This window comes from Rhodobacteraceae bacterium IMCC1335 (genome assembly GCA_039640495.1).
GTDB lineage: Bacteria > Pseudomonadota > Alphaproteobacteria > Rhodobacterales > Rhodobacteraceae > Thalassovivens.
Genome location: CP046864.1, coordinates 2,191,515 through 2,249,185, shown reverse-complemented (window position 1 = coordinate 2,249,185; position 57,671 = coordinate 2,191,515). Strand labels below are relative to the sequence as shown.

At 51.8% G+C, this 57,671-nt stretch carries 50 protein-coding genes and 3 pseudogenes (2 of these 53 cut by a window edge); 33 read left to right on the top strand and 20 right to left on the bottom strand.

Annotated features, from left to right (window positions below):
- Window positions 1–87: pseudogene (locus GN241_10660) on the bottom strand (helix-turn-helix domain-containing protein); it reaches 899 nt to the left of the window's first position.
- A gap of 79 nt (window positions 88–166) precedes the next feature.
- On the opposite strand from GN241_10660, the gene GN241_10655 reads away from it, so the two are divergent.
- From GN241_10655 to caiD, 6 genes are read left to right on the top strand one after another with little or no spacing between them, the layout of a single operon-like run.
- Window positions 167–1,078 (top strand): 3-keto-5-aminohexanoate cleavage protein, encoded by a 912-nt coding sequence (locus GN241_10655; protein ID XAT57779.1) that lies wholly within the window; start codon window positions 167–169, stop codon window positions 1,076–1,078.
- Between the two features lie 5 nt (window positions 1,079–1,083).
- Entirely contained in the window at window positions 1,084–1,845 is a 762-nt protein-coding gene (locus GN241_10650) for an SDR family oxidoreductase (protein XAT57778.1), read from the top strand.
- A 33-nt stretch (window positions 1,846–1,878) separates the two neighbouring features.
- Complete coding sequence (locus tag GN241_10645) at window positions 1,879–3,285, top strand: carnitine 3-dehydrogenase (protein ID XAT57777.1); 1,407 nt, start codon at window positions 1,879–1,881, stop codon at window positions 3,283–3,285.
- A gap of 5 nt (window positions 3,286–3,290) precedes the next feature.
- On the top strand, window positions 3,291–4,451 hold the full coding sequence (locus GN241_10640; protein ID XAT57776.1) for an acyl-CoA dehydrogenase: 1,161 nt from the start codon (window positions 3,291–3,293) through the stop codon (window positions 4,449–4,451).
- Between the two features lie 30 nt (window positions 4,452–4,481).
- A complete protein-coding gene (locus tag GN241_10635) occupies window positions 4,482–6,542 on the top strand; it encodes a CoA-binding protein (GenBank protein ID XAT57775.1) in 2,061 nt (686 codons plus the stop codon).
- Window positions 6,523–7,308, top strand: coding sequence for a crotonobetainyl-CoA hydratase (gene caiD, locus GN241_10630; protein ID XAT57774.1), 786 nt, complete (start codon window positions 6,523–6,525; stop codon window positions 7,306–7,308). The genes GN241_10635 and caiD overlap by 20 nt, the downstream gene beginning before the upstream one ends.
- 81 nt (window positions 7,309–7,389) lie before the next feature.
- Here caiD and glnT read toward each other — a convergent pair whose 3' ends face one another.
- The 6 genes from glnT to GN241_10600 all read right to left on the bottom strand — a co-directional run bounded on the left by glnT (window position 7,390) and on the right by GN241_10600 (window position 13,503).
- Complete coding sequence (gene glnT / locus GN241_10625; GenBank protein XAT57773.1) at window positions 7,390–8,706, bottom strand: type III glutamate--ammonia ligase; 1,317 nt, start codon at window positions 8,704–8,706, stop codon at window positions 7,390–7,392.
- 48 nt (window positions 8,707–8,754) lie between these two features.
- On the bottom strand, window positions 8,755–10,101 hold the full coding sequence (locus GN241_10620) for an FMN-binding glutamate synthase family protein (GenBank protein ID XAT57772.1): 1,347 nt from the start codon (window positions 10,099–10,101) through the stop codon (window positions 8,755–8,757).
- 8 nt (window positions 10,102–10,109) lie between these two features.
- Window positions 10,110–10,793: a protein GlxC gene (locus GN241_10615; protein XAT57771.1), complete on the bottom strand. Its 684-nt coding sequence runs from the start codon at window positions 10,791–10,793 to the stop codon at window positions 10,110–10,112.
- Window positions 10,794–11,690 carry a glutamine amidotransferase gene (locus tag GN241_10610; GenBank protein XAT57770.1) on the bottom strand — a complete coding sequence of 299 codons (897 nt, stop codon included), beginning with the start codon at window positions 11,688–11,690 and terminating at the stop codon, window positions 10,794–10,796.
- A 202-nt stretch (window positions 11,691–11,892) separates the two neighbouring features.
- On the bottom strand, window positions 11,893–12,081 hold the full coding sequence (locus tag GN241_10605) for a hypothetical protein (GenBank protein XAT57769.1): 189 nt from the start codon (window positions 12,079–12,081) through the stop codon (window positions 11,893–11,895).
- Window positions 12,082–12,102: 21 nt separating this feature from the next.
- A complete protein-coding gene (locus GN241_10600; GenBank protein ID XAT57768.1) occupies window positions 12,103–13,503 on the bottom strand; it encodes an ammonium transporter in 1,401 nt (466 codons plus the stop codon).
- Between the two features lie 439 nt (window positions 13,504–13,942).
- Here GN241_10600 and GN241_10595 point away from each other — a divergent pair, with 439 nt between their 5' ends.
- Window positions 13,943–15,286 (top strand): SidA/IucD/PvdA family monooxygenase, encoded by a 1,344-nt coding sequence (locus tag GN241_10595; protein XAT57767.1) that lies wholly within the window; start codon window positions 13,943–13,945, stop codon window positions 15,284–15,286.
- A gap of 90 nt (window positions 15,287–15,376) precedes the next feature.
- Here the strand turns inward: GN241_10595 and GN241_10590 are convergent, their stop codons facing one another.
- The 4 genes from GN241_10590 to GN241_10575 all read right to left on the bottom strand — a co-directional run bounded on the left by GN241_10590 (window position 15,377) and on the right by GN241_10575 (window position 20,535).
- Window positions 15,377–15,976 (bottom strand): sarcosine oxidase subunit gamma, encoded by a 600-nt coding sequence (locus GN241_10590; protein ID XAT57766.1) that lies wholly within the window; start codon window positions 15,974–15,976, stop codon window positions 15,377–15,379.
- Window positions 15,945–18,893 carry a sarcosine oxidase subunit alpha family protein gene (locus GN241_10585; protein ID XAT57765.1) on the bottom strand — a complete coding sequence of 983 codons (2,949 nt, stop codon included), beginning with the start codon at window positions 18,891–18,893 and terminating at the stop codon, window positions 15,945–15,947. The genes GN241_10590 and GN241_10585 overlap by 32 nt, the downstream gene beginning before the upstream one ends.
- Window positions 18,890–19,177: a sarcosine oxidase subunit delta gene (locus GN241_10580; protein ID XAT57764.1), complete on the bottom strand. Its 288-nt coding sequence runs from the start codon at window positions 19,175–19,177 to the stop codon at window positions 18,890–18,892. The genes GN241_10585 and GN241_10580 overlap by 4 nt, the downstream gene beginning before the upstream one ends.
- 107 nt (window positions 19,178–19,284) lie before the next feature.
- Window positions 19,285–20,535: a sarcosine oxidase subunit beta family protein gene (locus tag GN241_10575; GenBank protein XAT57763.1), complete on the bottom strand. Its 1,251-nt coding sequence runs from the start codon at window positions 20,533–20,535 to the stop codon at window positions 19,285–19,287.
- Between the two features lie 46 nt (window positions 20,536–20,581).
- Between GN241_10575 and GN241_10570 the strand changes: the two genes are divergently transcribed.
- Both GN241_10570 and GN241_10565 read left to right on the top strand, forming a co-directional pair.
- Window positions 20,582–21,592 carry a helix-turn-helix domain-containing protein gene (locus tag GN241_10570; protein ID XAT57762.1) on the top strand — a complete coding sequence of 337 codons (1,011 nt, stop codon included), beginning with the start codon at window positions 20,582–20,584 and terminating at the stop codon, window positions 21,590–21,592.
- 53 nt (window positions 21,593–21,645) lie between these two features.
- Window positions 21,646–22,365, top strand: a complete 720-nt coding sequence (locus GN241_10565; protein ID XAT57761.1) for a type 1 glutamine amidotransferase — start codon at window positions 21,646–21,648, stop codon at window positions 22,363–22,365.
- 10 nt (window positions 22,366–22,375) lie between these two features.
- Here the strand turns inward: GN241_10565 and GN241_10560 are convergent, their stop codons facing one another.
- A complete protein-coding gene (locus GN241_10560) occupies window positions 22,376–23,062 on the bottom strand; it encodes an FCD domain-containing protein (GenBank protein ID XAT57760.1) in 687 nt (228 codons plus the stop codon).
- 181 nt (window positions 23,063–23,243) lie between these two features.
- On the opposite strand from GN241_10560, the gene GN241_10555 reads away from it, so the two are divergent.
- The 9 genes from GN241_10555 to GN241_10515 all read left to right on the top strand — a co-directional run bounded on the left by GN241_10555 (window position 23,244) and on the right by GN241_10515 (window position 31,558).
- Window positions 23,244–24,587 (top strand): FAD-dependent oxidoreductase, encoded by a 1,344-nt coding sequence (locus tag GN241_10555; protein XAT57759.1) that lies wholly within the window; start codon window positions 23,244–23,246, stop codon window positions 24,585–24,587.
- A gap of 65 nt (window positions 24,588–24,652) precedes the next feature.
- Window positions 24,653–26,131, top strand: a complete 1,479-nt coding sequence (locus GN241_10550) for a glutamine synthetase (GenBank protein ID XAT57758.1) — start codon at window positions 24,653–24,655, stop codon at window positions 26,129–26,131.
- A gap of 76 nt (window positions 26,132–26,207) precedes the next feature.
- Window positions 26,208–27,143 (top strand): glutamine amidotransferase, encoded by a 936-nt coding sequence (locus tag GN241_10545; protein XAT57757.1) that lies wholly within the window; start codon window positions 26,208–26,210, stop codon window positions 27,141–27,143.
- Entirely contained in the window at window positions 27,131–28,000 is an 870-nt protein-coding gene (locus tag GN241_10540; protein XAT57756.1) for a GXGXG motif-containing protein, read from the top strand. Before GN241_10545 ends, GN241_10540 begins: the two co-directional genes overlap by 13 nt.
- A 37-nt stretch (window positions 28,001–28,037) precedes the next feature.
- The gene (locus tag GN241_10535) at window positions 28,038–29,387 is read left to right on the top strand and encodes an FMN-binding glutamate synthase family protein (GenBank protein XAT59256.1); all 1,350 of its coding nucleotides are present in this window, start codon (window positions 28,038–28,040) and stop codon (window positions 29,385–29,387) included.
- A gap of 12 nt (window positions 29,388–29,399) precedes the next feature.
- Window positions 29,400–29,813 (top strand): hypothetical protein, encoded by a 414-nt coding sequence (locus GN241_10530; protein XAT57755.1) that lies wholly within the window; start codon window positions 29,400–29,402, stop codon window positions 29,811–29,813.
- A 4-nt stretch (window positions 29,814–29,817) separates the two neighbouring features.
- Window positions 29,818–30,642, top strand: coding sequence for a carbon-nitrogen hydrolase family protein (locus tag GN241_10525; protein ID XAT57754.1), 825 nt, complete (start codon window positions 29,818–29,820; stop codon window positions 30,640–30,642).
- Window positions 30,643–30,671: 29 nt separating this feature from the next.
- Window positions 30,672–31,256 (top strand): hypothetical protein, encoded by a 585-nt coding sequence (locus tag GN241_10520; protein ID XAT57753.1) that lies wholly within the window; start codon window positions 30,672–30,674, stop codon window positions 31,254–31,256.
- A gap of 8 nt (window positions 31,257–31,264) precedes the next feature.
- Window positions 31,265–31,558 carry a DUF1330 domain-containing protein gene (locus GN241_10515; GenBank protein XAT57752.1) on the top strand — a complete coding sequence of 98 codons (294 nt, stop codon included), beginning with the start codon at window positions 31,265–31,267 and terminating at the stop codon, window positions 31,556–31,558.
- A gap of 31 nt (window positions 31,559–31,589) precedes the next feature.
- On the opposite strand, the gene GN241_10510 is transcribed toward GN241_10515, so the two are convergent.
- Window positions 31,590–32,543: a LysR family transcriptional regulator gene (locus GN241_10510; GenBank protein XAT57751.1), complete on the bottom strand. Its 954-nt coding sequence runs from the start codon at window positions 32,541–32,543 to the stop codon at window positions 31,590–31,592.
- A 195-nt stretch (window positions 32,544–32,738) separates the two neighbouring features.
- Between GN241_10510 and GN241_10505 the strand changes: the two genes are divergently transcribed.
- From GN241_10505 to GN241_10485, 5 genes and pseudogenes are all read left to right on the top strand, one after another.
- Window positions 32,739–33,680 carry a glycine/betaine ABC transporter substrate-binding protein gene (locus tag GN241_10505; GenBank protein ID XAT57750.1) on the top strand — a complete coding sequence of 314 codons (942 nt, stop codon included), beginning with the start codon at window positions 32,739–32,741 and terminating at the stop codon, window positions 33,678–33,680.
- A 79-nt stretch (window positions 33,681–33,759) separates the two neighbouring features.
- Window positions 33,760–34,779, top strand: a complete 1,020-nt coding sequence (locus GN241_10500) for a betaine/proline/choline family ABC transporter ATP-binding protein (GenBank protein XAT57749.1) — start codon at window positions 33,760–33,762, stop codon at window positions 34,777–34,779.
- Window positions 34,779–36,356, top strand: a pseudogene (locus GN241_10495) (ABC transporter permease subunit). Before GN241_10500 ends, GN241_10495 begins: the two are co-directional and overlap by 1 nt.
- Window positions 36,357–36,521: 165 nt before the next feature.
- Window positions 36,522–37,001, top strand: a pseudogene (locus tag GN241_10490) (ABC transporter permease subunit).
- A 13-nt stretch (window positions 37,002–37,014) separates the two neighbouring features.
- Complete coding sequence (locus GN241_10485; GenBank protein XAT57748.1) at window positions 37,015–39,399, top strand: DUF1989 domain-containing protein; 2,385 nt, start codon at window positions 37,015–37,017, stop codon at window positions 39,397–39,399.
- A gap of 248 nt (window positions 39,400–39,647) precedes the next feature.
- Here GN241_10485 and hpt read toward each other — a convergent pair whose 3' ends face one another.
- Window positions 39,648–40,163, bottom strand: coding sequence for a hypoxanthine phosphoribosyltransferase (hpt, locus tag GN241_10480; protein XAT59255.1), 516 nt, complete (start codon window positions 40,161–40,163; stop codon window positions 39,648–39,650).
- Window positions 40,164–40,261: 98 nt separating this feature from the next.
- On the opposite strand from hpt, the gene GN241_10475 reads away from it, so the two are divergent.
- Window positions 40,262–40,708 carry a type II toxin-antitoxin system RatA family toxin gene (locus tag GN241_10475; protein XAT57747.1) on the top strand — a complete coding sequence of 149 codons (447 nt, stop codon included), beginning with the start codon at window positions 40,262–40,264 and terminating at the stop codon, window positions 40,706–40,708.
- A 58-nt stretch (window positions 40,709–40,766) separates the two neighbouring features.
- Here GN241_10475 and amt read toward each other — a convergent pair whose 3' ends face one another.
- The 5 genes from amt to ispD form a co-directional block, all read right to left on the bottom strand.
- Window positions 40,767–41,948, bottom strand: coding sequence for an ammonium transporter (amt, locus tag GN241_10470; GenBank protein XAT57746.1), 1,182 nt, complete (start codon window positions 41,946–41,948; stop codon window positions 40,767–40,769).
- A gap of 138 nt (window positions 41,949–42,086) precedes the next feature.
- A complete protein-coding gene (locus GN241_10465) occupies window positions 42,087–42,578 on the bottom strand; it encodes a nicotinamide-nucleotide amidohydrolase family protein (GenBank protein XAT57745.1) in 492 nt (163 codons plus the stop codon).
- Window positions 42,575–43,072 (bottom strand): phosphatidylglycerophosphatase A, encoded by a 498-nt coding sequence (locus tag GN241_10460; protein ID XAT57744.1) that lies wholly within the window; start codon window positions 43,070–43,072, stop codon window positions 42,575–42,577. Before GN241_10460 ends, GN241_10465 begins: the two co-directional genes overlap by 4 nt.
- Window positions 43,060–43,542 carry a 2-C-methyl-D-erythritol 2,4-cyclodiphosphate synthase gene (locus GN241_10455; protein ID XAT57743.1) on the bottom strand — a complete coding sequence of 161 codons (483 nt, stop codon included), beginning with the start codon at window positions 43,540–43,542 and terminating at the stop codon, window positions 43,060–43,062. Before GN241_10455 ends, GN241_10460 begins: the two co-directional genes overlap by 13 nt.
- Complete coding sequence (ispD, locus tag GN241_10450; GenBank protein ID XAT57742.1) at window positions 43,539–44,192, bottom strand: 2-C-methyl-D-erythritol 4-phosphate cytidylyltransferase; 654 nt, start codon at window positions 44,190–44,192, stop codon at window positions 43,539–43,541. The genes GN241_10455 and ispD overlap by 4 nt, the downstream gene beginning before the upstream one ends.
- Before the next feature lie 174 nt (window positions 44,193–44,366).
- Here ispD and dusB point away from each other — a divergent pair, with 174 nt between their 5' ends.
- The 9 genes from dusB (at window position 44,367) to hflX (ending at window position 56,094) form a co-directional block, all read left to right on the top strand.
- Window positions 44,367–45,338: a tRNA dihydrouridine synthase DusB gene (gene dusB, locus GN241_10445; GenBank protein XAT59254.1), complete on the top strand. Its 972-nt coding sequence runs from the start codon at window positions 44,367–44,369 to the stop codon at window positions 45,336–45,338.
- A 5-nt stretch (window positions 45,339–45,343) separates the two neighbouring features.
- The gene (locus tag GN241_10440) at window positions 45,344–46,417 is read left to right on the top strand and encodes a PAS domain-containing sensor histidine kinase (protein XAT59253.1); all 1,074 of its coding nucleotides are present in this window, start codon (window positions 45,344–45,346) and stop codon (window positions 46,415–46,417) included.
- 3 nt (window positions 46,418–46,420) lie between these two features.
- On the top strand, window positions 46,421–47,794 hold the full coding sequence (locus tag GN241_10435) for a response regulator (GenBank protein XAT57741.1): 1,374 nt from the start codon (window positions 46,421–46,423) through the stop codon (window positions 47,792–47,794).
- 81 nt (window positions 47,795–47,875) lie between these two features.
- Window positions 47,876–50,113, top strand: a complete 2,238-nt coding sequence (locus GN241_10430) for a HAMP domain-containing protein (protein XAT59252.1) — start codon at window positions 47,876–47,878, stop codon at window positions 50,111–50,113.
- A 1-nt stretch (window position 50,114) separates the two neighbouring features.
- Window positions 50,115–51,488, top strand: a complete 1,374-nt coding sequence (locus tag GN241_10425; GenBank protein ID XAT57740.1) for a response regulator — start codon at window positions 50,115–50,117, stop codon at window positions 51,486–51,488.
- Between the two features lie 93 nt (window positions 51,489–51,581).
- A complete protein-coding gene (trkA, locus tag GN241_10420) occupies window positions 51,582–52,958 on the top strand; it encodes a Trk system potassium transporter TrkA (protein XAT57739.1) in 1,377 nt (458 codons plus the stop codon).
- 3 nt (window positions 52,959–52,961) lie between these two features.
- Entirely contained in the window at window positions 52,962–54,473 is a 1,512-nt protein-coding gene (locus GN241_10415) for a TrkH family potassium uptake protein (protein XAT57738.1), read from the top strand.
- Between the two features lie 110 nt (window positions 54,474–54,583).
- Window positions 54,584–54,823: an RNA chaperone Hfq gene (gene hfq, locus GN241_10410; GenBank protein XAT57737.1), complete on the top strand. Its 240-nt coding sequence runs from the start codon at window positions 54,584–54,586 to the stop codon at window positions 54,821–54,823.
- Window positions 54,823–56,094 (top strand): GTPase HflX, encoded by a 1,272-nt coding sequence (gene hflX / locus GN241_10405; GenBank protein ID XAT59251.1) that lies wholly within the window; start codon window positions 54,823–54,825, stop codon window positions 56,092–56,094. Before hfq ends, hflX begins: the two co-directional genes overlap by 1 nt.
- 23 nt (window positions 56,095–56,117) lie before the next feature.
- Here the strand turns inward: hflX and GN241_10400 are convergent, their stop codons facing one another.
- Window positions 56,118–57,671: the 3' portion of a penicillin acylase family protein gene (locus GN241_10400; GenBank protein XAT57736.1), read on the bottom strand. The gene runs 927 nt beyond the window's last position; the window shows 1,554 of its 2,481 coding nt (coding positions 928–2,481); the start codon falls outside the window, past its right edge — the gene reads right to left on this strand; it ends in the stop codon at window positions 56,118–56,120.

Genomic DNA, 57,671 nt, shown 5'->3' with positions numbered 1-57,671 from the left:
GTTTGCTAAACATATATTGGAAAACTTGTCGAATAAAACGGAGGCCACTTTAATCGCAGCTTCGGGATGTTTTGACCATTTCTGCATACTTTTTGTCGTTTAAGGCAAATATACACGGGCTGCCAGCGCGTAATAGAGGAATTGGATTAAGCGATAAGGGATTGATATGCCGCTTACAATGAATCGTGATGTGTTTATCACATGCGCTGTTACCGGATCAGGCGCCACGCAAAATCGCAGCCGCTATGTGCCGCGCAGCCCGCAGGAAATCGCCGATAGCGCAATTGCAGCTGCCCGCGCAGGCGCGGCAGTGGTGCATTGCCATGTGCGCGATCCTGAAACCGGCGCGCCAAGCCGCAATCTGGCCTTTTATCGCGAGGTGACCGAACGCATCCGCGACTCGGAGGTTGATATGGTGTTGAACCTGACCGCGGGGATGGGCGGGGATATCGTGTTCGGGGATGCTTCGGCGCCTTTGCCGTTGCAAAAGGGCACCGATATGGTGTCGGCCGAAGAACGCATCGCGCATATTGCCGAATGCCTGCCCGAAATCTGCACCTTAGATTGCGGCACAATGAATTTTGCCGAAGCCGATTACGTGATGACTAATACGCCGGGGATGTTGCAGGCGATGGCGCGTCGGATGAGCGAACTGGGCGTAAAGCCCGAAATAGAGGCCTTCGATACGGGGCATTTATGGTATGCCAAACAGCTGGTACAGGATGGTGCGTTGGCGCCGCAAGCTTTGGTTCAATTATGTATGGGGGTGCCGTGGGGCGCGCCTGATGATCTTAATACGTTTATGGCCATGGTGAATAATGTTCCCGATGATTGGACTTTCAGCGTATTTTCCTTGGGCCGCAACCAAATGGCTTATGTGGCCGCGGCGGTGCTGGCCGGGGGCAATGTACGCGTTGGGCTGGAAGATAATTTATGGCTGGAAAAAGGCGTTTTGGCTGAAAATTATCAATTGGTTGAGCGCGCAAGGACCATAATCGAAAATATGGGTGCCCGCGTAATGGGCCCCGCAGCTTTGCGCGAAAAGCTTGGGCTGATCAAACGCGCCCCGCGGGGCTAGCGTCGATGGCACGGCGGGTTGTGCTGACCGGGGCAGCTTCTGGCATTGGCTTGGTGATGGCAAAGCGATTTTCCGATTTGGGCGATCGGGTGGCGCTGTGCGACAGTTCGCCCGCGCATCTGGCCGCAGCGCAAGCGGCGCTTCCGAACGCGATAACGGCTTTGGCGGATGTGACCGACGAAGGTCAAATGCAGCAATTTTTTGCTCAGGTTTCGGCTGTCTTTGCGGGGGTGGATATTTTTATCAGCAATGCGGGCACGGGCGGGCCTGCAGGGCCGCTTGACGCATTGCAATATGACGCGTGGCAAGCCTGTCTGTCGGTAAATTTAAACGGTGCTTTTCTGGGTGCGCGTTGGGCCTCAGAGACGATGCGCGCGCAAGGTGCGGGCGTGATCCTGTTTATGTCGTCAAGTTCTGGGCTGCATGGGGTTCCGATGCGCAGCCCCTATGTGGCGGCAAAATGGGGCTTGATTGGCCTCACCAAAACATTGGCGATGGAGCTTGGCCCAAGCGGCGTGCGGGTAAACGCGATCTGCCCCGGCGCGGTTGAGGGTGATCGCATGCAGCATGTGCTTGAGATCGAGGCAAACGCAACCGGGCGCAGTCTCGAAGAAATGCGCCAACAATATAGCCAAGGCGTGTCGTTGCGGCGGTTCGTTAGCCCGGAAGATATTGCCGATATGGCGGTGTTCCTAAGCTCAGAGGCAGCCCGACAGGTGACCGGCCAGGCCTTGGCGGTGGACGGGCATACCGAACGTATGGTTTAGCGCAAAGGCGCCCAAGCAAGGGAAATATGTGAAATGGTTCAGAAAACGGCAGCGATAATCGGCGGTGGAGTGATTGGTGGCGGTTGGCTTGCGCGCTTTTTACTGAATGGCTGGAACGTGAATTTATTTGATCCCGATCCGCAGGCCGAGCGCAAAATTGCCGCCGTTTTGGTAAATGCCCGCCACGCATTGCCTATGCTTTATGAGCGCGATTTGCCCAAAGAAGGCGAATTAACGATTTGCAAGACCATTGAGCAGGCCGTCAGCGCTGCGGATTGGATCCAAGAAAGCGTTCCCGAGCGGCTCGAGATTAAGCATAATGTGATCGCGGATATTCAAAAATACTGTTTGCAAAACGCCATTATAGGATCTTCAACATCGGGGTATAAGCCATCTGAATTGCAAGAAAAATCAGATTTTCCAGATCAGATAGTCGTTGCCCATCCGTTTAACCCTGTCTATTTGCTGCCCTTGATTGAACTTGTTCCCAGCCCCCGCAGTGGCAAAACGCATATTGCGCAGGCGCAGGCGCATCTAACCGCGCTTGGCATGTTTCCTTTGCTGGTGCGCAAGGAAATTGATGCGCATATTGCCGATCGCTTTTTAGAAGCTGTTTGGCGCGAAGGCTTGTGGTTGATCAAAGATGGGATCGCCACGACAGAAGAAATTGACAATGCCATTCGCTATGGGTTCGGATTGCGTTGGGCGCAGATGGGGCTTTTTGAGACGTATCGGATTGCAGGCGGTGAAGAGGGCATGGCGCATTTTATCGCCCAGTTTGGGCCGTGCCTCGATTGGCCTTGGACCAAATTGATGGATGTGCCCGAATTGACCGATGAGTTGATTCAACAAATTGCCGATCAATCTGACGCACAATCGGGGGATTTGTCGATCCGCGCGTTAGAGCGCAAGCGCGATAACAATTTGGTAGCTATTTTGCGCAGTCTTAAGCAGCAGGGCAATGCCGCCGGCGCTTTGATTGGCGAGCATGATCGCACTTTACAGCCCAAGTTTAAGCCCGCGCCCAAACTGCGCAGCGTATCGCGGGTGATCCCCGTTGATTGGACGGATTACAATGGCCACATGAATGAGGGGCGCTATGGGCAAGTGTTTTCTGATGCTGCGGATAGTTTTATGATTTCGATCGGGGCTGATGCTGCATATATCGCCGCGGGGCATAGCTATTTTACCGCCGAAACCACAGTGAAATATTTGCAAGAAACCCATGCAGGGCAGCATATCTACGTTGAAAGCGAGGTTGTGCTTGCCGAGGGCAAAAAATTGAAGCTGCGCCATTTTATGCGCGCCGATGATGGCACGACCTTAGCAAGCTGTGAGCAATTCATGCTGCATGTCAGCCTGAGCACCCGAAAATCATGCCCGCCTTTGCCCGAGGTGGCGGATCGTTTGAATGCGCTGAAATCGGCGATTGAGGAGTAGAGCTTATGAATTTTGGATTGAGCGAAGAGCAGGAGATGATCGTCAACACGGTGCGCAGCTTTGTTGAAAAAGAGATTTATCCGCATGAAGATCTGGTCGAGCAAAGTGCAGAGGTGCCCCGCGAAATCGCCGAAGATATAAAACAAAAAACCATTGATATGGGGTTTTACGCGTGTAACTTCCCCGAATCTGTGGGCGCTGCCGGTCTCTCCCATGTTGATTTTGCCTTGGTTGAGCGTGAATTGGGCCGCGGTTCGATGGCGCTAACGCATTTCTTTGGGCGCCCTCAAAATATCCTGATGGCTTGTCAGGGCACGCAGGTGGAACGTTATCTGAAACCCGCCATACGCGGCGAAAAAATGGATGCGCTGGCAATGACCGAACCGGGCGCAGGATCAGATGTGCGCGGCATGGCCTGCAGCGCCCAGCGCTATGGAGGGGATTGGGTTTTAAATGGTAATAAACACTTTATATCAGGCGCAGAGCACGCTGATTTTGTTATTGTATTTGTTGCAACTGGGGTAGATGAAACGCCGCGCGGCCCAAAGAAACGCATCACCACATTCTTAGTGGATCGGGGCACGCCTGGATTCACCATTCGCGAGGGCTATAAATCGGTCAGCCATCGCGGATATAAAAATATGATTTTGGAGTTTGACAATTGCCGATTGCCAGACGCGCAGGTTCTGGGTGAAGTCGATGGCGGATTTTCGGTTATGAATGAATGGCTTTATGCCACGCGGATCACCGTGGCCACGATGGCGGTTGGGCGCGCCCGCCGGTGTTTTGAATATGCATTGAATTATGCCGCTGAGCGCAAACAATTTGGGCAACAGATTGGAAAATTTCAGGGTGTAAGCTTTCAAATTTCTGATATGATCACCGAGATGGATGCGGCCGATTGGTTGACCTTGGCCTCTGCATGGCGGCTGGATCAAGGGCTTCCCGCAAACCGCGAAATTGCCAGCGCGAAGCTTTATGCCAGCGAAATGCTGGCGCGCGTCACCGATACCACGCTGCAAATATTTGGCGGTATGGGCTTGATGAGCGATTTTCCGATCGAACGGTTTTGGCGCGATGCCCGCGTCGAGCGGATTTGGGATGGCACCTCGGAAATTCAGCGCCATATCATCAGCCGCGATCTGTTGCGCCCGTTAAATGCTTAGGTTGCTTTGAGATAAGGCAAGGGGGATAAATTGCGGGATCTCACTCGTTTGTTAAACCCGAAATCCATCGCGGTGATTGGCGGCGGTGTCTGGGGGCGATCGGTGATCGCACAATGTCAGAAAATTGGCTTTGAGGGCCCGATTTTTCCGGTGCATCCCTCTGCTCAAACGCTTGCAGGTTTATCAGCATTTCAGGATATTTCAGATTTGCCGATGGCGCCTGATGCTGTATTTATCGGGGTTAACCGCCATGCGACCATCGACTGTCTTGGCAAATTGTCTGAATTGGGGGCAGGAGGCGCGGTTTGCTTTGCCTCTGGGTTCTTAGAGGCGCAAAACGAAACCGAAGATGGAGAAGCCTTGCAAGAGGCTTTGCTTGAAGCTGCGGGCGAGATGCCGTTTATCGGACCCAACTGTTATGGGTTTGTGAATTATCTTGAGGGGGCGGCGCTCTGGCCTGACCAGCATGGTGGGGCGCGTGTTAATTCGGGTGTGGCAATTCTCACGCAAAGCTCAAATATTGCGATCAATATCACCATGCAGCAACGCGGCCTGCCGATTGCCTATGCGGTGACGGTTGGCAATCAGGCGCAGATCGGGATGTCTGAAATTGGTCTGGCCTTGTTGCGCGATGCGCGTGTCACCGCCTTGGGGTTGCATATTGAGGGCATGGGAGATTTGCGGGCGTTTGAAGCTTTGGCGGCAGAGGCGCGGCGGCTTGGAAAAGGCATTGTTGCTTTAAAAGTTGGCCGCTCGCTGCAAGCGCAGGCGGCCACTTTATCGCATACCGCTTCGCTTGCGGGCAATGCAGCGGCGGGCGATGCGTTGCTTGCGCGGCTGGGCATTGGGCAAGTGCGCTCGTTGCCCGAATTGGTGGAAACTTTGGTGCTGCTTAACCAGATTGGGCCACTTACGAGCCATCATATCGCTTCGCTTTCCTGTTCGGGGGGCGAGGCCAGCCTGATTGCCGATACTGCTTTGGACTATGATGTGGTATTTCCACCTCTTGATGGGCAGCAGCTTAGCGGGTTGCGCGCTGCTTTGGGGCCCATGGTGTCTCTGGCCAACCCTCTGGATTACCACACTTATATTTGGGGTGATGAGGCGCGCATGACGGCGGCGTTTGCGGCAATCCTCAGCGGTGATGTGGCGCTGGCTTGCGTGATTGTTGATTTCCCCCGCTCTGATCTATGCGATCCCTCGGCTTGGCGCTGCGTGATTGCTGCTGCGCGCGCGGCCGCTAAGACGAGCGGCAAGCCAGTGGTCCTTCTGGGCAGCTTTCCAGAAAATATCCCTGAAGCGTTGGCCGTAGACTTATCCGGCGGCGCTGTTGTTGCGTTGCGCGGCTTGCCCGAGGCGCTCTGTGCTATCGCGGTTGCGGCCTTTATCGGCCACCGGCATCTACCGGATCTGCCCCCGCCCCTTGTTTTAGGCGCACCGCCGCGCCGCATCCAGCTGATCTCTGAAGCGCAGGCCAAGCAAGATCTTGCCAAATTCGGGGTTTTAATTCCGCCAGGTGTAGTGGCGGCTTCTGCAGCCACGGTCGAGCGGGCCGCGGCAGGGCTTGGCTTTCCCGTCGTTTTGAAAACCATAGGCTTGGCGCATAAATCGGAAGCAAATGCGGTGCGTTTGAACCTTGGCAATCTGAAAGAGGTTCAGCGCGCGGCGTCTGAGATGCCGCAGGGCAGTTTTCTGATCGAAAATATGGTGCAGGGGGCAGTGGTAGAGCTTTTGCTCGGGGTTGTGCGCGATCCGGCGCATGGGTTTCTTTTAACGCTGGCAGCGGGCGGTGTCCTGACCGAGCTGCTGGAAGACAGTGCGTCCTTATTGTTGCCGGTGACCGCGCAGGATGTTGAGCATGCTCTGGAAAGCTTGAAAGTTGACAAAATCCTTCGAGGCTTTCGAGGCAGGCCAAGCGGCAATCGCGCCGGGGTGATTGCTGCTGTTTTGGCGCTTCAGGACTATGTGCTTGCGCATAAAGATCAGATCGAAGAAGTTGAAATCAACCCGCTTATTGTGACGCCAAACGCGGCGATTGCGGCGGATGCATTGATCAGAATAGGACAGTTAGATGACACAGACTCCGATTAAAACCTCGCTGCGTGGCCATGTGTTAGAGGTGACTATTGACCGCCCAAAAGCCAATGCGATTGATCTGGCCACCAGCCGGATTATGGGAGAAGTGTTTAAAAGCTTTCGCGATGATCCTGATTTGCGCGTGGCGGTTTTGACATCGGCGCATGATAAGTTTTTCTGCCCGGGCTGGGATTTAAAAGCGGCGGCAGAGGGCGATGCGGTTGATGGCGATTATGGCGTAGGGGGCTTTGGCGGCCTGCAAGAATTGCGCGGGTTGAACAAACCGGTGATCTGCGCGGTGAATGGTATTTGTTGCGGGGGCGGATTGGAAATTGCCCTGTCTTGCGATCTGATATTGGCTGCAGATCATGCCCGCTTTGCGCTGCCCGAAATTCGCAGCGGTACGATCGCCGATGCGGCCAGTATCAAGCTGCCCAAACGCATCCCCTATCATATTGCCATGGAAATGCTGTTGACCGGACGGTGGTTAGAGGCCGAAGAGGCCGCGCGATGGGGCTTGATCAACCATCTTTATCCCAAAGAAGATCTGATGCAAAAGGCGCGTGATCTCGCCGATCTTTTGGCCTCGGGTCCGCCCTTGGTTTACGCCGCGATCAAAGAGGTGGTGCGCGAGGCGGAAGATATGAAATTTCAAGATTGTCTGAATAAAATCACGCAGTCACAATTTGAAACGGTTGAGAGGTTGTATACATCCGAAGATCAATTGGAGGGGGCGCGCGCGTTTGCAGAAAAGCGCGATCCCATATGGAAAGGCAAATAAAGGCAAACCCGCGTCAGGCGTCAAATCATTCTTAGGCTGATTAGGCCGGATCAGGGGCTTTTGCGTTTGCGGCGGTTTGGGTCAGATATCCAGCGTATTCTCTTTTTCCCAGGTTGAAAAATGCGCGGCGAATGCATCCCATTCCTGATGCTTTAACTTCAAATAAGCGGCTGAAAACTCATCTCCCAACATCGATTTTAAGCCTTTGTTCTTGTTAAATTCGCGCAATGCGTCCAGCAGGTTCAAAGGCAGGCGTGGGGCGCCGCGCACCTTATGCCCTTCGGCATACATATCAATATCATAGCGTTTGCCTGGATCGGCATTGGTGCTCAGCCCATCCAGACCGGCGGCAATAATCACGGCTTGCAATAAATAGGGGTTGGCGGCTCCATCCGGTAGGCGCAGTTCAAACCGGCCAGGCCCAGGCACGCGCACCATATGGGTGCGGTTATTGCTGGTCCATGTGACGGTATTGGGTGCCCAAGTGGCGCCCGACATCGTCCGCGGCGCATTGATGCGCTTGTAGCTGTTGACGGTGGGGTTGGTAATCGCCGCCAATGCGCTGGCATGTTTCATGATGCCACCCAAAAAGTGCCGCCCGGATTGCGACAGGCCCAGATCCATCGCATCATCGGCAAAAACATTCGTTTTTGCCGCGCTACCGGCACCATCCCAAACCGAAATATGTGCATGGCAGCCATTGCCGGTAAGCCCTTCAATTGGTTTTGGCATGAAGGTGGCGCGCAGACCGTGCTTTTCCGCCACCGATTTGGCCATGAATTTGAAAAAGCTGTGTTTATCCGCGGTTTTCAACGCGTCATCGAATTCCCAATTCATTTCGAATTGGCCATTGGCGTCTTCATGATCGTTTTGATAAGGGCCCCAGCCCAACTCCAACATATAATCGCAAATTTCGCGGATCACCTCATAGCGGCGCATCACGGCTTGCTGATCATAGCAGGGTTTTGCGGCGGTATCGAACGGATCGCTGATTTGATCGCCCTGTGGTGTGAGTAAAAAGAACTCAGCCTCAATGCCGGTTTTCACGTGTAACCCCTGATCTGCGGCCTGATCAATAAGCTTGCGCAGCACGTTGCGCGGGGCCTGCGCGACATCTTTGCCCTCCATTACGCAATTCGCGGCCACCCAAGCCACCTCTGGCTTCCACGGCAATTGAATAACCGAAGACGCATCCGGCACCGCCAGCATATCAGGATGGGCGGGGGTCATATCAAGATAGGTTGCAAATCCGGCAAATCCGGCGCCATCTTCTTGCATTTCGGCGATGGCCTGCGCGGGTACCAGCTTGGCGCGCTGACCGCCAAAAAGATCGGTAAATGACACCATAAAATATTTGACACCTGTTGCTTTTGCAAATGCGGCGAGATCTGTGGTCATCTTTTTTATCCTTTCGACTGTGACAGGGGGGCTTGGCTGTTTAAGAGCTCAAAATGGAGCCTCCGCGCCGGGTATCCAGCTGGTGCCGGCAAGCGGCACGCCGGCCATGGCGGCGGCTTCAATCGTGAGCGCGCAGAGATCTTCGGGTTCCAAATTGCGCAAATTGTTTTTTCCGCAGGCGCGGGCGATGGTTTGCGCTTCAAGCGTTAAAACCTTGAGATAGTTTTTCAACCGCCGGCCGGCTGCAATCGGGTCTAGCCGGGCCATAAGCACTGGATCTTGGGTTGTGATGCCAGCGGGGTCATTGCCCTCATGCCAATCATCATAGGCACCTGCTGTGGTGCCCAATGCCTGATACTCGGCCTCCCATTTGGGATCATTATCGCCCAGCGCAATCAAAGCGGCGGTTCCGATGGAAACAGCATCTGCCCCCAGCGCCATGGCCTTGGCGACATCCGCGCCATTGCGAATTCCGCCCGAGACGACCAATTGAACTTTTCGATGCATCCCCAGATCTTGCAGCGCTTTTACCGCCGGGCGAATGCAGGCCAAAGTGGGCAGGCCGACATGTTCGATAAACACATCCTGCGTGGCCGCTGTGCCACCTTGCATCCCGTCAATCACCACAACATCTGCCCCCGCTTTCACAGCAAGCGTTGTATCAAAATACGGGCGGGTTGCGCCTATCTTTACATAAATCGGTATTTTCCATTGGGTAATCTCGCGCAGTTCGATCAACTTGATTTCAAGATCGTCGGGGCCGGTCCAATCGGGGTGCCGGCAGGCCGAGCGCTGATCGATGCCCTTTGGCAGGTTGCGCATATCGGCCACGCGGTCCGATATTTTTTGACCCAAAAGCATTCCGCCACCGCCGGGTTTTGCCCCTTGCCCAACCACCATTTCAATTGCATCGGCTTTGCGCAGATCATCGGGGTTCATCCCATAACGCGAAGGCAAATATTGATAGACCAGTTTATCAGAATGCCCGCGCTCTTCTGCTGTCATGCCGCCATCGCCCGTAGTGGTTGAGGTTCCCGCTGCTGTGGCGCCGCGCCCCAGCGCTTCTTTTGCAGGCCCAGATAGGGCGCCAAAGCTCATTCCCGCGATGGTGATCGGAATATCCAGTTTAATCGGATTTTGCGCGTAGCGCGTGCCCAATGTAACCGAGGTATCGCAGGTTTCACGGTAGCCTTCCAGAGGGTAGCGAGACACCGAAGCACCCAAAAACAAAAGATCGTCAAAATGGGGAACCGCGCGTTTGGCGCCGCCGCCGCGTATGTCATAAATACCGGTCGCAGCTGCGCGGCGGATTTCAGCATTTACAGCCGGCGTAAATGTAGCGGATTGTATCGGTTCGGTGCGCGGCGCTGCCGCGGTTTCAGGGGGTTTGTTCATTCTTCACCTTAATAATCTCCGGCATGATCGACGTCAAAATTATAGAGTTTGCGCGCCGATCCATAGCGCTTAAAGTCGCTGGGCTTGGCCGTGCTTTCCGCGCGCTCGAGCAAAGCCTGCACTTCGGCAAGATGTTCGGGACGCATTTCTTTCTCAATGCAATCTGCCCCTAAAGATTTTACCGCCCCGCGCACAAACAGCTTTGCCTCATATAGGCTATCACCAAGCGCTTCGCCCGCTTCACCGCAGACAACCATTGTGCCGGATTGCCCCATAAAGGCTGACATATGGCCGATATTACCATGCACCACGATGTCAATTCCCTTCATAGAGATCCCGCAGCGCGAGGAGGCATTGCCTTTGATAACCAAAAGCCCGCCATGGCCCGTTGCCCCCGCATATTGGCTGGCATCGCCCTCAATAATCACCGTGCCGGACATCATATTTTCTGCAACGCCTGGGCCCACAGAGCCGTTGATGCGCAGACGCGCTTGTTTGTTCATTCCCGCGCAATAATAGCCGGTTGAGCCTTCAACGGTCACGTTAATCGGCGCGTCTAATCCAACCGCAATCGCGTGGGCGCCTTTGGGGTTCAAAATCTGCCATTCTGTTTGATTGGCGCCGGTGCTTTGGTTTTGCAACTGCGCATTGGCCTGTCGCAGGTTTGTTTGGTCTAGATCGATTATTTGCATTTAATGGGTCCAAAAATAGACAGTTGCGGGTTCCGGTTCCCAAATATGGGCGCCGGCTATTCCGGGCAGATTGACCAAAGCCCGATATTCCGAGCCAAAAGCAACATATTGATCGGTTTCGGCCATCACAGCCGGTTTGCAGGCAATTGGATCGCGCAGCACGCCAAACCCATCCTTGGTGCCAACGACAAAGGTAAAAAAACCGTCCAGATCATCAAGGCTACTCTGCAGCGCCTCGCCCAACGAGCTACCATTTTGCATTTTCCATGTTAAATAGGCGGCGCCCACTTCAGTGTCATTTTCGGTTTCGATCACCACGCCTTCGCGCTGCAATTGACGGCGCAGCGAATTGTGGTTGGACAAGGATCCATTATGCACCAAGCATTGATCCGGGCCGGTGTTAAAGGGGTGGGCGCCCATCGTGGTCACTGCGCTTTCGGTGGCCATTCTTGTATGGCCAATACCGTGGGTGCCTTGCATCAGCGGGACATCAAACCGCTCTGCAACGCTTTTCGGGAGACCGATATCTTTATAAATCTCGATGTTATCGCCCGTGCTCATCACTCTGATGCCGGGATGCGCCTGGCGCATTCGGGCGCGTATCTCGTCGATTTGGTTTTGAGGAATTTCAAAAACCGCATGGCTGTTTTTGCGCTGCAAAGTCAGCGACTGTCCAAAGGTTGCTTTGAAATCTGCCTCTAAAGCGGCAAAGTCTTGATCCGGGTGTGCAGATTGGATGGTGATTTTGGCGCGATCCTCCACAGCCTCGCTATAGATGGCGATCCCTGCGCTGTCGGGCCCGCGATCCGACATAGTGACGAGCATATCCGTGAGCATGCGCCCCAACGCAGCTTCCAGCGAGGGGTCTTTTAAGAAAAGCCCAACAATTCCGCACATTATATAATCCTATGAGTCTGTCGTAAGTTACTGCGTTGCAATTTTTGGCTGCAACCGGGCCCCTGCAAAACACTTTAGTAAGAAAATTATATGTTTCCAGTCTTGAATGGAGCTTGTTTCAAAAAACAGAGAATTTGCATAAAATTTCTGCACAAAAAAGGGCAGGCTTGCATAAGCCTGCCCAATTCTTTTATGTCGGCCTCTATTTTTCGGCGTTTTTGTATTTTTGCGCTTCAGAGCTGTTGCCCATCACCAAAACCACAATGCAAATGATGACCGCAATCAATGTATACCAGCCTGGCGCGCTGCCGCCCCATCCGGTAAACATCACGCCGCTTGCACCTTCGGCAAAGATCCCCGACCAATCGCCGGTGTCATATGGAAAACCCATTGTTTTTCTCCCTTTTCTAGATCAATTGGATGCGGGCGCAGAGGCTGGAATGCCCTCTGGATAGCCCTGAGCAGGCACTTTAACAGGATCAAGCCCTGCCAGTTCTGCCGCTTCCGGAGTGCGCAGCATACCCAACCCTTTGAGGATCAAGGACACCACATAACCCGGGACAAAGCCCAGCAAGAAGAACACAACCGCACCCACGATTTGCCCCGTCAGCGAAATGGTAGGCCGTACGGCATCGCCCATAAAGGCATCTAAAGCGGGATATCCACTGGCAAAGACCCCCAGCATAATCAAACCAAAGAGGCCGATCGTGCCATGCACGGTGACAGCGCCAACCGCATCATCTATCCCCATCCGCTCAAGAATATTCGCGCAAGGCTGCAGAATAACACCTGCGGCAAAGGCGATGATAAAGGCCAGACCCGGGAAATAGATATCCAAGCCCGAGGCCACCGAAATAATACCGGCCAGCGCGCCAGACATCATCCAGAACGGATCTTTGGTGTAAATCCAAGCACCAATAATCCCGCCGGCAATGCCCATTAGGATGTTGAAGGCCAAAGCTGAAAGCGTGATCGGCGTGCCATAAATCGTTGCCGGTGCGTTTTCATACCACGACCAACCTTCGCCGGGCACAATCACGCAGGCCATCAAAAAGCCCCAGAAGCCTACGATAATCAGCATCAAGCCCGTCACCGTCATCGGCATGTTATGTCCAGCGATGTGATTGGCGCTGCCATCGGCGTTGAATTTGCCAATTCTGGGTCCAAGATTCACCAAAACGCCAAGCGCGAAGAAGCCTGCCACCGCGTGTACAAGGCCCGCCGCGCCAAAATCATGTAGCCCCCATTGCGTGACCAGCCAGCCATCCGCGTGCCAGCCCCAGGCCGCCGCAACCACCCAAGCAAAAGAACCGAGAACGATCGCCAGAATGGTGAAACCCACCGTTTGAATACGCTCGATCACCGCGCCGGACATGATAGAGGCCGTGGTGCAGGCAAACAGCGCGAAGGCGCCAAAGAAAACGCCCGAGGCTTGATCGGCAATATTTGGCCCCATAGCGGCCGCGCCATCCCCCCAACCCAAAGCGATTGAGCTTGCATATTCGGCGCCGGAAATTTCCATGGCGCCCATAGATAGGCTGAGACCGGTTGGAAACGCCCAATAAATCCACCAACCAAAGAAGTAGAAAGTGGGGATCATAAAGGCAAAAGCCAGAATGTTTTTGACGCCCGATGAGAGCACGTTTTTCATTCTAGAGGCACCCATTTCATAGGCGAGAAATCCCGCGTGAATGATGATCATTAGCGGAATTGTTAAATAATAATAGGTTTCCGCAAACATCGTGTTTGTCACGCTGCTGCTGGCCTGAAGAGCGGCAACTTGCGCAGCCAATTCTGCAATTTGTTCTTCCACGATCTGTTCCCTTCGTTTTTAAATTTTACTCCCGTGCCGCTCCGCGGACATTCTGATGTGCCATTGCGGTTTGGCCGCTTAAGCAGGGCCTAAGCGTGGCGGATCATTACAAATTTTCTGGTCTTTTTAACGAATAAATTTTGGGGTCTATGCCCTTATAAATTAGAGGCTAAAGAATAATTGAAAAAAATAATTAATATATTTTTCAATGCGTTATGAAATTATTGTGACAGGGGAAGTGCAATCGAGAGTCTGGGTTTTATTTTTTTTTGAGATTTAAAACCGCAGTTGGCTCTCTGGCCGCTTTGATGATCTTGAAATTGCAGTTGGTTTTGCGTTTCTTTGACTGTGGGTGAAATGTCGCGGCGCGAGTGAATAAGAATGAGAAGGCAGAACCCGTGATCCGCGAGGGCTATCTGCCTTAAAAAGTGAGGGACTAATGCAAAAACGTATCGCAGTGATCGGAGCCGGGCCATCGGGGCTTGCACAATTGCGCGCATTTCAATCCGCCGCCATGGCGGGCGTTGAAATTCCAGAGGTTGTCTGCTTTGAAAAACAGGCCACGTGGGGCGGTTTATGGGCCTATGATTGGCGCACCGGTCTGGACGCAAATGGCGAGCCCTGCCATGGCTCAATGTATCGCTATCTTTGGTCAAATGGGCCCAAAGAAGGCCTTGAATTTGCGGATTACAGTTTTGATACGCATTTTGGTCGACCCATTGCATCTTACCCGCCGCGCGCTGTTTTGTTTGATTATATTGAGGGGCGGGTCAACGCCGCCGGGGTCAAAGATTGGATCCGCTTTAACACGGTAATTCGTTGGGTGTCTTATGATCCCGCCAGCGAAAAATTTCATGTCACCGCCCATGATCATGAAAAAGACAGCAGCTATACCGAACTCTTCGATCATGTGGTGGTGGCTTCGGGCCATTTTTCAACGCCAAATATGCCATATTATACGGGGTTTGAAAGCTTTAATGGGCGGATTTTGCACGCGCATGATTTCAGAGATGCCCGAGAATTCACAGATCAGGATATCTTAATTTTGGGCACCTCTTATTCTGCAGAGGATATTGGATCGCAATGTTGGAAATATGGCTGCCGCTCGGTGACCGTGGCGCATCGAACCGCGCCGATCGGGTTTGATTGGCCCAAAAATTGGCAAGAAGTGCCGGCGCTAAAGCGCGTAGAGGGCAAAACTGCATATTTCATCGATGGCAGCAATCGCGAGGTTGATTCAATCATTCTATGCACGGGTTACAAGCATTTCTTTAATTTTCTGCCGGATGATTTGCGTTTGGCCACGGCCAACCGGCTGGCTGCAGCTGATCTTTATAAAGGGGTGGCTTGGGTCCATAACCCGAGATTATTTTACCTTGGCATGCAGGATCAATGGTTCACTTTTAATATGTTTGACGCTCAAGCCTGGTGGGTACGGGATGCGATCATGGGGCGGCTTGTGATACCTCAGGATAAAGCCCGTTTGCTGGCAGATGTGGCCGAGCGGGAGGCGCGCGAAGAGCTTAGCGATGATGCAAAATACGCAATCACCTATCAGGGGGATTACGTGAAAGAGTTGATTGGCGAAACCGATTATCCCGATTTCGATGTGGATGGCGCCTGCGAGGCGTTCTTCCAATGGAAGGCGCATAAGGGTCAGGATATAATGGGTTTCCGCGATAATGGCTACAAGTCGGCGATTACTGGCAAAATGGCGCCGGTTCATCACACGCCTTGGAAAGAGGCGCTGGATGATTCATTGGAAAGCTATCTTCAAAGCTGACAGATTTTAATCCACATAAGACGTCTTTGCTGCTCGGGAAAAGCCTTGTTTTTCTGCCCTCCGCAGCGATTTGTTAACTTGTGTTTTGAATCATTGAACGTTGTGGATCGATGTTTCAAGCGCATGTAAAAACGATTTCGCCGATGAGCTGGCCGAAAACAGCCAATAGGTTTCGTGATCTACGCATAAAATTATTGTGCCCAGATGCTCCATCTGCGTGCGCGCAACCGCGTTAATCTCGAACCTCTCGGGGTGCAAATCAATGGGACAAATGCGCTCAAGCGCGCTGCGGCAACCAGGCCCGGATATTTCCAAACCAACCCAGTTATGGCTTTGATCTGTTGTGTAAACGGCGCTTTTCATCAGGGTTTTAATCTGTTGCTCCGGGCGTTCGGTATTTTGCGCTCGCGCGAAAAGTACGAACATGTGATCCAATCCCATGCGTAGCACCCGCGAGTCCAGCGCTGCCGCGCCTTGGCTCTGCCCGATATCGGGCATATCGATACCAAAAGCTGCTTTCAAAGCTTTGCGAACAGCTTGCTCCTCTGCCAAGGGAACCGCCATCGAGACCATGCATATATCGCTGATCTCGCGCAGGCTGATTGGTCCAAATTGCGCTTGATAGCCGCCAAGAAATTCTTCCGAGGTTAATCTATATTCAGCCACGTTGCCGCCCTCCATCCGGATCATAGAAATGCGGTGATACGATCTTCACCTGTACCTCTTTATTCTGGGCTGGGTTGACCGCGCGCACCACTTCGCCCATGCGTTCATGGCCCGCCTTTATAAAGCCCAAGCCGATCGAATGCCCCAAAACCGGCGAATAGGCTACCGAAGACATCCAGCCTTGATCATTGGCCATTGTTGCTGCGTCATTCAACGCGATGAAATGCGCCCCAGCAGACAGCGCTTGGCTTTGATCGACGGGTTTAAACCCGACAAGGCGGATCGAATCTTCGCGGTTCATTTCCGGGCGTTGAGACAGGATTTTGCCGATGCAATCTTTCTTGGCGCTGACAAGCCCGCCCAGCCCCAGATTCAACGCTGATGTTTGCCCGTTTAATTCATTGCCCGCGGCATGGCCTTTTTCGATCCGCATCACCCCAAGCGCTTCGGTACCATAGGGCACAGCGTCAAATTCCTGCCCAGCTTGCATCAAGCAGTCCATCATTGCGGTGCCAAAGCGCGCGGGCACGGCGATTTCATAGGCCAATTCACCTGAAAAAGAAATTCTGAACAAACGGGCTGGCGTACCGCCGCAGACGGTGGTTTCAGCACAAGCCATAAAGCCGAAGCCTTCGTTTGACAAATCGAACGATTTGTCGACAAGCTTTTGCAATAGCGCGCGCGAATTCGGCCCGGCCACCGCAAATTGCGCCCAAGCATCCGTGGTAGAAATCATATGAACATCAAGCTCAGGCCACAGGCATTGCCGTGCAAATTCTAAGCGCCGAAAGACCAAGACGGCATTGGCGGTCGTTGTGGTCATCACAAAGTGGTTTTCGCCCAATCGGGCCGTTGTGCCATCATCATAAGCGATGCCGTCTTCGCGCAGCATCAGCCCGTAACGCACTTTGCCCACGGGCAGTTTGAGGAAGGCATTGGTGTAAATATGGTTTAAAAACAGGGCAGCATCTTTGCCTTGGATATCGATTTTTCCTAAAGTTGTGACATCGCAAATGCCCACGGATGCTCGGGTCATTTCAACTTCGCGATCAACACTGTCGCGCCAGCCTTTTTCCCCAGGGCGGGCATACCATTGGGCGCGCAACCAATTCCCGGTTTCCACAAAGGTCGCGCCATTTTCTTCGGCCCAACGATGGCTGGGAGTCAGCCGATAGGGGCGAAAATCCTTGCCCCGCGCACGCCCAGCCAAAGCGCCCATGGGCACCGGCGTGTAGGGCGGGCGGAAAATCGTGGTGCCGGTTTCAGGGATCGTTTTGCCCGTACATTCCGCCATAATAGCCAAAGCAGGGATGTTGGAGGTTTTGCCCTGATCCGTGGCCATGCCCAGCGTGGTATAGCGCTTGAGATGTTCAACCGAGCGAAACCCTTCCTGATAGGATTGGCGAATATCCTTGACCGTCACGTCATTTTGCAAATCAATCCAAGCGCGGGCTTTGCTGGCGCTGACATGCCAGAATGCAGCCCCCGTGCTGGCTTCATCGCTGGCTTTGGGCGCGGCTTTTCGCGTGGCTGTGAAGCCCAGATCTTTGACCAGCGCTTTGGCCTTTTGATGCGCGCCGCTGATCGCTTGCGACAGTGTTAGATCGCCTTGCGCGGCCCCCACAACCTGCATTCCTGGGGGAAGATCTTTGCCGGGCACAAACGCATTTATGTCTTCTGCCCAGCTTGGTCGGCCACGTTGATGGCAGGTTAAATGGACATTCGGGTTCCAGCCACCAGAGACGGCCAAACAATCTGTCATAATCCTCTGACCGGTGGTCAGGGTGATCTCTTTCAAAGCCTTGCGCCCGGATGTGTCCATAACGCCGGCGCCCATAACAATTTTTGCATGCGGAATTTCGGTTACTGGGGCAATATCGCGGCTGTCAATAACCGCAGCTACCGACACGCCTTGAGCGCTGAGATCGCGCGCTGTGCGCCACCCATCATCATTATTGGTAAAAATGCTGATCCGCTCGCCCGGTGTCGCAGCAAACCGGTTTACATAGCTGCGCACCGCGCCCGCAAGCATGATCCCCGGGCGATCATTATTGCCAAAAGCAATCGGGCGTTCCGTTGCACCCGCGGCCAAGACCGCGCGCTTTGAATAGATGCGCCACAGGATTTGCCTGGGTTTTCCGTCAGAATGGGGCAAATGGTCGGTGCGGCGCTCAAGCGCGCCATAAATGCCGTGATCATAGGCCCCATAGATTGTGGTGCGCGTCATCAGCCTTACATTGGGCAGACCTGCCAGCTCTTGCCAGAGCGCCTGCGCCCAATCCGCCCCCGCTTGCTCATCAACCTCGAAGGTTTCGCTGTTGAGCCGCCCCCCCGCTCGGAAATCTTCATCTGCGAGGATAACCTGTGCCCCGCTGAATGCGGCGGCGCGCGCAGCGGCCAAACCACTGGGACCTGCGCCGATGACCAAAAGATCACAATGCAAAAAACCTTTGTCATATACGTCTGGATCGTCTTTCAAAGACAGGCTGCCCAAGCCAGCCGCGGCGCGAATGGCTGGTTCATAGAGTTTTTCCCATGCAAATTTGGGCCACATGAAGGTTTTATAATAGAACCCGGCGCTTAAGAATGGCGATAGATAATCTGTGAAGGCCATCAGATCGAACTCTAAAGAGCCACGATGATTCTGGCTTTTTGCGCTGAGCTGGTCGAATAACTCGACAGTGGTGGCTCGGGTATTCGGCTCTTGAAATGCGCCTTTGCGCAGTTCAACCAAAGCGTTAGGTTCCTCAGAGCCTGCGCTGAAGATACCGCGCGGGCGGTGGTATTTAAAACTGCGCCCCACCAGCGTTTGGCCATTCGCGATCAGAGCTGAGGCCAGCGTGTCACCCTGATAGCCTTCAAAGCGCCTGCCATTAAACTCAAAATTTAAGGGTGTATTACGATCGATTAAACCACCCGCGAGGCGGTGAATTTGTTTCATCTGCTGCGGCCTCTTTCTTTTGCGGCATCGCGGGCCAAACGCACCGCCGTTATGCCATGGGTCAGTGTGTCGCGTGTGACCACCAGCCAAGACCGGTCGCCTTGTTCGTGATACCAAAGCTCTTCATGCATCCCGGCAGGATTATCGCGCAGATAGCCATATTCATAAAACTGATTGGCGGCATCTTCTGCGTTTGGATCAGGCCGGTCGATCAGGCTGGCATCGCCCAAATAAACAAATTCGGCCGCGTCGCGCGGGCCTAGCAGTGGGTGGTTGATAATCATGAAAAATCTCCTGCGCGCGCTCTGGTGCAAAGCTCGAGCGCGGGTAAGAAAGGAAAGCGATTTTGAGGGTGTATAATCATGTCAAGTTCAACGTTTCGGTGCTGGGGTCAGTGTAAATTTGGTTGCGAGCCTTGGCCCTTTTCATCGATTAAATGGCCGCGCTTGAACCGGTCAAGGCGCAGCTCTGTTGCGACAGGGTGGGGGGCATCAGTCGCGAGCAAATGGGCATAGCATAAGCCACTGGCCGGGGTGGCTTTAAACCCGCCATAGCACCAACCGCCATTGAAATAGAGCCCGTCAATATGGGTTTTGTCGATAAAGGGCGAGCCGTCCATAGACATGTCCATAATGCCGCCCCAGCTGCGCAACAAACGCGCCCGCCCGATCATCGGCATGATTGCCATTCCGCCCTCAGCCACATCTTCAACCACCGGTAAATTGCCGCGCTGGGCATAGCTGTTATAGCCGTCGATATCACCGCCAAAGACCAACCCGCCCTTGTCGGATTGGCTCACGTAAAAATGGCCGGCACCAAAGGTGATCACACCGGGCAGGGTGGGTTTCAGCCCCTCGGTGACAAACGCTTGCAGCACGTGGCTTTCGATTGGCAGACGCATGCCCGCTTGAGCCATCACGCGGCTGGATGATCCGGCCACGCAAACGGCCACTTTGCGCGCCTTGATGGGCCCTCTAGAGGTTTCCACCCCACTGCATTTGCCGTTTTCAATGTGAAAACCGGTGACTTCGCAATTCTGGATAATATCTACGCCTCGGCTATCAGCGCCACGCGCATAGCCCCAGGCCACAGCGTCATGGCGCACGGTGCCGCCACGCCTTTGGTACAGCCCGCCCTTGATGGGAAACCGCGCATTGTCAAAATCCAAAAAGGGAAGTTCGCGCCGCAATTGCGCCTGATCCGCCAATTCCGCATCGGCGCCAGCCAATATCATCGCATTGGCGCGGCGCACAAACGCGTCTCGTTGTGGATCAGAGTGAAATAGATTGAGGATCGAGCGTTGGCTGACCATCGCATTGTAATTAAAATCTTGCTCCAGGCCTTCCCAGAGCTGCAAAGACAATTCGTAAAAGGGTTCGTTGCCCGGCAGCATGTAATTTGAGCGGATAATTGTTGTGTTGCGCCCGATATTGCCCGAGCCAAGCCAACCTTTTTCCAACACTGCAACATTGGTGATCCCATAGGTTTTGGCCAGATAATGCGCCGTCGATAGCCCATGGCCGCCACCGCCCACGATCACCACGTCATAGCTGTCTTTCGGCTGCGGGTCGCGCCATGCGGGTTTCCAACCTTTATTTCCGGTCAATCCCTGCGTTAGGATTTTCAATGCAGAGTAATTCATGCTGACAACACCTTTATTTTAGAGTTATCTTACCGGATCATCCAGCATATACTTTTCCAAAAAAGACGTTTATTGTAAAAAAATGGAAAAAATTGGTACATTACTGAGCCAAAGAGACCAGACGGATATCATCCGAATTGGCGTTTTGCCGATCGATGGCTTTGCCTTGATGTCGTATGCATCCACGGTTGAGCCGTTCCGCGCCGCCAATATGTTGAGCCGGCGCATGCTTTATGAGGTTGTGAATATTAGCCCATCACTTGAGTCGGTGTCTAGTTCTGGTGCTGCCAGTGTTGCGCCGCAAGCAACGCTTTTGACCGCACCTCGCCTTGATTATGTGTTTGTTGTTGCCGGCGGCAATCCGGCCACCTTTGCGGATATGGCCGTTGGGAATTGGCTGGCAAAGATCGCCCGATTTGGCGTCCGCCTCGGCGGGGTGTCGGGTGGGCCAGTCATTCTGGCCAATGCAGGCTTGATGGCAGAGCGGCGTATGACTGTGCATTGGGAACATGCCGCGGCGCTCGAAGAAAGCGCACCGCATCTGCTGCTTGAACGCAGCCTCTACGTTATCGATCGGGATCGTTTGACCTGCGCCGGTGGAACAGCCGCGTTGGATTTGATGCTGGCCTTGATCACGCAACATCAGGGATCAGTTTTTGCCAGTTTGGTTAGCGATTGGTTTTTACATACGGAAATTCGCCCCTCGATTGGGCCTCAGCGCAGCGGATTGATCGCGCGGATCGGATCAACCAACGCACAGGTGTTAGAAACGGTGAAAGCGATGGAGGCGCATGTTGCGGATCCGCTGACGCTCAAGCAATTGGCGCAAGTGTCAAAAATTTCACCGCGCCAGCTCAACCGGTTGTTTTCGCTTAAATTGGGGCGGTCAACCATGGGCTATTATCGCGATTTAAGGCTTGATAAGGCGCGCAATTTATTGACCAACTCACCGCTGTCGCTCACCGAAATTGGGCTGGCAACCGGCTTCTCAAGCGCCTCGCATTTTTCGCGTGTATTTCGGGAATATTTCGGCCGCGCGCCGTCGGAATTTCGCTAAATACTTGTCTAAAGGGCTAAGAGATGCCTATGTAAACGCAGCTAGGAGGGCACATGCATTTACTTGTTTTACAACATGCTCGGGCAGAACATCCCGGTATTTTTCGCCAATTTTTGAAGGAAGATGGCCACAGTTGGGACGCGGTGCATCTTGATGAGGGAGAGGCCTTGCCTGCGCTGGATGGCTATGATGGGCTTTGGGTTATGGGCGGGCCGATGGATGTCTGGCAAGAAGAGGCATATCCCTGGCTCGTCGCTGAAAAAGCCCTAATTCAACAGGCCGTTGAAGAAAAAGGCTTGCCGTTTCTTGGGCTGTGTCTTGGCCATCAATTGCTGGCGGAGGCACTGGGCGGCAGCGTTGGCAAATCGGATATTCCAGAAATTGGGGTCTGTGAGGTTCAATTAACCGAAGCCGGCGCCTCTGGAATTTTATGTGATGGATTGCCCGAGCGCATGCGCTGCCTTCAATGGCATGGGGCGGAAATTAAAACGCTGCCGGCAGGGGCGAAAGTTTTGGCAACATCGCCTGATTGCGCCGTGCAAGCGATGAGCTGGGGCCCTCGGGCTTATTCGCTGCAATTTCATATTGAAATAGAACAAAACACGGTGCAGGATTGGGGCAAAATTCCAGAATATGCGGCCAGCTTGACCGCGGCGCTGGGCGCCAATGGCCAAAAGATGCTGGAAGCGGATTGCGCCGCCCATATGCACGCGTTTAACGCCATGGCCGAGCGTTTATATCTGAATTGGTTGCAAACAGCGGCGCGTGCGTAACAGCGCGTTCCTATGCCGCCGCAGCCCGCGTGAGGGACAGGCGCGCCGTTTCAAGGTGTTCTTTCATATTGCTTGCGGCGGCTTCAGGTTCACGACTGTAAAGCGCGTTTAAAATGCGCCTGTGTTGCGCGTTATATTGCTGTATAATGTCAGTGTTCAACGTCAAACTGCGCATTCTTGTCCAATCGCTTTGACCGCGCACCGATGTGATCTGATCCATGATCCAGATCAAAAGAACGTTGCCAGTGCATTCGACCAAAGCGCGGTGAAACTCCGTGTCGGCCTCTGCGAAGGCCGCGGTATTATCAACGCTGGCCTCCATTTTAGTGCATAATTGCCCCAACCGATCGAAGTCAGCGCGGCGACCATGCAGAACAGCCAAACGGCAAATATGCGGCTCTAGGGCAAAGCGGGCATCAATCAGTTCAAGCGGATTCGCTGTTTGGATGACGCTGGGCTGGGGGGGTGGTGCCTCAAATGTTACATAAGTGCCGCTGCCTCTTTTGATATCAACCAGATCCGTGTCCATCAATTTTATCAGCGCCTCGCGCACCGTGCCGCGCGACACGCCATAGGTTTCGGCCATCTCGCGCTCGGCGGGAAGTTTTTCATGCTGGGCAATGGCGCCTTGAATGATGTCCCGGCGCAATATGCTGGCCAGATCAGCAGCATTCATTTTTTTCTTCTTAACCTGCATCAGATCCCTTTTTTGATCCAATTTTGTACCAATAACAGAAAATGTCAAGTAAAATTCAACATGTGGTTTGAAATAGGTTGACTTTTGGTTTGATTTTATCAAGCTCGCGTCACGTCTGGGCGGAAAAGCTGCCGCCGGAGCGACGGCAAAGCAGTTGGAACACTTTTAGGGAGATGGGTGAATGGCGTTCCCCACACATGTAGACTACCTCATCATTGGCGCTGGCATTCATGGGTTATCCACGGCCTGGCGCTTGGCAGATCGTTTGATCGCTCAGGGTCAAGAGGTTGAGGGCCGCGTTGTTGTTTTAGACAAATCAGGGATTGCATCCGGAGCGTCGGGAATTGCCTGCGGCGTGGTGCGCAATAATTATTTTCAACCTGCGATGCGGGAACTTATGGCGCATTCCGTAGATGTTTGGGAAAGCGATCCGGCCGGCCTCAGCTATCATCCTGTGGGCTATATGCAGATTTCCTGCGAATCGATGCGCGAAGATGTGACCTCGATTTATGAGCAGCAGCGGGCAATCGGCTATGAAAGCGAGTTTATCGAAGGTGCGGATGCTTCCGATGCTTACATGAAATCCATGTTTAGCGATTGGCAGGCGCAAGGCATTACCTCTGTTCTACATGAGAAGCGGGGCGGGTATTCAAACAACACCAAATCGATGTACGGGCTAGCCAAGAAGGTCGAAGAGCGCGGAGTTCGGATTATCTCTGGCGTCGAGGTAAAGGGACTGACAAACGAAAGCGCCAGCTCCAGCATCAAATCTGTTGAGACATCTCATGGCACGGTATCTTGTGCGCATGTGGTTGTGGCGCCCGGTCCTTGGGCCCGCGATTTCTGGGATATGCTGGGCATGCCCAAAAAAATCAGCCTAAAAGATCTAGCGGGAAAGATGCATCACGATATTGATATGTGGCGGTTCTGGCAACTTGAAGAAGGCGTTTTGCAATTGCCGCCCGAGGTCCTGCAAACCAATGATGGCAAAATACCGCCGGTGATACATGTCGATACCGATGCTCCGCTGCACTCTTGCGTCGATGGCAGCGTTATTACCGAAGATTTGTGGGGCATTTATTACAAACCTGATTGGCATTTTAACGGTATTCAAGGGGGCGCCTCGCCCTATAAAGTGGACACCCCGGTTGATTGGGTTGCAATTGATCCTTACGGCCCATCTTCTCCTGAATTTGTGGCCTCTGACGGTTTTGCCCATATGTGGGTTTCGGCATTGGCGCATTGCCATAAGCGGTTTGAAGGCATGATGGGTAAATATCACCGTGAAGCATCCGGTGGTATCGGCTGTTTCACAGCCGATAGCTTTCCGGTGTTTGACCATTTTCATGAGAATGCCACGCTGATTGCGGATAGTAATCATGGGTGGAAGATGCTGGGCGTGGGACATTTGATCGCCGATGAAGTGCTCGGCGAAAGGCAGAGCTTGTTAGAGCCTTTCCGCTTTGATCGTTTCGAAAAAGGAAATCTGCACCCAGTATCAAACAGCCCATATCCTTGGAGCTAATGGCTGGTGAAGACAAAAATATAAAAAAAGGCTGAAAAATATAGATATAAAAGGGGAGAATTAAAGTGGCCGAAATGGACCTTGAACGTTTTGTGGAAGCGCCTGGGCGCGATGAGAAAGTCAAAGAAGTGCGGAAGATGATCGATTCCCTCGGCATCGAATATCTGTATCTTCAGTTTGTCTCCGTTACGGGAAAAATTATGGGCAAAGGCATTCCCTCGGATCATTGGGAAACCGTTGCTAAAAAAGGCTTTCAGCTGGTTTATGGCGCAACCGTTAACCTGTTCACCGATCGCGCTGGAAATTATTTGGGCTATGGCCCCGAGGCTGCAGAATTGGTTGGCATTCCCGAGCCTGAGACTTTTATGCAATTGCCTTGGGCACCGGAAATTGGGCGGTTTTATTGCACTTTATTCCGCAACCGTGAAGAGAAAGTGGATCCGGGCGCTTATTTGACCGCAGATTCGCGGGGCAATCTGCGCCGCATGCATGAAGAATTTAAGGCCAAGCATGGGCGCCAGCTGCGTATCGGTACCGAGCCCGAGATGATGTGGTTGAAATTTGACGAGAATGGCAAGCCGAAAGACGGGTTTTCAAAACCTTATTGCTATCACATTGATCAATTTGAAAGCCTGCGACCCGTGACCATGAAGGTTATGGAATACACCCGTAAAATGGGCTTGGATATGATTCAGGGCGATCATGAAGATGCGCCTGGTCAGCTTGAATTAAACTGGATGTTTGATGATGTGTTGCGCAATGCCGACCGTCTGACAACCTATCGCCAGATCTGCGCGCAAGTGGCGCGCGAGCATGGTATTTTTGCATGCTTCATGACGAAACCGTTCATGGGTGTGTCAGCCTCTGGCTGCCACCATAACATGTCGCTCTGGCGGGGCGGCGAAGATCAATTTGTGAAATGCGGAAATGATCCGGATAACCTGCCGGGCATGCGTGATAATTACATGTATGTAAAGGGCGGCAGCAACACATTTATGCCCGATGATGATGATCCGCAAATGCCCGGCGCCGAAGGGCTGGTTGCGATTGGCGGCGTGGTGAAAAACCTGCAGGCATTGACCGCGATCGGTTGTTCGACGGTGAATTCTTACCGCCGCTTGTGGGATACGGGCTTCTGGGCGCCGGTGTTTGCTGATTGGGGCTTCCAAAACCGGACCACGGGCTTGCGCGTCTCGGCGCCTGGCCGGTTCGAATATCGCTCGGTGGATTCAATGGTCAACCCGTATTTGATGGGCACAACATTATTGGCCGCCATGGATGATGGGATTGATAACAACATCAGCCCGGGCGAGCCTGAAGAGCGCAATATTTATGAGGCGATCAAAGAGGGCAAGGAAGTCAAGAAATTACCAATGTCTTTGGGTGAGGCGCTGAGCTATCTTGAGCAAAGCGAAGTGGTGCGCCGCGGCATGCCGGGTGAAATGTATCGTCTATACCATGAATATAAATATGATGAATGGGCCCGCTTCATGTCCACGTCAACCGATTGGGACAATGAGATGTATATGGAGTGCTTGCCATAAGGCATTTCCAAAATTGTAATGCGGCGGGTCAACCCCGCCAAACTTCTGACGCAACCCGATGGAGGTGGGATGTAATATGTGTGGTATCGCAGGATTAATTCATAAGGGCAAAAGCTCGAATGTGGGGGGGGAGATGACAGCAATGTTGCAGGCCCTCAAGCATCGCGGGCCGGATTCGACGGGCTACGCTGTCTATGGCGAGCCAACCGAAGGCAATTATGTGCTTCGTTTGAAAGTGGCGGAAGCCGAGGATATGGCCAAAGGCCGTGGCATTCATCAGGTTTTGGCGGATCGCATCGCGGAGGTGGAAGCGATCATGCAAGAGCATGGCGTGACGGTGAAAATGAAAGAGAACGCAACCGAATATGCGCTGCGCTATCTGATTTCCCACGAGGGGGATACCACCGCGCTGGCCGAGCATATTGAAGAAACCGATGGCGTTGAAATTTTATCGCTCGGAAATGGCCTAGAGCTGATCAAAGATTTGGGCGATGCGTCAGATGTGGCCGGGCTTTATGGTCTGAATGAATTTAACGGAACGCATGGTATTGGCCATACGCGGATGGCAACAGAATCGGATGTGGATATTCGATCCGCGCACCCCTATTGGGCCTTTCCCTATAATGACGTGAGCGTTGTACATAACGGACAAATCACAAATTATTGGATTATGCGCCGCCAGATGGAGCGTAAAGGCCATCGGTTTATGTCAAATTGTGACAGCGAACTTTTGGCTGTTTACACTGCGAACAATTTGGCAAATGGGGTAACGCTTGAGCAATCTTTGCGCAATTCAATCGAAGAAATTGACGGCGTCTTTACTTATTTGGTAGCCACTAAAGATCAACTGGGCATGGCCAAAGATACGATGGCTGCAAAGCCATTGGTGCTTTACGAAAGCGATGATTTGATCGCTATGGCATCAGAAGAGGTCGCTATTCGGGCCATTCTTCCCCAAGAAATTGACACTTACGATCCCTATGATGAGGAGGTACGCGTATGGCAAGCCTAAGCGATACTGAACTAAAGCAAATGAGTCAGGAAGAGCGGGTGACCGCGCTTGGAATGCGCACCGAGGCACTGACGGGAAAATCGCTTTACATTGAGTTTGATCCGGATGCGGAAGAGCGCTTCACATACCCTTGGGCGCCCGAAGTCGATTACAATAAGCGCACCGAACTTGATACAGATGAGATGACCACCACCGAGGTGAATTCCAAAATTCGCGCCCTCATGGCAGAAGGCTATGGCACGATTGTGCTGAAAAATCCGCGCGGAAAGCATTCGCTGGGCGTGGGGATCCTAAGCCGGTTGAATTTGATTATTGAGGGCTCGTTGGGCTATTTTGGTGTTGGGTTGATCGATGGCCCGAATGTGCGCATCAACGGGCGCGTGGGCTGGTCTTGCGGCGAGAATATGATGGCCGGAACGATTGTCATTGAAAAAAACGCCGGTTCGACCTTTGGCGCTGCGATCCGCGGGGGAGATCTGGTCTGTCGGGGGTCGGTTGGCTCTCGGACAGGTATTGACCAAAAAGGCGGTACGATAATTGTCGGCGGTGACACGGGGGCTTTATCGGGCTTTATGATGCAACGCGGTCGGATGGTTGTGTGTGGAAATGCGGGTAAAAACCTTGGCGATTCAATGTATGACGGCACCATTTTTGTGGGCGGTAAGATTCAATCGCTTGGAGTGGATGCAATCGAGGCGGAATTGACTGACCTTGATCGCAACTGGCTCACCGCAAAGCTGACCCAATATGGCATGATGCCCGATAAGGGTGTTGATCATTTTACAAAGATTGTCGCTGGGAAACAGCTTTGGAACTACGACAATCTTGAACCCAATGAAAAGAAAATAATTCTGTAAGTCCAAGGAAAGGATAATACCTATGGCTGACGGTGATATGCCAAGAAAGAAAGCGCTGGATCGTGATGTAAATCGCATCGGTGACAGCTTTGTATTCCCACCCCGTGTGATGGATGACATCCATATCAAATCCGAGCTTGGACGCTATCGGATGCGCGGCTTCTCTTTGTTCAAGAAAATTCCACACTGGGATGATCTAACCTTCTTGCCGGGTACGTTGACGCGGTTCGTGATCGAAGGGTATCGCGAAAAATGTGAAACCAAAACGGTGATTGGTCCCCGCGCAAAACGTCCGCTTGAGCTGGATATCCCAATCTATATCACAGGGATGAGCTTTGGGGCGCTGAGCTATGAGGCGAAAACCGCGCTGGCGCGGGGCGCCACAATGGCGGGTACCGCAACTTGCTCGGGTGAAGGGGGGATGATCCCGGATGAGCGCCGCTATAGCTCAAAATGGTTTTATCAGTGCATTCAATCGCGCTACGGGTTCAACCCAAACCACTTGGTCTTGGCGGATGGCTGCGAGTTTTTTATCGGACAGGGCTGTAAAGTGGGCCTTGGTGGGCATTTGATGGGGCAAAAAGTAACCGATCAGGTGGCTGAAATGCGCTCATTGCCCGCGGGCATCGACCAACGCTCACCCGCGCGCCACCCTGATTGGCTAGGCCCCGATGATCTGGCGCTTAAAATTCAAGAGATCCGCGAAGCCACAGATTGGCAAATTCCAATTCAGTTGAAACTGGGCGCGGCGCGGGTTTATGATGATGTGCGTATGGCGGTGAAATGCGATCCAGACTCGATTTACATCGATGGTATGGAAGGTGGCACAGGTGCCGGGCCGCATTTGGCAACCGAAGACACAGGGGTGCCAGGAATGGCTGCGATCCGTCAGGCGCGCAAAGCGATCGACGATCTTGGCAAGCGCGGCGAAATCAGCTTGATTTATGCGGGCGGTATCAGAAACGGTGCCGATGTTGCGAAAGCTATTGCGCTGGGCGCAGATGCGATTGCCATCGGGCATTCCGCGATGATGGCTTTGAATTGCAACAAGGATATCCCGGAAGCCAATTATCCCGAAGAAATCGGTGCAGAACCCGGATATTGCTACCATTGCCATACCGGACGCTGCCCCGTTGGCGTGGCAACGCAAGATCCCGCGCTGCGCAGCCGTCTTGATCCGGATGAAGCCGCCGAGCGCGTGTATAACTTTTTGCACACGCTCACGATCGAAGCGCAGCTTTTTGCCCGCGCCTGCGGCAAAACCAATCTGCATAGCCTTGAGCCTGAGGATCTGGCAGCTTTGACAATGGAAGCCTCTGCCATGGCAGGCGTTCCCTTGGCTGGCACGAACCACACTGTGGGCGTCGAAGATTACCACCATCTCTAAGGAGGAGTTACAATGGCTGGAACACAATATCGCGGATCTGAAATCAAAGACGTTAACCAGTTTTTGAATGATGCTGATGGTTTGGAAAGCGAACGCGAAAAAGAAATTGGTCAGCATATCGGCTATCGCTATGATGTGAACTTGGTGCCCGATAAAAGCCGGATCACTCCCTATTTAGCCAAATATATGGAAATTATGGGCTGGGATGATCTGAACTGGCTGGAAGATATTCATATGGGCTATGAAGAGGGCGCGCCGGCGGTGTTTGACCGCAACAATAATGGCTGGGTGCGTATCCCCAGCAGTATTGATCTGCCGGATAATCAACAGGATCGGGATATGATTGCACGCGAATTGCTGTTGAAATTTCAGATGTCCGATCGCCATCCTTTGGCCAATCTGCGCAAAGCCTATATGAAGTTTTAAGGTCTTGCTGCGCCCGCTGAATATTGCATGTTTGCAAACGCACCCCAAAGCCTCGATATCTGAGGCGATTGAGGAGGCGATGCCACTGGCAGAGGCAGCTGCAAAAGCGGGCGCAGAATTTATTTTTTTGCCCGAATATTGTGGTGGATTGGCCAGCGAAGGCGCCGCGCTGCGGCCCCCCGTTGCACAAGAAAAAGACCATCCGATGCTGCGGGTGTTTCAAGCTTTTGCACAAAACTATCAGGTTTGGGTTATGCTTGGCTCAATCGCCGTAACCGCGCCTGATGCAAAAATACTAAACCGTGGCTACATCATTGACTCCGCAGGCAATGTTCAAAGCCATTATGATAAAATACATCTGTTCGACGTAGAAATTTCGGAACAAGAAGTATATCGGGAAAGCGCGCATGTCTTGCCCGGCGCTGCGGTTCAAATGACACTGGCTTGTGGTATGCAGCTGGGCCATACGATCTGTTATGATTTGCGATTTCCAAAACTGTTCCGCGATTTGGCGCAGGCCGGGGCAGAGGCGATTGCGGTGCCGGCCGCGTTTGTGAAGAACACGGGGCAGGCGCATTGGCATGTTCTCAACCGCGCGCGGGCGATTGAAAATGGATGCTTTATCATCGCCCCATGTGCGGTGGGGCCTATTCCGGGGGGGGGTGAAAGTTACGGTCACAGCTTGATCGTTGACCCTTGGGGGCAGGTTTTGGCTGATGGCGGTGAAGATCGCGGCTTTATTCAAGCAACGATTGACCTATCTCACCCGCAGCGGGTGCGCTCAAAAATTCCAAGTTTAACGCATGACCGAGCCTATAGCTTGCAGTAGGTAGAAATGATAGAAAGTTATAAGGATCCATGAGTTCAGTTGCATCCATTTTGGGCGATAGCTACGCCAATCACCCTTTGAAAGAGCGATTTTTAAAATGGCAATGCCATTGTCGGCAAATGATGATGCGCGATAATATGGGCCGCCCGGATGCCGCAATCATGCCCGATGTTTATTTGAAAGACGACACGCAAACGATGGGAACCATTATCACCATCATGAATAAACTGCCGGCCTATTCTGAAACACCCGAGATGCTGCATATGGCGCGTAAAACCAACGACCCTGCGCAGCGCCGCAACCAAGCGATTCAATATTTTTCTGCAACCTTTTACCAAAAACACAAGCAGTTTTCGGATATCTTAACCTCGACATTTCCCCCCCATTCCCCAGGGGCGGCTAAAATTCGGAGCGCGGAAACCTGTCGGCTGGTTTTTGAAGCCTATGGGCAAAGCTTTGAAATCCGGTGTAAAGTCTGGAAACTCACTCCGAAAAATCTTCTGAATCAATCAACAATCGCGCATAACCGTTTGTTCAATCCTGAACTGCCGGGCAATACGATTGTTTTGGGCTTTGAACCGGATTGGTCAAGCTCGCAAGAAGTGAAGGGTTGAAAAAGAATATGGCCTACGGATATGTGATTGCGCACATCAACATTCATGATCCAGAAGCCTACGCCACCTATGTGAAAATGGTTCAACCTACTTTGGATCTTTTTGACGGCCAGTTTTTGGTGCGGGGCGGAAAAGCCCGCAGCTTTGAAGGCGCGCCGCCGGGCGATCGGCATGTTATCATTCAATTCCCCAGCTATGACAAAGCTATGGATTGGTATGCCTCGGATGCTTATGCGCCAGCCAAGCGGCAAAGGCTATCGGCCTCAACTAGCGTTCAAACCATCGTTGAAGGTATTCTGTAAGGCCCTTTGCTTTCAACCTGAGGATTGGATTTTACTCAGTCTTGTTGAGCGTTGGCGTGCTTGGTTGTTGATATCTTTGTCGGCTTGCAGATAGTTCCAAAAGCCAATTTTCAACCCGGTCGCGCTCTGGAAAACTATGCCCATCGCTTGATTTTAGCAAATAATAGCCATGATCCGTTCTGGCCGAAATGGTTCCTAAAGGCCGGATAAGTTTGTTATCTTCAAGCAGATGATCAACCAAATGGGCCCATCCAAGCGCAATGCCCAATCCATTTACGGCAGCTTCAATTGCAAGTGGATAGGTGTTCAAGCTGACCGTTTCTTCAAATTCAGCCACCTTGTGATGCATCAAAGCAAACCAAGCCCGCCAAGTCATCCACTCGGTATGTGTGGTTTGAATGCCGATTAAGGAGCTTTGCGACAATGCGGACAAAGTGGTGATATCGGGGTTTTTGCTCAAAAATTCCGGCGAACAGACCGGGAATATTGTTTCGCCAAATAATAACTCAGCCGAATAGCCCGCCCAATGCCCATTGCCCCGTAAAATTGTTAAATCGACATCTTCCCCCAGGCATTCGTTATCGTCATCGGAGGATAGTAAGTTGATGTAAACCGGTTCGTAAAGCGCGTTAAACCGGGGCAACTTTGGCATTAAATAAAGCCCCGCCACCGAGTTGGTTGCCGCGATTGTCACAGCATTGTTTAAAGTGTCTTCCAAAAGGTTTTGTGAGAGGGTTCGCAACTGGTCAAGCAAGGGTGAAATATCATCAAAAAACCTTTGACCACGCGGGGTTAGGTGAATCGAGCGGTGCCCGCGATTGAATAAATTTATTTTATAATGCAGCTCTAAAAGTCGAACTTTCCTGCTGATGGCCGTTTCGCTGATGTTCAGCGCTTTAGAGGCGCCTGCAAAACTGTTGTTAACCGCCGCAGATTCAAACGCAAGTAGATAATCTAGGCGTGGTAAAACGTTGTTTTTATTCATTGTTTTGACCAATCTTAGTTTAATTCAGTAAAAACGCGAATGCGGTGAGCGTAACCTTGTCTGAGATATATTGCCACTAATTTTTAGACCCTAAGCCCATAAAATATATGTGCGGAAAATATGCTCAAATTTGCGAAACTACGTGCATGCCCGAATTCGGGCAGAGCCAATCAAAAAATATATCAGGGGAAAAAAATGAAATTGAAAACATTAACTTTGGCATCCGCAATGGGTGTTATGCTTGCTCCGTTGGCAAATGCCGCTGACAGCAGCGACCCGATCGTCATCCCTATCCACAATTGGTCTTCTCAAATCGTGATGAGCCATGTAGTCGGACAAATCTTTGAAAGCATGGGTAACAACGTCGAATTTGTTACGACTGATTCTCAGGCTGTTTACGAATCAGTTCGCCTTGGCGATGTAACCTTAGAGCTTGAAGTCTGGGAGGGTGCTTTTGGTGCATCATTCAGAGCGGCGTTGGAAAAAGGCGGTTTGCATGATGCAGGCGATCATGATGCAGTAACCCGCGAAGATTGGTGGTATCCCATGTGGACTAAAGAGGCCTGTCCAGGGTTGCCTAGCTGGGAAGCACTAAACGATTGCGCTGCATTGTTTGCGACAGCAGAAACCGGAAGCAAAGGGCGTTATCTGGATGGTCCAGTTGACTGGCTGAAGCATGGGCAAGAGCGCGTAGAAGCTCTGGGCATGAATTTCCAAGTTGTAAATGCAGGTTCAGCAGCTGCGCTGTGGGCTGAGATTGGTGCTGCGGAAGCAGATAAGCGCCCTGTTGTGGTATTCAACTGGACACCTAACTTTGCAGAGGCCGTCTGGCCGGGTGAATTTGTGGAATTTCCGGTATGGGCAGACGGATGCGATAAAGATCCAAAGGTTGGACCAAATCCGGATGCGCTTTATGATTGTGGGAACCCGGCCAATGGCTATTTGAAAAAAGCGGCTTGGGATGGGATGAAAGACAAGTGGCCAGCTGCCTATGACGTATTAAGCAAAATCTCATTCACCAATCCTCAAATTGCTGAAATGGCAAAATTGGTCGATATCGATGAGTTAGAGCCTGAAGAAGCAGCTGAAGAGTGGTTGGCGGCGAATGAAAGCACTTGGAAGTCTTGGATTAACTAAGTGGCTTTATTGACAAAGCTTTCAAAATGACATCTCCCCTTCCGGCAGCGCGCCGGAAGGGATTTGTAAAGTGGAAAATATGAAACCAAATTCGGTTGCAATATCTGCCAGAAATGTCTGGAAGCTTTTTGGCGCAGATCCCAATAAATATTTGATGAAACTTACCGAGGGAACTTCCTTCGATCAGATCAAATCCGATGGCTATATTGCCGGTGTCAGAGACGTTTCCATTGACGTTTTTCAAGGTGAAATTCTGGTGATTATGGGGCTGTCAGGCTCTGGAAAATCCACATTGGTGCGCTGTTTTTCACGCTTACACGATATCACCGGGGGTGAAATTATTGTGGATGGTCAAAATATTATGGACCTCTCAGAGCGGGATTTGATCAACTTGCGGCGCGAAAAAATGGGTATGGTTTTCCAATCCTTTGGGCTGTTGCCACACCGTACGGTGCTCGAAAACGTGTCTTTTCCGCTGGAAATGCGGGGTCAAGATCGCTTTGTGCGTCGCGCCCGAGCGCTGGAAGTGATTAAATTGGTTGGTTTAGAGGGGCGCGAAGAATATTTTCCCCGCGAATTGTCCGGTGGCCAACAGCAACGCGTAGGCATTGCTCGGTCGTTGGCCATTGAACCCGATATTTGGTTTTTGGATGAACCGTTTTCGGCATTAGACCCTTTAATTCGTCGTGAAATGCAAGATGAGTTTTTACGTTTGCAAGAGATCTTGGGCAAGACAATTGTTTTTATAACGCATGATTTTGATGAAGCGCTGCGTCTGGCGGACCGCATTGCAATTATGAAAGATGGTGCGATTGAACAATGTGACACACCGGATCAAATTGTGCTTCACCCAGCAACAGAATATGTGCGCAAATTTACCGAAGAAATCGATAAGGCGCGGGTTGTGCACGCCGAGGTATTAATCGAGCCAGGGCTCGTTGGTGAGGGCGAACCGGTCCCAGCGGGGGCAACTGTTCAGAATTTGGCGCGTGGGTTGATAAATGACCAACGCGATGTAATTCCGGTCACAAAGCAAGGCACAATTATTGGGGCGTTTAAACGCCAAACTGTTCTTGATATTCTGTTGGGCCCCTCGTGATGCCGCAAAACGAACATATTCAGGGCGCTTTTGTCGCGGTGGATCAAAAAAAAGCGCATTGGCAAACGCTCTTGGTGCTGTTTGCGCTTGCTTTAACCATTGCCCAATATTTCAGTATTTTGCCCGAATGGTTGTTCCGTCTGCCGGCTTCTGTTTTGCCCCCGTTAGAGCGTTGGCTTGATGCGCTTTTCAACTTTGTTAAGGATGATCTGAAGCTCATAGTCTTGACGCGCTTTTTAACCGAAGGGTTGCAATTCATATTGGATGCAACAGCGAATATTCTGTTTGGAAAGCGCCGTTGGCCCAATATAGGGCCGATCCCTTGGGTATCAGTGGCGGCTGTCACCGGAATTATCGGGTATTATCTGGGCGGGTGGCGTCTGGCTTTTTTAGGCGCAGGGACATTTGTTTGGACGGCGCTTATAGGGCAGTGGAAATTGGCTATGGAAACGCTCTCGGTGCTGGTTGTGGCGGCGCCGTTGGCCTTCATGATCGGACTTCTAATGGGCATCGCCGCTTGGAAAAGCCGGCGGGTTGAGAAAATCGTTCAACCGGTTCTGTCGGTGCTGCAAACGCTGCCTTTTTTCACTTATCTTTTGCCTGCAGTGATTTTTTTCAAGGTGGGTCCCACGGCAGGTGCTGTGGCAACAACGGTTTATGCGATTCCGCCAATGATTTTGATGACCACTTTGGGCCTTAAAAAAGTGAGTCCCGAAGTGGTTGAGGCGGGGAAAATGTCTGGATGCTCTAGCTTTCAGATGTTGCGCCATGTTTATATCCCATCCGCACGCACTGAAATTTTGGTAGGCGTCAACCAAGTGATTATGCTGTGCTTGGCGATGGTGGTGCTTACCTCCTTTATCGGCATGCCCGGATTAGGGGCAAAAATGCTGGCTATGATGGGCAGTTTTAAAATCGGGCGAAGTTTTGAAATTGGTATAACGATTGTGTTACTTGCCATTATGCTTGATCGCTTGTCAAAGGCTTGGGTTGCAAAGCAGCCTGAACATTTTGAAAAGGGCACATCTTGGGTGGTTCGGCAGAAATTCACCGTTATTGCAATGGTGACGTTTCTGCTCTGTCTTGTTCTGGCGCAATTTTGGGAGCTGGCCTCCACGATTGGCCGCAAACAGCATTTCAGCCAAGGTAAAGAGTTGGACAGCTTCATCAAACATACCGTTTTAACGAATGAGTATTTGAAAGCCTCAACCACTGCTATTCGCTATTATATGAACAATTTCGTCTTGATCCCATTTCGAAATTTTTTGCTATCGATCCCAACGCCTGCCTTCATTGCACTGATTGTTGTGATCGCTTGGCGGATCGCTGGGCGGCGGCAGGCCTTGATCGCCTTTTTATTCTTTTTATGGGTGGCGCTAAGTGGATGGTGGGACCGTTCGGTGATCACCATTTATTATGCGCTGTCTTCCACAGGCGTTGCGATGGTCTTAGGCATTCCTTTGGCTGTTTGGGGAGCGGGTCCTCCGGCGCAGCGGATCAATTGGACAGGCGGTATGACCAGCGCGTTTGTCATGGGCCTTCTCAGTCTTCTATTTCGGCGCTCCTTTATTGCCATGGCCTCTATCCTTGCGGCCGGTATTGCGCGGTATATCCTTTGGAGTTTTGGCGCGTTTGGGGCAGAACCTGATCCAAGTCTTTATAGACTTGTTTTTTGGCTTTTATTTGCCTGCAGCTTCTATCTGATGTGGTATTATGCCGGTAAGATGCTGCGCGATGTTTTCTTGCTTTTGGTGTCTGATTCTGCGCAAACCTTCCCCAGTTTTGTTTATCTGATCCCAGCCATTATGTTGTTTGGCATCACAGATATAGCGGTGATTTTTGCGATTATGATTTTTGCGATGGTCCCATTGATCCGCTATACTATAGAGGGATTGCGCAATGTGCCCCCTGAAATGACCGAAAGCGCGGATATGTCTGGAGCCACGCGGGCGCAAAAACTTTGGAAAGTACAATTTCCTTTGGCTTTGCCAACAATGGCGGTGGGGTTTAACCAAGCGCTGATGTTTGCCTTTTTTATGACAATGATCGCCGCATTCATCGGGACGATTGATCTTGGTCAAGAATTACAGCGCACCTTAGCAGGTACCGATTTAGGTAAAAACTTCGTCTTGGGAATCAACGTGTCTTTGATGGCGCTGACCTTTGATATGATCATTATTCGTTGGGCTGAACGGCGCAAAGCGTTGCTTGGGTTGATTTAAGAAGGAGGCTTGAATGATCAAACCTTTTTTGATGCCACAGCAGGAATCGCGGGCAGGGGTTCGCAGGCCCGGTATGATGGTGTTGCCGCAAGGGGTTGAAAGGCATCCCGTTCCCGGGGGGGGCAGCCGCGCCGTACCAATTTTTGCGGGCGATCAGATTACGCTGCAAGATGTGGAAGGTTTGCAGCCCATTGAAATGGTGTTTTTTGGGCCCGACAAACGATCGGATGCCGCGATGTTGGGGGCCAAAGGTGGGCGCAGCCCAGAGGGGTTGATCGCCGCGCTTACCGGGCACCCATCTGGTAAAAAAGTAATCTCTGCGCTTGAGAAAACAGGGTTTTCAATCGCCGATGCCGATGCCAGTCTCGTGTTTGAAAGCGGCTCGCGCGCGGGAGAGACAGCAAGTTTTCAGGCCTTATCGGACGGATTATTGATCATATGCGCCGCTGGCGGCGCGATGGATGCGCATCAGCAATGGGCCCCGAGCGATGTGGTATTGTTTATCACGCGGATCAATAAGCGGCCCTTGAAAGACATGTCATTGGTGCATGACCCGCTGGCCGACCCTTTGGTGAGTTTGCATATTCAACCTGGCGAGGCAAAACCTTATGAGGTGAAGGCGGGGGAATATATTCAAGTTTTGGACGTGCAGGGCAGAGAATGTAGCGATTTTCAGGCCTTTTCGCGCCGCGCTTTGGACGCTGGATTGGAGCGCGATATCGACCCCACGACCACGCGGTCTTTGATGGGCGCGCTTTATCCCAAGCCAGGGCTTTTGGCAAAATATTTCAGCGTTGATCAGGAACCTTTGGTCGAGATTATCCAAGATACGGTGGGCCGCCATGATACATTCGGTCTGGCCTGTACCGCGCGTTATTACGAAGATCTTGGCTATCCGGGCCATGTCAATTGCTCGGATAATATCAACCTTGAAATGCAGGCTTATGATGTACGTCCGCGGGGCGGCTGGCCGGCGATCAACTTCTTTTTCAATACAATTTTAGACGAGACCAACGCGATTTCGATGGATGAGCCTTATTCGCGGCCCGGAGATTATGTTTTGATGCGGGCGCTGACAGATTTGGTTTGTATTTCAACGGGTTGTCCTTGTGATGTTGATCCAGCAAATGGCTGGCAGCCAAGCGATATTCAAGTCTGGACTTATCGTAAAAATGAAGATTTCAAGCGCTCGATTGGCTGGCGCAAAACTCCGGGGGCTGATGTGGAAGAAACGAAAAAAACTGGGTTTCACGATTGCTTTGCCCGCCATACGCGCAATTTTGTGGAATATGCCGGGTATTGGCTGGCGCAGGATATGATGCATCATGGCAGCATTGCTGAATATTGGGCCGCGCGCGAAAAAGCGGTGATTATGGATCTTTCACCGCTTCGAAAATATGAAGTGACGGGCCCTGATGCGGAAGCGCTGATGCAGCTTTGTATCACGCGGGATGTGAAGAAAATTCCGGTCGGCGGCATCGTCTATACCGCGATGTGCTATGAACATGGTGGAATGATTGACGATGGCACTCTGTTTCGCTTGGGGGATACCAATTTCCGGTGGATCGGTGGTAATGATCAATCTGGGCTTTGGCTGCGTAAACAAGCCGAGGAGCGTGGCCTAAACGCATGGGTGCGCTCTTCCACGGACCATCATTGCAATGTGGCGGTACAAGGGCCGTTGTCGCGCGAAATTCTGAAAGATGTGATTTGGACGCCCCCCGCGCAGCCCACCGTTGAAGAGCTGCAATGGTTTCGCTTTTCGATTGGCAGGATTGGCGGCTTTCATGGCCCCTCCGTGGTGCTCAGCCGGACCGGATATTCTGGAGAGCTGGGCTATGAGGTGTTTTGCCATCCGAAAGATGCAGAACAGGTTTTTGACGCAATTTGGGCCGCAGGTGCGCCGCATGGGCTCACGCCTTTTGGGCTTGGTGCGCTTGATATGGTGCGGATTGAAGCTGGGTTGATCTTTGCCGGTTCAGAATTTGATGATCAAACAGATCCAATGGAGGCAGGCATTGGGTTTACGGTGCCTTTGAAAAGTAAAACGGATGCATTTATCGGCCGCGCAGCGCTCGAGCGGCGCAAAGCCCATCCGCAAAAGAAACTTGTCGGGCTTGAATTAGAGGGCGGTGTTGTGCCAACGCCGGGCGATTGTATCCATTTCGGGAAGCCACAAGTGGGTGTCGTGACCTCGGCGATGCGCTCGCCTGTTTTGGGCAAAGTGATTGCTTTGGCGCGGGTGGATTTGGCCCATGCCGAGATTGGCACTGAGTTGGAAGTTGGGCGGCTGGATGGGGACCAACTGCGCTTACCAGCTAAAACTGTTGCATTCCCGCATTTCGATCCAAAGAAAGAGCGTGTGAAGGGCAATTATGAGGGTGCGCGAGGCGGGTGATCAACGCTAAAGCGCCTTCGTGGGGCCTATCCTGCCGCGGGCGCTCTGCGCAATACGACCAATAAGATGCGCACTGCTCTGTGGCTGGTAGAGTTCCTTGGCCAGGCGTGAGCAAGGGTGGATGATTATGAGGCGCCAGTAGAGCCGTTTATATGATTTTCTGACAATGCCGCCAAAGCCTGATCAGCGTTTCTTGGTTGCGTATTTCCAATCTATGTTGGTGGCGCCGCATGCCAGCGGCTTTATATTCAGGCTTCGTCGGTAAAACGCACCTTTCCGATATAGGCAAGATTGCGGTTCCGCTGAGCATAATCAATGCCGTAGCCGACCACAAATTCATCTTGAATGCTGAACCCGATCCAATCGGCTTGAATATCGACTTCGCGCCGCGACGGCTTGTCGAGCAACGCGATGGTTTTCATTCGCGCCGGGTTTCGCGACGCCAGCAGGCCGGTCACATGATGCAGCGTGAAACCGGTATCCACGATATCTTCCACAACCAAAACGTCTCGATCCTCAATCGCCCCGCGTAAATCTTTCAGAATCCGAACTTCGCGCGAACTTTCCATTCCGTCGCCATAAGAGGAGGCTTCCAAGAAATCCACTTCCACGGGCAGATCAAGCTCGCGCACCAGATCCGCGATAAACACGAAAGAACCGCGCAGCAATCCAACCACCACCAGTTTATTGGTGCCCGAAAATTCATCACGGATTTCGTGGCTTAAATTCTCAATTCGGGCCGCGATTGACTTTGCCGAGATCATTTCATCGATGACATATGGACGCTGCACGGCAAAACCCTCTTGATTTTCGTGGCCTACATTACTTAAACAACGCCGATTGTCACCTCAAAAGAAGCGAAATGCCGACTCATCAAGAAATAAAATTGTTACCCTACAGCGCCGAGCAAATGTATTCACTGGTCGCGGATGTTGCTGCTTATCCAGAGTTTTTGCCTTGGTGTTCGGCAGCGCGCCTACGCTCGAGTGTGGTCGAAGGTCCTAGCGAAATTCTGGAAGCTGATTTGGTAATTAGTTTTAAAGTGTTTCGCGAACGCTTTGGCTCGCGCGTTACTTTATGGCCGGCCGATTTTAAAATAGACACAGAATATCTTGATGGCCCCTTTAAATATATGGTGTCAAACTGGGCATTTAGCAATGTCGAGGGCGGCTGCGAAGTCACCTTCTTTGTTGATTTCGAATTCAAAAGTGCGATCTTGCAAGGCATTATTGGCGTTGTGTTCAACGAAGCGATGCAGCGCGTTGTGCGCGCGTTTGAGCGGCGCGCTGCTGATTTGTTTAAGGCGTGAAAAAAGGCGCTCTTGCTAAAAAGCGCCTTTAAACTTGGTATCGCTACAATAAGCTGGTTTAGCTGTTTAGCTCATAGGCGCGTTCACCGTGCACCGAAAGGTCAAGCCCATTGCTTTCTGTTTCGGCATCCACGCGCAGCGGCAAGAGCAGGCCGACCAGTTTGATCAGGATAAACGTTACAACAAGTGTAAACACACCTACAATGAGCAACCCGCCCAGCTGCGCGGTCCAGCTGCCTTGTCCGAACAGAGCGATCATCACCGTGCCAAAAATCCCTCCGACGCCGTGTACGGCAAAAACATCCAGCGTATCATCGATATTGAAAACATTCCGCACAAAATTAACCGCTTCTTGACATAATATGCCTGCAACGGCCCCGATGATCAAAGCCTCTACAGGGCCCACAAAGCCCGAGGCTGGCGTTATCGAGGCAAGCCCGGCAATGGTGCCCGTGACCAATCCCACCAGTGATGCGCGGCCATATTTGATTTTTTCCCAAAGGGCCCAGGTTAAAGAGGCGGTGGCTGCGGAAATATGGGTCACGGTTAAGGCCATTGCGGCGCCGCCATCAGCGGCCAGTTGCGAGCCTCCGTTAAAGCCAAACCAGCCAACCCACAGCATTGCCGCGCCGATCATCACCATCCCAGGATTGTGGGGTGGTTTGCTTTTATCGCGCCGCGGGCCCAACATCGCAGCAATCAATAAGGCAGCAAGGCCGGCGGTTTCATGCACGACGATACCGCCTGCAAAATCGCGTACGCCCGTCTCGCCGAAGATGCCGCCATCGGCCATCATACCACCGCCCCAAATCCAATGCACAACCGGCGCGTAACAAATCAGCATCCAAAGGCCTGAAAAAGTAAGGACAAAGGCAAATCCGATCCGCTCTACATAGGCCCCAACGATCAAGGCCGGGGTGATGATGGCAAAGGTCATTTGAAACGCGAAGAACAGCACTTCGGGCAGCGTGCCAGATAGGCTTTCTGCATCAACACCAGCTAAAAAGGCTTTGTCCAAGCCGCCCCAAAATCCGCTGTCTGCAGGCCCGAAGGCGATTGAATAGCCCGCAGCCAGCCAGAGCAAGCTCATCAGGCACGCAATCGCGTAACATTGCATAAACACGCTTAATACATTGCGCGCGCGCACAAGCCCGCCGTAAAATAAGGCAAGGCCAGGCAGCGTCATAAACAGCACCAACGCTGTGGCGACGATGATCCAGGCGGTATCTGCTGGGTTCATTTGATTTTCTCCCTTTGAAGTTTCGGGAGGCATGGCGCAAAAAGCAGCCAAAAAGAAATATAAAGCTTAAAAATAATGCAAAATGTACAGTTATATTTTTTAAGCGTCTATATATGTGGCGTAAATTTTGATGAGTGCCTATTTTTTAAGCGAAATCTGAAAGCCTTCAAGCGCCGCGCGAAAAAGATGTAGCGCGTGATCGCGCGCTGCCCGTCGCACGGCGTCGCGCCCGATACTGCCAAACTCTTGGGTTTCAACGTTAAGAAGGTTCGTTTGATGCGCCACGCCAAAGCACACACGGCCCTCTGGTTTAAAATCAGATCCGCCGGGCCCCGCGATCCCCGTGATCGAGACGGCTAGCTGCGCTGCGCGCCCGTTCAGCGCGCCAAGCGCCATTTCACCTGCCACCTGTTCGGATACAGCGCCGTGCTGTTCCAAACTGCGCTCTGAAACGCCCAGAAGCTGGATTTTTGAGCGATTAGAATAGGTCACAAAGCCACATTCAAAAATTTCGGAGGAACCAGGTTGTTCGCTCAATTTGGCGGCAACAAGGCCACCAGTGCAGCTTTCAGCCGTGGCAAGTTTGATCTGTTGGTCGCGGGCGAGGCGGATGATCGCGTTTACACTCATGAAAGCAAACCATGGAACAGCCCTGCCAAGGCAATCACACCAAGCGCGGCGAACAGGCCGGCGAAACAATCATCCAGCATCACCCCGATTGCATCGCTGCGCCGATCTGCCCAGCCGATAATACTGGGTTTCCAAATATCAAAAAAGCGAAACAGCAAGAAGGCAGCAATCCAACCCGGCCATAAGGCAAAAAGCGAAGCGCCAGCATGGGTTGCCCCGGCGGCTAAGGGCAAAAGTGCAATCCATTGCCCGACCACTTCATCAATGATCACTTCAGAGGGATCATGGTTTTTATGCAATTGCGTATAGCTCTGCGTGGCCCACCATCCGAGGCACAGGATGAGGGGCAGGGCGATCAGCGTGCCTGCCAGCCCTGCCGCCTGAAATATCACTGCAAAAAGCGGCAATGTTGCCAGTGAGCCCCAGGTGCCGGGGGCGAAGCCGATGAAGCCAAGCCCCATTAGCGTTGCGATATTGCGGCTTATGCTTTGCATAATAAGGCGCTGGCAAGACTGGCGATACCTTCTTGGCGCCCGGTAAAGCCAAGCTTTTCGCTGGTTGTGGCTTTCACACTGATCCGATCGGCCTTTATGCCCAGCAGATCAGCGAGATGGGATTGCATGCGCGCAGCATGCGGCCCAATTTTGGGCATTTCGCAAATGATCGTGCAGTCGATATTGCTGATATAAAAGCCATGTTTTGCCACCAGATCTGCAGCATGCTTCAAAAAAACTGCACTGGCTGTGCCTGTCCATTGCGGTTCAGAGGGTGGAAAGTGGCGTCCAATATCCCCTAAGGCCAACGCGCCGTAAAGCGCGTCGGTGATGGCATGCATCGCGACATCGGCATCTGAATGGCCTTTAAGCTGCGCGGTATGGGGGATGGTAAGGCCGCAAAGAATGACCTGATTGCCCGGTTCAAACGCGTGCACATCATAGCCATTACCTAACCGGATGTCTTTCATCTTCGATCCTTCATTATTTTGCTGGCCCGCTCGAAATCTTCGGGGAGCGTTATCTTTATGTTTTCTTCATGCCCGGCAATAATTTTCACGTCCAACCCGGCCTGGATGGCGACTTCTACATCATCGGCGGCGGCTCCGCAGGCTTGCGCATGTGCCTGCAAGATACTTTGAAAGTCAAACCCTTGGGGCGTTTGGGCGCGGAATAAATTCTTTCTTGCAACCGTTTCAGACACCAAGCCATCTTGCCCGCGCCAAAGCGCATCAGTGATCGGCAGAGCGGGCGCTGCGCCTCGATGTGTTCGCAGCGCCTCGATCACATCAGTGATACATTTTGCGCTGATCAAAGGGCGGGCCACATCATGGATTAAAACCTGCTTGGGCGCAGCGGCGCGCAGAGCGCGCAAGCCATTATAAACCGATTTATTGCGGGTTGCGCCACCAAGCGCGGTTTTAATGGCGGGATCGGTGAGCCTATTTTGATCTTCGGGATGCAGCACCACGAGGATTGTATCGATATTGCGATGCTCTTTAAACGCGTTGAGCGTGTGGTCGATCACCCGCTTGCCCGCGAGCATTTGCCATTGCTTTGGGTCAGTACCGCCTGCGCGGGTGCCACGCCCTGCGGCCACGATAAGAGCTGCTATCGACATCTGTTTTCCATCCTGCACCACCGTGTTTACGTTTTTCTGTTTTCACTGGCAATCAGAGATGATTGATTAAATTTTAGGCAATTTTTCCAAATTGGTCATAAATTTGGCGTGTTCTGCTTGTTTCGCGCGGAGAGAGGCTCTACGCATGGCTCGAAGATAATTGGAACGGCAATGATCGATCTGGGATCAATGAAGATAGAGACACCTGTTTTTCTAGCGCCATTGGCTGGGATCACAGATTTGCCTTTTCGAAATTTGGTCTCAGGGTTTGGGGCGGGTTTGGTAGTAAGTGAAATGATCGCCTCGCAGGATATGGTGATCGCACGCCCCGGATCTCGTGAGAAAGCTGAATTGGGGCTGGGGTTCGAAAAAACAGCGGTTCAATTGGCGGGGCGCGAGGCATTTTGGATGCGCGAGGCTGCGCGGATGGTTGAAGATCAGGGTGCGCGGATGATCGATATCAATATGGGGTGCCCGGCGAAAAAAGTGGTATCGGGCTATTCTGGCTCGGCCTTATTGAAAGATCTAGATCATGCCTTGCGTTTGATCGAGGCGGTGGTTCAGGCGGTGAAGCTCCCGGTCAGCTTAAAAACCCGCTTGGGTTGGGACGATAATTTGTTGAACGCGCCAGAATTGGCGCGCCGCGCCGAAGCTGCGGGGATTTCATTGATCACAATACATGGGCGTACACGCTGTCAATTTTACAAAGGCTCGGCGGATTGGTTAGCGATTGCAAAAGTGAAAGAGGCGGTTTCAATTCCCGTGATTGCCAATGGCGATATCACAGATTTAAAGGCCGGGCATGCGGCTTTGCAGGCATCGGGGGCCGATGGCGTTATGGTTGGCCGTGGCGCGCAAGGTCGGCCTTGGTTTTTATCGCAACTGGCTGCTGGGCTTTACGGGAAAAAAAATGCCGTATCGCTTAAAACCAAAGATTTGATCGAACTGGTCCAGAAACATTATCAGGATATGCTTTCGTTTTACGGAGAGGCTTTGGGGATCCGCGTGGCGCGCAAACATTTGGGCTGGTATATGGACGAGGCAAACGCGCCGGCTGCTTTGCGCCGTGAAATTTTAACCTCACAGAACCCAAAGCATGTGCATCGCAGTTTGCCCGAAGCGCTGGCCCAGGGGGCGGGATTATGAGCGATATGCCGATGGGCGCGATCTGGTCATCCATACCAGTGCCGGTTTTGGTGATTGGTGAAAAAGATATCATAAGCCAGATTAACCCCGCCGCAGAGGGTTTTTTGAATATGTCTGAGCGGGCGTTGGTGGGGACTTCACTGTGGCGCTGTATTTCGATAAACACGCAGGTTTCTGAAAGCTTCGAGCGCGCCCGAAACAATTTAACACCTTTATTTGTGAATGATGTTTCGGTTGAGATGGGTCCTAAATCAACGGTTTTGTGCAATTTGAAGTTCACGCCTTTGCTGGGCATGGCGGGGTTTATGCTATTGCTGATCGAGCCGCGGAATTTGGCCGGCCGGTTGACGCAAACGCAAAGCGGTAAATCGGCGGCAAAATCTGCTATTGGAATGGCAGAAATGCTGGCGCATGAAATCAAAAACCCATTGGCTGGTATTATGGGCGCAGCCCAATTGCTTTCGATGAGCTTGCCGCCGAAAGATTTAGAGTTGACGGATTTAGTGGTGGCTGAAACACGCCGTATTTTAAAGTTACTTGAACAGGTTGAGCAATTCGGAAACCTGAAGCTCGTTCAGAAATCTGCGGTGAATATCCATGATATATTAGACCGGGTGCGCCGATCTTCGCAATTGGGATTTGGCGCGCATATGACCTATATCGAGGAATATGACCCGTCATTGCCCGCGGCCTATGGGGATGCGGATCAATTGCTACAAGTGGTTTTGAACCTGGTGAAAAACGCCTCTGAAGCCGCCTCGCCATCGGGGGGGAAAATTCGCCTCAAAACCTATTATGAACATTCTTTTCGGATGCGCCGTTCAGATGGCTCGGGGCAAAATCTACCGCTGCAAATTGAAATCTGTGACGATGGGCCAGGCTTGCCCAGCGATATCAGGTCGGATGTTTTTGATCCTTTTGTGTCGGGGCGCGAGAATGGCACAGGGCTAGGCTTGGCCTTGGCCAGCAAAATAATTTCAGATCATGATGGATGGTTATCGGTGGATTCTGTGCCGGGCAAAACGGTGTTTCGCATTTCTTTGCCATTGGTGCCACGCGAAGAGAGAGTGAAAGGATAAATTATGGACGGAACAGTACTGGTTGCAGATGATGACAGAACCATTCGCACCGTTCTCACCCAAGCGCTGACGCGGGCAGGCTGCCGCGTCCATGCGACGTCCAGCTTAACGACGTTGATGCGCTGGGTTGGTGAGGGCAAAGGCGATGCGGTGATAACCGATGTGATGATGCCAGATGGCAACGGTTTGGAGATGCTGCCAAAGATTTCCTTGGATCGCCCCGAGCTGCCGGTGATCGTCATATCAGCGCAAAACACCATTATGACGGCGATCCAAGCCGCAGAAGCAGAAGCTTTTGATTATCTTCCAAAACCGTTTGATCTGCCCGACTTGATGAAACGTTGTGCCCGTGCGCTTGAGCAGAAACAGCCCGTGGCCTCTAAGCCGCAGGTCGTGGTCACGCCAGATGTGGAAGAGGATGGGTTGCCCCTCGTGGGCAAAACGCCGGCAATGCAGGGTCTTTACCGCCTTGTTGCGCGGGTGATGAATTCTGATCTGCCGGTGCTTATTTCCGGAGAATCTGGAACGGGAAAAACGCTTATTGCAAAAGTGCTGCACGATTATTCAGATCGGCGAAATCTGCCTTTTGTGGTGGTGAATGAAACAGATTTGGTTGCTTTAGACGGGCCGGCGAAGATCCTTGCGCGGGCCAAGGGCGGCACAATCTTATTTGAGGAAATCACCGATATAAATGAAGAAGGTCAGGGCCGGATTGTGAGAATGATTGACAATCCGGGCGAATTTTCGCCACGGTTTATCGCCACTATGCAAGGGGAGGTGAGCGGTGAGGTTGATCCAAAAATGGTGCGCAGCGATCTTTATTATCGCTTGGGGGGCGCCACGATCCATGCGCCTGCCTTGCGTGAGCGTGTGGATGACATCCAGCTTCTCAGTGCCTTTTTTCTGGCCCGCGCAGAACGCGATGGTGGTCTTCAACGCATCGTTACCAAAGAAGCAGAACAATTGTTTCGAAATTATAGCTGGCCGGGAAATGTTCGACAGCTTGAGAATGTTTTAAAGCGGCTTTCGCTCACTGCGCGCGCTTCGGAAATCACGCTGACCGAGGTAGAACAAGTTCTTGGAAGCCAGCCGGCGATGAACTCCGCGCTGCAAAAAGGCTCGTCGGATCGCTTATCCGCGGATGTTGAGCGCCATCTCAGGCGGTATTTTGATTTGCACGGTAATGTTTTACCGCCGCCCGGCCTGCATGCTCGAATTTTGAAAGAGCTTGAACAACCATTAATTTCCATTGCCTTAGAGGCGACCGGGGGAAACCAAGCCAAATGCGCTGATCTTTTGGGGATAAACCGCAACACTTTGCGCAAGAAGATCAATGAGCTTGACATTAAGGTCACACGTCGACGAAAACTGATGTAAAGAAGTCACAGTGATCGGCTGATATGCGGCAGCGCAAAATGTTTAAACATCGGAATCGAGACTAGCATGAGCGTGCGCGCGATGCGGCTTCGGTGGGTTGATCTTGTAAGACTTAGGCGTTCGCGGCGGCTGGTAGGTTTTATAAATCTGGCTCTTGTTTGTTTGGGACCAGCGCTCGCCGCGTTGACTTATGTCACCTTAGGCCCTTTGGATGCTGGATCGGGCTCAACGCTTCTGCGTTTGGTTTTGTTTTCAAATTTTATCTACGTGATGTTGATCGTTGCACTGGTGTTGCAGCGCGTTTTGCGCATTATCGCGCAAAGGCGGCAGAAATCCTCGGGCTCGCGCTTGCATTTGCGGCTCACAGGAGTGTTCAGCATTATGGCGCTTTTACCGACGATTACGGTTGCAGCCTTCGCGCTTTTATCAATTAATATGGGATTTGAGGCGTGGTTTTCAGACCGTGTTCAGCGCGTCATCGGCGCGTCATTATCGGCGGCAGATTCTTATCAGAAAGATCAAAGACGCGCGCTTGCAGAAGATGCAGAAGCGCTGGCCGAAGCTTTGGAAATTTACCGGCGCGCCCGCGGTGTGATTGACTTGCAAAACTTTCGAGTCTTTTTGAGCGATGAACAAGTCAATATACAACGGGGTTTGAGAGAAGCCTTTGTGATCAATGGAACGGGTGATTTGATTCTGCGCGGAAACCGGTCTTATTTGTTTGATTATGAACCCCCGTCCGCGCAAGATTTTACAGCTGCCTTAACCGAGGTTTTGCTGATTGAAGATGTGCCAAATAACGAATTAAGGGCTTTGATATACCTGTCAGGTTTTGCGGATTATTACCTGTTGGTATCGCGCGATATTGACGGAAACTTATACGGTTTGCTTGATGAAACCCGCGAAACCGCCATGCTCTATCAGCAGCTGGAAAGCGAACGTGGCTACGAATTGTTTCAGTTTGGTTTGATTTATTTGGCGTTTGCGGTGCTGTTAATCGTTTCATCAATCCTATTGGCCTTGCTCTTTGCCGAACGGCTGTCAAGGCCGATCGGCCGTCTCGCGGGGGCGGCACAGGCGGTTGGAGAGGGAAATCTTGACACCCAAGTTATCGAGGAAGAGGGCGATGATGAGCTTTCATCGCTGTCGCGTTATTTCAACCAGATGACGCGGCAATTGAAACAGCAACGCGACCGTTTGCTTGAGAATACGCAACAAATAGAACGACGCGGACGCGTGTTTGACAGCGTTTTATCTTCGGTTACATCGGGTGTTTTTGGGCTTGACCCTAAGGGAATGATCACATTTGCAAACCCCTCTGCCGAAAGGCTTTTGGGGAAAAACAAAACCGGTAACGCGTCGCAGTTGAGCCTAGCAGTGCCAGAATTTGCGCCTTTGCTTGAGCGGCTGCAAAACAGCCGGTCAGATAATGTACAAGAAGAGGTTAAAATTCTCCGGCTTGGGCGTTTGGAAAGCTTTTTGGTACGCCTTGCGCCGCGCCGGCGCGAAGATGGGCGGCTTGAGGGCTATGTGGTGGCCTTTGATGATGTAACAGATCTGGTGTCGGCCCAAAGATCTGCGGCATGGGGGGATGTGGCGCGGCGCATTGCGCATGAAATCAAAAATCCGTTAACGCCTATCCAGCTCTCTGCAGAACGCATTCAACGAAAATTTGCGCCACAACTTGGCGCTGAGAGAGGCAAACTTGAGCAAATGACGGATGTGATTATCCGACAGACCAATGATTTGCGTCGCATTGTGGATGAGTTTTCTAAATTTGCCAGAATGCCGAAATTGGTGAAGAAATCTGAAAATTTAAATGAAGTTTTGGTTGCGGCCGTCACGTTGCAGGAATCTGGACAGCCGGATGTGAGGTTTCAATTAACGATGCCCGATGAAGATATTTGGGTAGAAATTGATGCGACGATGTTGTCTCAAGCGTTTACCAATTTACTCAAAAATGCTGGAGAGGCGATTGAGGCTGGCTGGCGGTCGGGCTTAGGCACTGATAGGCAGGGCGAGATACGGGTTGAAATGCAAGCCGGGCAATCGGGCTTAACCATTGCAATTTCTGATAATGGGATCGGGTTGCCGCAGGATCGGAGTAAATTGTTCGAGCCCTACGTGACAACGCGTGAAAACGGAACAGGTTTGGGGTTGGCAATCGTAAAGAAAATCATCCAAGAACATGGTGGAACTTTAAGTTTGTTGGATGCCGCGCCCTTTTCAAACGGCAGTCATCCGGGGGCAAAGATTTTGATCGACTTATCCAATAGTGATCAAACATTGATGGATTCAGAGCAAAAGGAACCAAATTAGCATGGGCGATATTTTAATCGTTGATGATGAGCGCGATATTCGTGAACTGATTTCAGATATTTTACAAGATGAAGGATTTGAAACCCGCATCGCAGGAACAGCTGAAGACTGTATGAAAGAAGTAGACGCCGCGCCACCCGGCTTGTTGATCTTAGATCTTTGGTTGAAAGATCGTGATCTTGACGGGATTGATATCCTAAAAAAGGTGAAGAAGAATTATCCCCATGTGCCCGTTGTGATTATTTCTGGGCATGGCAATATCGAAATCGCGGTCGCCGCGATCAAACAGGGCGCGTATGATTTCATTGAGAAACCTTTCAATATTAACCAGCTTTTGGTTGTTATTCGGCGCGCGATGGAAGCATCCCAACTGCGGCGTGAAAATTTAGAATTGCGCTCTAAAGAGGAACCAGCCAGCGATATGATTGGACAAAGCTCAGGGTTCAAGACGCTTTTGTCAAACTTGGATAAGGTCACCAAATCAAATGCGCGGGTGCTGTTAACGGGGGCTTCTGGCTCAGGCAAAGAGGTTGCGGCGCGCTATATCCATGCCCATTCTGATCGCGCGCATGGCCCCTTCATTATTGTGAATTCTGCGTCCATTGCGCCCGATCAGATGGAAAATCTACTGTTTGGAAGCGAATCCACGAAACCTCAAGAAGGCGAGGGTTTATTTGCACAAGCAAATGGTGGATCGATCTATTTTGATGAAATCGCAGACATGCATTTAGAGACGCAATCCAAAATCTTGCGGGTCTTGGTGGACCAACAATTTCAACGGCCAGGCTCGCATGATCTGGTCAAGCTAGAAATGCGTGTGATTTCTTCAACCAGCCGTGATCTGCCGGCTGCAATTGAACAAAAAAGGTTTCGCGAAGAGCTGTATCATCGGTTGAATGTGGTCCCTATCTCTGTGCCCGCGCTTAGCGAAAGGCGCGAAGACATTCCGCTTTTGGCAAAATTTTTTCTTGAGCAATTTCATCAAATTCAAGCTTATCCGCAAAGAACATTAAGCGATCAGGCAGCCGCGATGTTACAAGCGATGGAGTGGCCTGGTAATATTCGTGAATTGAAAAACCTGCTCGAACGCATTTTGATTTTAAGCGAGGGCCAAGGTGAAATCACTTCTGATGATTTGCCAACTGACACGGCGTCACAGGCGGCCGGGGCCAATGGGCCGGTCTTGCAGGGTTTGGCATCTTTGCCTTTGCGCGACGCGCGCGAGGCTTTTGAACGCGAATATTTGATGGTTCAAATTGAACGTTTTGGAGGCAATATCAGCAAGACAGCCCAGTTTGTTGGGATGGAGCGCAGCGCATTGCATCGCAAATTAAAGTCGCTCTCGATCGTCTCTGGCGTAAAACAGCTGGATTGAACCGGTTAGGGGTTCGAGATATGGTGTAGATCGAAACCGTTTCGGTGGCGGGTTTGCGCACTCAAATACTGTTCCCAATAGAAGGGAAAACAAATGAAGATTATTATTTGTGGTGCTGGCCAAGTTGGCTGGCAAATCGCGCGCCACTTATCGGGCGAGCGCAATGATGTAACGGTCGTTGACAGCAATCCTGATTTGGTTAGACGCGCTATGGATACGCTTGACGTGCAGGGCGTATCAGGCTTTGCTTCTTATCCCGATGTTTTGGAAAAAGCCGGTGCCAAAGATGCTGAAATGATCATTGCGGCGACCCATTCGGATGAGGTGAACATGGTCACCTGTCAAGTGGCACATTCAGTGTTTGATATTCCCCGAAAAATAGCCCGGTTGCGCAGCAAATCTTATTTAGATGCCATTTATTCGGATCTTTATCGCCGTGATCATATGCCGATTGATGTGGTGATCAGCCCGGAACGCGAAGTTGCAGATGCGGCGCTGAAACGGCTTTCGGCCCTTGCTGCGTTTGACACCGAATTATTTCTGGATAAGCAGGCTCAATTGCTGGGCCTGCGGCTTGAGGAAAATTGTCCGGTGCTGAACACGCCCTTGCGTCAGCTTAATGATCTTTTTTCAACGCTAAGAGTGATCGTAATCGGGGTTCGCCGCCAAACTGCCTTGTTCGCCCCCGAGGCGGGGGATCAATTATTTGCTGGGGATGAAATTTACGTGATTTGCCACGTTGAAGATACGGTGCGCACGATGGAAGTGTTTGGAAAATCGCAAGGTAAGCAAGATCGGGTTGTGCTTGTAGGGGGCGGCAATGTCGGGCTGTCAATTGCCAAATCCTTAGAATCTCGGACCCAACGCGTGCGCAGCAAGATCATTGAAAAAGACAGAAATATTGCTGAACATGCCGCCAATGAGCTTGAAAAAACCATTGTCTTGAATGGTGATGGGCTCAATTCCGCGTTGCTTGCAGAGGCCAATATTGGAAAAAGCGATGTCATCTTGGCGGTGACAGATGATGATAAAACCAATATGTTGGCGGCAGTTCGGGCAAAAATGTCGGGGTGCCCGCGATCGATTGTTTTAATCAATGATCCGTCCTTGGTGCCGCTTATGGCGCCTTTGGGGATTGATGCGTTTATCAATCCGCGCGCAACCACCGTAAGTTCGATTCTACGGCATATCCGCCACGGGCGGGTGCGTGGTGTTTATTCAATTGGTGATGCAGAGGCCGAAATTATTGAAGCCAAGGTGCTGTCAACTTCACCGATTGCGGGGCAGAAGATTTCCGATATCGACTTTCCCGAAGGTGTTTTGGTTGGGGGGGTGCTAAAATCGGGTGTAATGATTAAGCCCGTGGGGACAACCCGTATTGAAGAGGGCGATGTCGTCGCTTTGTTTTCTCTGGCCAAGGATATCACTGAAGTCGAGCGTCTGTTGCAAGTTTCCATAGATTTTTTCTAACCGATGCAGCGTCACTTTTTATATTTGCCCTTCGCGCTGCAAATATTTGGCGTGATGGCGATTTCGATGATTGTGCCAAGCCTATATGCTTTGGTAACAGAGCAGTTTTTCGAGGCCCGTATGTTTTTCTACACAGGGCTTTTGGGCGTTACGTTCCTAGCGCTTATCGGGCTTGCGCGTTCAAATCAAACCTCGCGTGAAACGGCGCTTGACCAAATGTTATCATTGGCATTGATCTTCGTTTTTTTGCCCGTGTTTTTAGCCATTCCAGAGTATTCTGTTATTCGCACAACGTCGTTTTTAAATGCCTATCTCGATATGGTAAGCGCCTTAACCACAACTGGGTTCGAGGTGTTTCCTGCGGGGCGCTTGTCCGATGCTTTACATTTATGGCGTGCGCTCGTGGGCTGGATGGGGGGGGCTTTAATTTGGGTAGCTGCGGTGGCAATTTTAGCACCGCTGAACCTGGGTGGGTTTGAGCTAACCGGGCAACACGCGAACGCACGGCGTCAAGCGAATTTTATATCTACTTCTGAAAGAAAATTGTTTTTAATGCGCAGCGTGCAAACTTTGATGCCACTTTATATTGGCTTGACTGCGGTATTATGGCTGGGTTTCATTCTGTCTGGTGCATCTGGATATAACGGCTTTATCTTTGCGCTATCCGTTCTGTCGACAAGCGGAATAACGGCCTATCAGGGGGTTGCAGGCCTGTCTTCGGGAATTTGGGCAGAGGTTTTGATCGTTTTGTTCTTTACGTTGGCCTTGAGCAGAGTTCTTTGGGCCCCTGAAAAAACAACGGGCTTTGCCAAGGGGCTCTTGAGAGATGTCGAATTGCGCCTGGCCATTTGGATCACCATTTTGCTCAGCTGCGTTCTCTTCATTAAGCAAGTTGCTTCATCGGCCGCGCCTCTGGCAGAATATGGGCCAGAGGGTTTGCTGGCTTTGATATGGGGCAATCTATTCACTATTTTATCTTTTTTAAGCACGACGGGCTGGTCGAGCCAATATTGGCAACCCATTGCGCCTTTGAGCAACGCGGGAATCCCAGGGTTTTTATTTTTGGGCTTAGGCCTGATTGGTGGCGGTATCGCAACCACTGCCGGCGGCGTAAAGCTGCTTCGGTTTTATATTCTGTATTTAAACGCTTTGCGCGAGGTCGGTCGTTTGGTGCATCCTTCCTCGGTCGGAAAAACAAAAAGCCAAAACCAGCATGATCTCGGGCAGGGGGCGTTTGCGGCCTGGATTTTCTTTATGCTATTTGGTCTCAGTTTGGCCGGGATCACGCTGTTGCTAGCGGCGTCTGGGCTTAGTTTTGAGACGGCTTTGGCTTTATGCGTCAGCGCGATCAGCACCACTGGGCCCGCTTTAATGATGGTCATAGACGGCCCTTTTGATATGATTGCATTATCCGGTCTGGCGAAGGCGATATTGTGCCTCGCGATGGTTTTGGGGCGGCTTGAAATACTGGTCATTTTGGCGCTTTTGCGCCCTGAAATTTGGTTGCGCCAATAAGTTGCATCGCCGTGCTCTTTGAATTATGAGTCGAGTGTAAAGAAAAAGCTGTCGGCGCGGCTTTTACACCCTGCATATTCAAGGCGCTGCAAAAATAAAAAGGTAATACAATGGCCTCTGACCGTCAAAATCTTCAAGATGCATTCTTAAATCACGTTCGCAAAACGAAAATTCCAGTGACAGTGTTTTTAATCAATGGGGTGAAGCTTCAAGGTGTGATCACTTGGTTCGATAATTTTTGTATCTTGCTTCGCCGAGACGGGCAGTCACAGCTTGTGTATAAACATGCAATTTCCACGATCATGCCGTCTCAATCGATTTCGCTTTATGAAGGTGAAGATCAAAATTGATAGAGCATGAGGGCAGGGTTACGCGCGCCTGGGTGCTGCATCCTGAACTTAAAACCGTGTCGGGCCGCCGCGATCCTGTGGCAGCCTTGGCTGAGGCCACGTCTCTGGCACGGGCGTTGCCCGAGCTTGATATTGTTGGGGCAACAATTATTGGGTTGAAGAAGCTGCTTCCGGCTACGCTTTTTGGTTCGGGAAAATTAGCAGAATTAAAAGAGGTTTTTGAAGGGCATAATGTCGAACTGGTGCTACTAGACGGCCATGTCACCCCTGTTCAACAACGCAATTTGGAAAAACAATGGGACGTAAAGCTTCTGGATCGCACGGCGCTTATTCTGGAAATCTTTTCAGACCGTGCTTCAACGCGCGAAGGCGTGTTGCAAGTGGAAATGGCAGCATTGGGGTATCAACGAACCCGGTTGGTTCGCGCCTGGACGCATTTGGAGCGGCAGCGCGGTGGTCTGGGTTTCGTGGGTGGCCCAGGTGAGACGCAGATTGAGGCAGATAGGCGCGCGATTGATGATCAATTGCTGCGACTGCGCCGGCAATTGGATAAGGTTGTAAAGACCCGTGCGCTGCATCGGGCCGCGCGGGCCAAGGTGCCGTTTCCGATTGTGGCTTTGATCGGATATACAAATGCGGGTAAATCAACCCTTTTCAACCGCCTGACGGGCGCGCAGGTGATGGCAAAAGATATGTTGTTCGCAACGCTTGACCCCACGATGCGCAATTTAACGCTGGAAACGGGGCATCGCGTCATTCTATCCGATACGGTTGGATTTATCTCAGACTTGCCCACGGAATTGGTGGCGGCGTTTCGCGCAACATTGGAAGAGGTATTAAGCGCTGATATCATTATCCACGTTCGTGACATTGCGCATGCCTCAAGCGAGGAGCAAGCGACAGATGTGGAGCGTACGCTTGAAAAGCTGGGTGTGTCTTCACAGGTTCCGCTTCTAGAAGTCTGGAATAAAATTGACGAGTTAGAGGAAGAGGCCCGCGCCTCGGTGTTGCTAAGGGCTGAGCGGCAGGAAAATGTGATTGCGATTTCGGCGCTGACTGGTGTGGGATTACAGGGTTTGCAAACGCACATTTCAACCCAGCTAAACGTGTCCCGCTATGTGATGGATGTGAGCTTATCGCATGCCGAGGGGCGGCGCAGGGCGTGGCTGTATAAAGAAGGCGTTATCTTAAAGGAAGAAACCAACGAGACCGGTTCGGTCTTTGAAGTGGAATGGGATGACGCGCAGCGCCAGCAATTTGACGCTCTGTAAGCGCGATATCATACAGGCTTGGATTAATTTGGACGAATATGGGTGATGCCTATGGCACCAGCCCGCGCCAAATCCAGATCAAGTGACATTGGAATATAGTCCTGATTGCGCCATAAGGCGCTGAAATTATCATAATATTGCGATAAAAAATGTCCTGATTGGCCAGTACTTGTAATGAACACGGAACTGTTCGGGTCGGCTAAATCATAAACGCCCCGATAGGTGGCCGCGTGTACGTTGTGAAAAGGATGGGGCGGGCGCCCCGAAGTTTTGCCCCGTTGCAACGTGTGATCGCCGCCACTGGTGGGTTGAATAATGTTCAAAAAATACCCAATCAAAGGGATATGTCCTAAAGTCGGATGCAGATGCTGCGCGCGATGCGCCATGCCCCATTCTAGTCTGCTTGGGTCCCGCCCGTAATGCTCTTGCAGCCAGATTAACGCGTCTTCCAATGCCATTTTGGCCATGTCTTCGCAGGTTTCGATCGGTTGTGTTTGTACGATGTCGCACCAATGGCTGGCACCATCAATATCGCGAAATACCCGTTCGATGAAAAGCGGTTCTAGCGCTTGAAACGCCTCGCTTAGATCTCCCAATTCATCTTGAATAAGGCGGCTTTGAAGCGCGCGCATCCAGGCCGCATAGATCAAGGGTTGCGGATCATGTTGGTTCATATCGCCGTTCCAAGTGGCCAATAAATCCAATGCGTCTTTTTTGCGTTGTTCCAAACTGCCATTTGGAGCTGATTGCCCAGTATACCACAAATCACTGGCAATGAGGGGGAGCAGGGTTTGCGCCGCAAAGCTGACACTGTCGGATTGGGCTTCGATAAAGCTGTCTTTGGTGTGAATTTCGCGGGCTTGCATGAGACGCTTCCAGCGTTGGATGCGTTGGCTGTCACCCCAACTAAAGGAGATATGGTTGGGGAAGGCCGCCGCGGTTACTTTGTTATTTGTATTTCCCAAAATACCTTCCTCGGGAGTTTTGTTTTCTGGGTTTTGTGCATAGCTTAAAACCCCGCGCCATTGATTTTCAGATAAATGCCCCAAGCTGGGCATACGGCCCTGCGTTTGATGGGCTGTATTGCGCCGCGGCAAAGCCCCAACCGTTTTTTGGACAATACGCGTTTGATCCACCATTATTATGTTTTCTGAAGGTGTGATTTGCGGTTCCAAGGCGGCCAGAGCTTGGTCGATATTTTGGGCCTGCATCAGCTCAAATTTTGCGCTGAATGTTTTGTCTTTTGCGTTAAAACCGGTCCAAGCCAGCGCGGGTACAAATCCTTTTGGCGTGACCGAAGCAAGATCTAGCTGGGTTTGGCTGAAAACAGGCCCATGGGTTGTTGCGCGTAATGTCATGGTGACGGGTTTTTGATCTTTAATGTTAATGATTGATGCGCGCGTTGAAAAACGCCGAAAGCCCGTTGGGGTTTTGTAATAATCGGAACGCGCCGGATCGAGCTGCTCCATGTAAATATCCTGATCATCCGCGAATGAGGCCGTTATTGCCCATCCCAAGCGGTCACTGCGCCCAGTTAAAATCAGCGGTATACCGGGTATGCTGCCTCCGATAACACC

Bases quoted from the DNA above. Each gene is read 5' to 3' on its own strand.
- GN241_10540 (XAT57756.1), top strand. From the start codon at position 27,131: ATGGCAAGCCTAAGCGATACTGAACTAAAGCAAATGAGTCAGGAAGAG.
- GN241_10615 (XAT57771.1), bottom strand. From the start codon at position 10,793: ATGCAAATAATCGATCTAGACCAAACAAACCTGCGACAGGCCAATGCG.
- GN241_10500 (XAT57749.1), top strand. From the start codon at position 33,760: ATGAAACCAAATTCGGTTGCAATATCTGCCAGAAATGTCTGGAAGCTT.
- GN241_10655 (XAT57779.1), top strand. From the start codon at position 167: ATGCCGCTTACAATGAATCGTGATGTGTTTATCACATGCGCTGTTACC.
- glnT (XAT57773.1), bottom strand. From the start codon at position 8,706: ATGACCACAGATCTCGCCGCATTTGCAAAAGCAACAGGTGTCAAATAT.
- GN241_10560 (XAT57760.1), bottom strand. From the start codon at position 23,062: ATGCAGGTTAAGAAGAAAAAAATGAATGCTGCTGATCTGGCCAGCATA.
- GN241_10505 (XAT57750.1), top strand. From the start codon at position 32,739: ATGAAATTGAAAACATTAACTTTGGCATCCGCAATGGGTGTTATGCTT.
- GN241_10605 (XAT57769.1), bottom strand. From the start codon at position 12,081: ATGGGTTTTCCATATGACACCGGCGATTGGTCGGGGATCTTTGCCGAA.
- GN241_10585 (XAT57765.1), bottom strand. From the start codon at position 18,893: ATGAAACAAATTCACCGCCTCGCGGGTGGTTTAATCGATCGTAATACA.
- GN241_10545 (XAT57757.1), top strand. From the start codon at position 26,208: ATGTGTGGTATCGCAGGATTAATTCATAAGGGCAAAAGCTCGAATGTG.
- GN241_10590 (XAT57766.1), bottom strand. From the start codon at position 15,976: ATGATCCGGATGGAGGGCGGCAACGTGGCTGAATATAGATTAACCTCG.
- GN241_10455 (XAT57743.1), bottom strand. From the start codon at position 43,542: ATGAAAGACATCCGGTTAGGTAATGGCTATGATGTGCACGCGTTTGAA.
- GN241_10580 (XAT57764.1), bottom strand. From the start codon at position 19,177: ATGATTATCAACCACCCACTGCTAGGCCCGCGCGACGCGGCCGAATTT.
- ispD (XAT57742.1), bottom strand. From the start codon at position 44,192: ATGTCGATAGCAGCTCTTATCGTGGCCGCAGGGCGTGGCACCCGCGCA.
- GN241_10640 (XAT57776.1), top strand. From the start codon at position 3,291: ATGAATTTTGGATTGAGCGAAGAGCAGGAGATGATCGTCAACACGGTG.
- GN241_10460 (XAT57744.1), bottom strand. From the start codon at position 43,072: ATGCAAAGCATAAGCCGCAATATCGCAACGCTAATGGGGCTTGGCTTC.
- GN241_10575 (XAT57763.1), bottom strand. From the start codon at position 20,535: ATGAATTACTCTGCATTGAAAATCCTAACGCAGGGATTGACCGGAAAT.
- GN241_10435 (XAT57741.1), top strand. From the start codon at position 46,421: ATGGACGGAACAGTACTGGTTGCAGATGATGACAGAACCATTCGCACC.
- amt (XAT57746.1), bottom strand. From the start codon at position 41,948: ATGAACCCAGCAGATACCGCCTGGATCATCGTCGCCACAGCGTTGGTG.
- hpt (XAT59255.1), bottom strand. From the start codon at position 40,163: ATGATCTCGGCAAAGTCAATCGCGGCCCGAATTGAGAATTTAAGCCAC.
- GN241_10415 (XAT57738.1), top strand. From the start codon at position 52,962: ATGCAGCGTCACTTTTTATATTTGCCCTTCGCGCTGCAAATATTTGGC.
- GN241_10645 (XAT57777.1), top strand. From the start codon at position 1,879: ATGGTTCAGAAAACGGCAGCGATAATCGGCGGTGGAGTGATTGGTGGC.
- caiD (XAT57774.1), top strand. From the start codon at position 6,523: ATGACACAGACTCCGATTAAAACCTCGCTGCGTGGCCATGTGTTAGAG.
- GN241_10515 (XAT57752.1), top strand. From the start codon at position 31,265: ATGGCCTACGGATATGTGATTGCGCACATCAACATTCATGATCCAGAA.
- GN241_10620 (XAT57772.1), bottom strand. From the start codon at position 10,101: ATGAACAAACCCCCTGAAACCGCGGCAGCGCCGCGCACCGAACCGATA.
- GN241_10465 (XAT57745.1), bottom strand. From the start codon at position 42,578: ATGAGTGTAAACGCGATCATCCGCCTCGCCCGCGACCAACAGATCAAA.
- GN241_10475 (XAT57747.1), top strand. From the start codon at position 40,262: ATGCCGACTCATCAAGAAATAAAATTGTTACCCTACAGCGCCGAGCAA.
- GN241_10650 (XAT57778.1), top strand. From the start codon at position 1,084: ATGGCACGGCGGGTTGTGCTGACCGGGGCAGCTTCTGGCATTGGCTTG.
- GN241_10565 (XAT57761.1), top strand. From the start codon at position 21,646: ATGCATTTACTTGTTTTACAACATGCTCGGGCAGAACATCCCGGTATT.
- GN241_10530 (XAT57755.1), top strand. From the start codon at position 29,400: ATGGCTGGAACACAATATCGCGGATCTGAAATCAAAGACGTTAACCAG.
- GN241_10430 (XAT59252.1), top strand. From the start codon at position 47,876: ATGCGGCTTCGGTGGGTTGATCTTGTAAGACTTAGGCGTTCGCGGCGG.
- GN241_10425 (XAT57740.1), top strand. From the start codon at position 50,115: ATGGGCGATATTTTAATCGTTGATGATGAGCGCGATATTCGTGAACTG.
- GN241_10485 (XAT57748.1), top strand. From the start codon at position 37,015: ATGATCAAACCTTTTTTGATGCCACAGCAGGAATCGCGGGCAGGGGTT.
- trkA (XAT57739.1), top strand. From the start codon at position 51,582: ATGAAGATTATTATTTGTGGTGCTGGCCAAGTTGGCTGGCAAATCGCG.
- hfq (XAT57737.1), top strand. From the start codon at position 54,584: ATGGCCTCTGACCGTCAAAATCTTCAAGATGCATTCTTAAATCACGTT.
- GN241_10535 (XAT59256.1), top strand. From the start codon at position 28,038: ATGCCAAGAAAGAAAGCGCTGGATCGTGATGTAAATCGCATCGGTGAC.
- GN241_10610 (XAT57770.1), bottom strand. From the start codon at position 11,690: ATGTGCGGAATTGTTGGGCTTTTCTTAAAAGACCCCTCGCTGGAAGCT.
- GN241_10595 (XAT57767.1), top strand. From the start codon at position 13,943: ATGCAAAAACGTATCGCAGTGATCGGAGCCGGGCCATCGGGGCTTGCA.
- GN241_10510 (XAT57751.1), bottom strand. From the start codon at position 32,543: ATGAATAAAAACAACGTTTTACCACGCCTAGATTATCTACTTGCGTTT.
- GN241_10555 (XAT57759.1), top strand. From the start codon at position 23,244: ATGGCGTTCCCCACACATGTAGACTACCTCATCATTGGCGCTGGCATT.
- GN241_10520 (XAT57753.1), top strand. From the start codon at position 30,672: ATGAGTTCAGTTGCATCCATTTTGGGCGATAGCTACGCCAATCACCCT.
- GN241_10440 (XAT59253.1), top strand. From the start codon at position 45,344: ATGCCGATGGGCGCGATCTGGTCATCCATACCAGTGCCGGTTTTGGTG.